General features: G+C 64.2%; 61 protein-coding genes and 4 tRNA genes (2 of these 65 only partly in view). 62 read left to right on the plus strand and 3 right to left on the minus strand.

All coding sequences use genetic code 11. The features are described from left to right. The 3 genes in view from trpD to SNE35_RS11515 are tightly spaced (each overlapping or abutting the next) and all read left to right on the plus strand, a layout consistent with a single transcriptional unit that may run on beyond the window. Nucleotides 1–257: the end of an anthranilate phosphoribosyltransferase gene (gene trpD / locus SNE35_RS11505; RefSeq protein ID WP_320423042.1), read on the plus strand. 769 nt of this gene lie to the left of the window's left edge; 257 of the gene's 1,026 nt are visible here — the last part of the coding sequence; its start codon lies beyond the left edge, outside the window; the stop codon is at nt 255–257. Further along, nucleotides 257–1,051, plus strand: coding sequence for an indole-3-glycerol phosphate synthase TrpC (trpC, locus tag SNE35_RS11510; protein WP_320423043.1), 795 nt, complete (start codon nt 257–259; stop codon nt 1,049–1,051). Before trpD ends, trpC begins: the two co-directional genes overlap by 1 nt. Continuing rightward, on the plus strand, nt 1,048–1,722 hold the full coding sequence (locus tag SNE35_RS11515) for a uracil-DNA glycosylase (RefSeq protein WP_320423044.1): 675 nt from the start codon (nt 1,048–1,050) through the stop codon (nt 1,720–1,722). Before trpC ends, SNE35_RS11515 begins: the two co-directional genes overlap by 4 nt. A gap of 72 nt (nt 1,723–1,794) precedes the next feature. Here the strand turns inward: SNE35_RS11515 and SNE35_RS11520 are convergent, their stop codons facing one another. Beyond that, a complete protein-coding gene (locus SNE35_RS11520) occupies nt 1,795–3,081 on the minus strand; it encodes an MFS transporter (protein ID WP_320423158.1) in 1,287 nt (428 codons plus the stop codon). A 227-nt stretch (nt 3,082–3,308) separates the two neighbouring features. Between SNE35_RS11520 and cyoA the strand changes: the two genes are divergently transcribed. The 16 genes from cyoA to SNE35_RS11600 all read left to right on the plus strand — a co-directional run bounded on the left by cyoA (nt 3,309) and on the right by SNE35_RS11600 (nt 19,428). Beyond that, a complete protein-coding gene (cyoA, locus tag SNE35_RS11525; protein ID WP_320423045.1) occupies nt 3,309–4,427 on the plus strand; it encodes a ubiquinol oxidase subunit II in 1,119 nt (372 codons plus the stop codon). Between the two features lie 17 nt (nt 4,428–4,444). Continuing rightward, nucleotides 4,445–6,430 (plus strand): cytochrome o ubiquinol oxidase subunit I, encoded by a 1,986-nt coding sequence (gene cyoB, locus SNE35_RS11530; RefSeq protein ID WP_431312733.1) that lies wholly within the window; start codon nt 4,445–4,447, stop codon nt 6,428–6,430. Beyond that, entirely contained in the window at nt 6,427–7,059 is a 633-nt protein-coding gene (cyoC, locus tag SNE35_RS11535; RefSeq protein ID WP_320423047.1) for a cytochrome o ubiquinol oxidase subunit III, read from the plus strand. Before cyoB ends, cyoC begins: the two co-directional genes overlap by 4 nt. Beyond that, the gene (cyoD, locus tag SNE35_RS11540) at nt 7,056–7,454 is read left to right on the plus strand and encodes a cytochrome o ubiquinol oxidase subunit IV (RefSeq protein ID WP_320423048.1); all 399 of its coding nucleotides are present in this window, start codon (nt 7,056–7,058) and stop codon (nt 7,452–7,454) included. The genes cyoC and cyoD overlap by 4 nt, the downstream gene beginning before the upstream one ends. Nucleotides 7,455–7,489: 35 nt before the next feature. Further along, the gene (locus tag SNE35_RS11545) at nt 7,490–8,143 is read left to right on the plus strand and encodes an SURF1 family protein (RefSeq protein ID WP_320423049.1); all 654 of its coding nucleotides are present in this window, start codon (nt 7,490–7,492) and stop codon (nt 8,141–8,143) included. Next, nucleotides 8,136–9,425: an ATP-binding protein gene (locus SNE35_RS11550; protein WP_320423050.1), complete on the plus strand. Its 1,290-nt coding sequence runs from the start codon at nt 8,136–8,138 to the stop codon at nt 9,423–9,425. Before SNE35_RS11545 ends, SNE35_RS11550 begins: the two co-directional genes overlap by 8 nt. Next, entirely contained in the window at nt 9,418–9,966 is a 549-nt protein-coding gene (locus SNE35_RS11555; RefSeq protein WP_320423051.1) for a response regulator transcription factor, read from the plus strand. Before SNE35_RS11550 ends, SNE35_RS11555 begins: the two co-directional genes overlap by 8 nt. A 217-nt stretch (nt 9,967–10,183) precedes the next feature. After that, nucleotides 10,184–11,086, plus strand: coding sequence for a glucosamine kinase nucleotide-binding domain-containing protein (locus tag SNE35_RS11560; RefSeq protein WP_320423052.1), 903 nt, complete (start codon nt 10,184–10,186; stop codon nt 11,084–11,086). Beyond that, the gene (locus SNE35_RS11565) at nt 11,083–11,823 is read left to right on the plus strand and encodes a GntR family transcriptional regulator (protein ID WP_320423053.1); all 741 of its coding nucleotides are present in this window, start codon (nt 11,083–11,085) and stop codon (nt 11,821–11,823) included. The genes SNE35_RS11560 and SNE35_RS11565 overlap by 4 nt, the downstream gene beginning before the upstream one ends. Then, a complete protein-coding gene (nagA, locus tag SNE35_RS11570) occupies nt 11,823–12,953 on the plus strand; it encodes an N-acetylglucosamine-6-phosphate deacetylase (RefSeq protein ID WP_320423159.1) in 1,131 nt (376 codons plus the stop codon). Before SNE35_RS11565 ends, nagA begins: the two co-directional genes overlap by 1 nt. Beyond that, nucleotides 12,946–13,956 (plus strand): SIS domain-containing protein, encoded by a 1,011-nt coding sequence (locus SNE35_RS11575; protein WP_320423160.1) that lies wholly within the window; start codon nt 12,946–12,948, stop codon nt 13,954–13,956. Before nagA ends, SNE35_RS11575 begins: the two co-directional genes overlap by 8 nt. A gap of 1 nt (nt 13,957) precedes the next feature. After that, entirely contained in the window at nt 13,958–15,436 is a 1,479-nt protein-coding gene (gene nagZ, locus SNE35_RS11580) for a beta-N-acetylhexosaminidase (protein WP_320423054.1), read from the plus strand. 12 nt (nt 15,437–15,448) lie between these two features. Then, nucleotides 15,449–16,720, plus strand: a complete 1,272-nt coding sequence (locus tag SNE35_RS11585) for an MFS transporter (RefSeq protein WP_320423055.1) — start codon at nt 15,449–15,451, stop codon at nt 16,718–16,720. Further along, nucleotides 16,717–17,601, plus strand: coding sequence for a glycoside hydrolase family 16 protein (locus SNE35_RS11590; RefSeq protein ID WP_320423056.1), 885 nt, complete (start codon nt 16,717–16,719; stop codon nt 17,599–17,601). The genes SNE35_RS11585 and SNE35_RS11590 overlap by 4 nt, the downstream gene beginning before the upstream one ends. A gap of 26 nt (nt 17,602–17,627) precedes the next feature. Then, nucleotides 17,628–18,707, plus strand: a complete 1,080-nt coding sequence (locus tag SNE35_RS11595; RefSeq protein WP_320423057.1) for an acyltransferase family protein — start codon at nt 17,628–17,630, stop codon at nt 18,705–18,707. 10 nt (nt 18,708–18,717) lie between these two features. Beyond that, entirely contained in the window at nt 18,718–19,428 is a 711-nt protein-coding gene (locus tag SNE35_RS11600) for a DUF6445 family protein (RefSeq protein ID WP_320423058.1), read from the plus strand. A gap of 47 nt (nt 19,429–19,475) precedes the next feature. Here SNE35_RS11600 and SNE35_RS11605 read toward each other — a convergent pair whose 3' ends face one another. Continuing rightward, nucleotides 19,476–22,112 (minus strand): TonB-dependent receptor, encoded by a 2,637-nt coding sequence (locus tag SNE35_RS11605; protein WP_320423059.1) that lies wholly within the window; start codon nt 22,110–22,112, stop codon nt 19,476–19,478. A 401-nt stretch (nt 22,113–22,513) separates the two neighbouring features. On the opposite strand from SNE35_RS11605, the gene SNE35_RS11610 reads away from it, so the two are divergent. From SNE35_RS11610 to rpoC, 13 genes are all read left to right on the plus strand, one after another. After that, nucleotides 22,514–22,599: transfer RNA gene (locus SNE35_RS11610), tRNA-Tyr, on the plus strand. Nucleotides 22,600–22,678: 79 nt separating this feature from the next. After that, a tRNA-Gly gene (locus SNE35_RS11615) sits at nt 22,679–22,752 on the plus strand. 77 nt (nt 22,753–22,829) lie between these two features. After that, a tRNA-Thr gene (locus SNE35_RS11620) sits at nt 22,830–22,904 on the plus strand. A 57-nt stretch (nt 22,905–22,961) separates the two neighbouring features. After that, a complete protein-coding gene (gene tuf, locus SNE35_RS11625) occupies nt 22,962–24,152 on the plus strand; it encodes an elongation factor Tu (protein ID WP_320423060.1) in 1,191 nt (396 codons plus the stop codon). A 20-nt stretch (nt 24,153–24,172) separates the two neighbouring features. Further along, nucleotides 24,173–24,248: transfer RNA gene (locus tag SNE35_RS11630), tRNA-Trp, on the plus strand. A 128-nt stretch (nt 24,249–24,376) separates the two neighbouring features. Further along, entirely contained in the window at nt 24,377–24,760 is a 384-nt protein-coding gene (secE, locus tag SNE35_RS11635; RefSeq protein WP_320423061.1) for a preprotein translocase subunit SecE, read from the plus strand. Nucleotides 24,761–24,771: 11 nt separating this feature from the next. Next, entirely contained in the window at nt 24,772–25,368 is a 597-nt protein-coding gene (gene nusG / locus SNE35_RS11640; RefSeq protein WP_431312734.1) for a transcription termination/antitermination protein NusG, read from the plus strand. 141 nt (nt 25,369–25,509) lie between these two features. Next, entirely contained in the window at nt 25,510–25,941 is a 432-nt protein-coding gene (gene rplK, locus SNE35_RS11645) for a 50S ribosomal protein L11 (RefSeq protein ID WP_320423062.1), read from the plus strand. A gap of 1 nt (nt 25,942) precedes the next feature. Next, nucleotides 25,943–26,650 (plus strand): 50S ribosomal protein L1, encoded by a 708-nt coding sequence (gene rplA, locus SNE35_RS11650; protein WP_320423063.1) that lies wholly within the window; start codon nt 25,943–25,945, stop codon nt 26,648–26,650. A gap of 272 nt (nt 26,651–26,922) precedes the next feature. Then, a complete protein-coding gene (gene rplJ / locus SNE35_RS11655; protein WP_320423064.1) occupies nt 26,923–27,447 on the plus strand; it encodes a 50S ribosomal protein L10 in 525 nt (174 codons plus the stop codon). A 54-nt stretch (nt 27,448–27,501) separates the two neighbouring features. Next, a complete protein-coding gene (gene rplL, locus SNE35_RS11660) occupies nt 27,502–27,882 on the plus strand; it encodes a 50S ribosomal protein L7/L12 (protein ID WP_320423065.1) in 381 nt (126 codons plus the stop codon). A gap of 343 nt (nt 27,883–28,225) precedes the next feature. Beyond that, complete coding sequence (gene rpoB / locus SNE35_RS11665) at nt 28,226–32,347, plus strand: DNA-directed RNA polymerase subunit beta (protein ID WP_320423066.1); 4,122 nt, start codon at nt 28,226–28,228, stop codon at nt 32,345–32,347. Between the two features lie 21 nt (nt 32,348–32,368). Further along, nucleotides 32,369–36,583 (plus strand): DNA-directed RNA polymerase subunit beta', encoded by a 4,215-nt coding sequence (gene rpoC, locus SNE35_RS11670; protein ID WP_320423067.1) that lies wholly within the window; start codon nt 32,369–32,371, stop codon nt 36,581–36,583. A gap of 52 nt (nt 36,584–36,635) precedes the next feature. Here the strand turns inward: rpoC and SNE35_RS11675 are convergent, their stop codons facing one another. After that, the gene (locus SNE35_RS11675) at nt 36,636–37,079 is read right to left on the minus strand and encodes a putative toxin-antitoxin system toxin component, PIN family (protein WP_320423068.1); all 444 of its coding nucleotides are present in this window, start codon (nt 37,077–37,079) and stop codon (nt 36,636–36,638) included. A 182-nt stretch (nt 37,080–37,261) separates the two neighbouring features. Here SNE35_RS11675 and rpsL point away from each other — a divergent pair, with 182 nt between their 5' ends. From rpsL to rpsM, 30 genes are all read left to right on the plus strand, one after another. Continuing rightward, complete coding sequence (gene rpsL, locus SNE35_RS11680; RefSeq protein ID WP_077036609.1) at nt 37,262–37,642, plus strand: 30S ribosomal protein S12; 381 nt, start codon at nt 37,262–37,264, stop codon at nt 37,640–37,642. Nucleotides 37,643–37,793: 151 nt separating this feature from the next. After that, nucleotides 37,794–38,264, plus strand: a complete 471-nt coding sequence (rpsG, locus tag SNE35_RS11685; protein WP_320423069.1) for a 30S ribosomal protein S7 — start codon at nt 37,794–37,796, stop codon at nt 38,262–38,264. A gap of 69 nt (nt 38,265–38,333) precedes the next feature. After that, nucleotides 38,334–40,436: an elongation factor G gene (gene fusA, locus SNE35_RS11690; RefSeq protein WP_320423070.1), complete on the plus strand. Its 2,103-nt coding sequence runs from the start codon at nt 38,334–38,336 to the stop codon at nt 40,434–40,436. Between the two features lie 126 nt (nt 40,437–40,562). Then, nucleotides 40,563–41,753, plus strand: coding sequence for an elongation factor Tu (gene tuf / locus SNE35_RS11695; RefSeq protein WP_320423060.1), 1,191 nt, complete (start codon nt 40,563–40,565; stop codon nt 41,751–41,753). A 64-nt stretch (nt 41,754–41,817) separates the two neighbouring features. Further along, the gene (gene rpsJ / locus SNE35_RS11700; RefSeq protein WP_077036467.1) at nt 41,818–42,129 is read left to right on the plus strand and encodes a 30S ribosomal protein S10; all 312 of its coding nucleotides are present in this window, start codon (nt 41,818–41,820) and stop codon (nt 42,127–42,129) included. A 254-nt stretch (nt 42,130–42,383) separates the two neighbouring features. Continuing rightward, nucleotides 42,384–43,055 (plus strand): 50S ribosomal protein L3, encoded by a 672-nt coding sequence (gene rplC, locus SNE35_RS11705; protein ID WP_320423071.1) that lies wholly within the window; start codon nt 42,384–42,386, stop codon nt 43,053–43,055. After that, nucleotides 43,055–43,675, plus strand: a complete 621-nt coding sequence (gene rplD / locus SNE35_RS11710) for a 50S ribosomal protein L4 (protein WP_320423072.1) — start codon at nt 43,055–43,057, stop codon at nt 43,673–43,675. The genes rplC and rplD overlap by 1 nt, the downstream gene beginning before the upstream one ends. Further along, nucleotides 43,672–43,986, plus strand: coding sequence for a 50S ribosomal protein L23 (gene rplW / locus SNE35_RS11715; RefSeq protein ID WP_320423073.1), 315 nt, complete (start codon nt 43,672–43,674; stop codon nt 43,984–43,986). Before rplD ends, rplW begins: the two co-directional genes overlap by 4 nt. Beyond that, nucleotides 43,987–44,811 (plus strand): 50S ribosomal protein L2, encoded by an 825-nt coding sequence (gene rplB / locus SNE35_RS11720; protein ID WP_320423074.1) that lies wholly within the window; start codon nt 43,987–43,989, stop codon nt 44,809–44,811. 11 nt (nt 44,812–44,822) lie between these two features. Beyond that, nucleotides 44,823–45,101 (plus strand): 30S ribosomal protein S19, encoded by a 279-nt coding sequence (rpsS, locus tag SNE35_RS11725; RefSeq protein ID WP_320423075.1) that lies wholly within the window; start codon nt 44,823–44,825, stop codon nt 45,099–45,101. Nucleotides 45,102–45,112: 11 nt separating this feature from the next. Continuing rightward, nucleotides 45,113–45,442, plus strand: a complete 330-nt coding sequence (gene rplV / locus SNE35_RS11730) for a 50S ribosomal protein L22 (RefSeq protein ID WP_077036468.1) — start codon at nt 45,113–45,115, stop codon at nt 45,440–45,442. 16 nt (nt 45,443–45,458) lie between these two features. Next, nucleotides 45,459–46,316 carry a 30S ribosomal protein S3 gene (rpsC, locus tag SNE35_RS11735; protein ID WP_320423076.1) on the plus strand — a complete coding sequence of 286 codons (858 nt, stop codon included), beginning with the start codon at nt 45,459–45,461 and terminating at the stop codon, nt 46,314–46,316. A 2-nt stretch (nt 46,317–46,318) separates the two neighbouring features. Next, nucleotides 46,319–46,735, plus strand: a complete 417-nt coding sequence (gene rplP / locus SNE35_RS11740) for a 50S ribosomal protein L16 (protein ID WP_268169250.1) — start codon at nt 46,319–46,321, stop codon at nt 46,733–46,735. A 14-nt stretch (nt 46,736–46,749) separates the two neighbouring features. Beyond that, the gene (gene rpmC, locus SNE35_RS11745) at nt 46,750–46,950 is read left to right on the plus strand and encodes a 50S ribosomal protein L29 (RefSeq protein ID WP_320423077.1); all 201 of its coding nucleotides are present in this window, start codon (nt 46,750–46,752) and stop codon (nt 46,948–46,950) included. Further along, entirely contained in the window at nt 46,947–47,219 is a 273-nt protein-coding gene (rpsQ, locus tag SNE35_RS11750; RefSeq protein ID WP_320423078.1) for a 30S ribosomal protein S17, read from the plus strand. Before rpmC ends, rpsQ begins: the two co-directional genes overlap by 4 nt. A 116-nt stretch (nt 47,220–47,335) precedes the next feature. Further along, on the plus strand, nt 47,336–47,842 hold the full coding sequence (locus tag SNE35_RS11755) for a peroxiredoxin (RefSeq protein ID WP_320423079.1): 507 nt from the start codon (nt 47,336–47,338) through the stop codon (nt 47,840–47,842). A gap of 235 nt (nt 47,843–48,077) precedes the next feature. Next, nucleotides 48,078–48,446 carry a 50S ribosomal protein L14 gene (gene rplN / locus SNE35_RS11760; RefSeq protein WP_077036456.1) on the plus strand — a complete coding sequence of 123 codons (369 nt, stop codon included), beginning with the start codon at nt 48,078–48,080 and terminating at the stop codon, nt 48,444–48,446. 28 nt (nt 48,447–48,474) lie between these two features. Further along, complete coding sequence (gene rplX, locus SNE35_RS11765) at nt 48,475–48,792, plus strand: 50S ribosomal protein L24 (RefSeq protein ID WP_320423080.1); 318 nt, start codon at nt 48,475–48,477, stop codon at nt 48,790–48,792. Between the two features lie 10 nt (nt 48,793–48,802). Next, the gene (gene rplE / locus SNE35_RS11770; RefSeq protein WP_320423081.1) at nt 48,803–49,342 is read left to right on the plus strand and encodes a 50S ribosomal protein L5; all 540 of its coding nucleotides are present in this window, start codon (nt 48,803–48,805) and stop codon (nt 49,340–49,342) included. Between the two features lie 8 nt (nt 49,343–49,350). Continuing rightward, nucleotides 49,351–49,656, plus strand: coding sequence for a 30S ribosomal protein S14 (gene rpsN, locus SNE35_RS11775; RefSeq protein WP_320423082.1), 306 nt, complete (start codon nt 49,351–49,353; stop codon nt 49,654–49,656). 25 nt (nt 49,657–49,681) lie between these two features. Beyond that, the gene (gene rpsH / locus SNE35_RS11780) at nt 49,682–50,077 is read left to right on the plus strand and encodes a 30S ribosomal protein S8 (protein ID WP_320423083.1); all 396 of its coding nucleotides are present in this window, start codon (nt 49,682–49,684) and stop codon (nt 50,075–50,077) included. 19 nt (nt 50,078–50,096) lie between these two features. Continuing rightward, nucleotides 50,097–50,630 carry a 50S ribosomal protein L6 gene (gene rplF, locus SNE35_RS11785; RefSeq protein ID WP_320423084.1) on the plus strand — a complete coding sequence of 178 codons (534 nt, stop codon included), beginning with the start codon at nt 50,097–50,099 and terminating at the stop codon, nt 50,628–50,630. 11 nt (nt 50,631–50,641) lie between these two features. Beyond that, a complete protein-coding gene (gene rplR / locus SNE35_RS11790) occupies nt 50,642–51,007 on the plus strand; it encodes a 50S ribosomal protein L18 (protein WP_320423085.1) in 366 nt (121 codons plus the stop codon). 19 nt (nt 51,008–51,026) lie between these two features. After that, nucleotides 51,027–51,545, plus strand: coding sequence for a 30S ribosomal protein S5 (gene rpsE / locus SNE35_RS11795; RefSeq protein ID WP_320423086.1), 519 nt, complete (start codon nt 51,027–51,029; stop codon nt 51,543–51,545). Nucleotides 51,546–51,567: 22 nt separating this feature from the next. Then, nucleotides 51,568–51,750 (plus strand): 50S ribosomal protein L30, encoded by a 183-nt coding sequence (gene rpmD / locus SNE35_RS11800; RefSeq protein WP_320423087.1) that lies wholly within the window; start codon nt 51,568–51,570, stop codon nt 51,748–51,750. 25 nt (nt 51,751–51,775) lie between these two features. Beyond that, nucleotides 51,776–52,213 carry a 50S ribosomal protein L15 gene (gene rplO, locus SNE35_RS11805; protein ID WP_320423088.1) on the plus strand — a complete coding sequence of 146 codons (438 nt, stop codon included), beginning with the start codon at nt 51,776–51,778 and terminating at the stop codon, nt 52,211–52,213. Nucleotides 52,214–52,232: 19 nt separating this feature from the next. Then, the gene (gene secY / locus SNE35_RS11810; protein WP_320423089.1) at nt 52,233–53,543 is read left to right on the plus strand and encodes a preprotein translocase subunit SecY; all 1,311 of its coding nucleotides are present in this window, start codon (nt 52,233–52,235) and stop codon (nt 53,541–53,543) included. A gap of 52 nt (nt 53,544–53,595) precedes the next feature. Next, the gene (gene infA, locus SNE35_RS11815; RefSeq protein WP_009855680.1) at nt 53,596–53,814 is read left to right on the plus strand and encodes a translation initiation factor IF-1; all 219 of its coding nucleotides are present in this window, start codon (nt 53,596–53,598) and stop codon (nt 53,812–53,814) included. A 62-nt stretch (nt 53,815–53,876) separates the two neighbouring features. Continuing rightward, nucleotides 53,877–53,990: a 50S ribosomal protein L36 gene (gene rpmJ, locus SNE35_RS11820; protein ID WP_077036445.1), complete on the plus strand. Its 114-nt coding sequence runs from the start codon at nt 53,877–53,879 to the stop codon at nt 53,988–53,990. A 34-nt stretch (nt 53,991–54,024) separates the two neighbouring features. Further along, nucleotides 54,025–54,281, plus strand: partial view of a 30S ribosomal protein S13 gene (gene rpsM / locus SNE35_RS11825; protein WP_320423090.1) — the 5' portion only. It continues 109 nt past the right edge of the window; the window shows 257 of its 366 coding nt (coding positions 1–257); its start codon is at nt 54,025–54,027; its stop codon lies beyond the right edge, outside the window.

Here is a 54,281-nt window from a genome sequence, read left to right on the forward strand (position 1 = left end):
TCGGCCTGGCGATGGTCAGCAACCGCAGCCTGAAGGTGAGCGGGCCGGACGAGTCCAAGGCCATGCTGCTCGGCGCGCTCGACAACGAGGCCACCGCCGCGCGCGACATCGTGATCCTGAACGCCGGTGCCACGCTCTACGCGGGCAATGTGGCCGACTCGATCGCCGACGGCATCGCGCTGGCCCGCGAGGCCATCGCCAGCGGCAAGGCACGGGCCAAGCTCGACCAGTTCGTGACGGTGACGCGGGGCTTCTGATGACCGACATCCTGAACAAGATCGTCGAGGTCAAGCGCGAGGAAGTCGCCGCGGCGCGCCGGCATCGCTCGCTGGCCAGCGTCCGCGACGAGGCCGAGGGCCGGCACGATGTGCGCGGCTTCGAGGCCTCGCTGCGCGCGAAGATCGCCGCGGGCCAGGCCGGCGTGATCGCCGAGATCAAGAAGGCCAGCCCCAGCAAGGGCGTGATCCGGCCCGACTTCCAGCCCGCAGCCATCGCGGAAAGCTACGCCAAGCACGACGCCGCCTGTTTGAGCGTGCTGACCGACGAGCGCTTCTTCCAGGGCTCGATCGACTATCTGCAGCAGGCGCGCGCCGCCTGCGAGCTGCCGGTGCTGCGCAAGGACTTCATGATCGACGAGTACCAGGTCTTCGAGGCCCGGGCGATCGGCGCCGACTGCATCCTGCTGATCGCCGCCTGCCTGGACGACGCGCAGATGGCCGACCTCGAGGCGGTGGCGCATGCGCTGAAGCTGGGCGTGCTGGTCGAGGTCCACGACGGCGAGGAACTGGAACGCGCGCTGAAGCACACGAAGACGCCGCTGGTCGGCATCAACAACCGCAACCTGCGAACCTTCGAGGTGAGCCTGCAGACCAGCATCGGCCTGCTGCCCAAGGTGCCGGCGGACCGGCTGCTGGTGACCGAATCCGGCATCGTGACGAAGGACGACGTGCAGCGCATGCGCGCGGCGGACGTGAACGCCTTCCTCGTGGGCGAGACCTTCATGCGCGCGCCGGATCCGGGCGCGGCGCTGGCCGGGCTGTTCGCCGGATGAACTTCCACGTCGATGCCGGCTGGCAGCCAGTGCTGGACGCCTGGCGCGCGAGCACTGAGGGGAAGCGGCTGCTGGCCTACCTCGCCGAGCGCGAGGCCGCCGGCGCGACGATCTACCCGCCTGACCCGCTGCGCGCGCTGCGGCTGACCCCGCTGGCCGACACGCGGGTCGTGATCCTGGGCCAGGACCCGTACCACGGCCCCGGCCAGGCCGAGGGCCTGGCCTTCTCGGTGCAGCCCGATCTGCACAAGCTCCCGCCCAGCCTGAAGAACATCTTCAAGGAATTGCAGCGCGACCTCGGCCAGCAGCCACCAATGAACGGCCACCTCGGCGCCTGGGCCGAACGCGGCGTGCTGCTGCTGAACACCAGCCTGACCGTGGAGGATGGCCAGCCGGCCAGCCATGCCAAGCGCGGCTGGGAGGCACTGACCGACGCCTTGATCGCCGCAGCCGCCGCCGATCCCACGCCCAAGGTCTTCATGCTGTGGGGTGCCCACGCACAGGCCAAGGCGCCGTTGATCGAAGGGCATGGCCACCTGGTCCTGCAGTCGAACCACCCCTCGCCGCTGTCGGCCTCGCGGCCGCCGGTGCCGTTCATCGGCAACGGGCATTTCTCGACGGCCGCCCATTGGCTGGCCGAAAAGGGACGGGCGATCGATTTCGGTCTGTGACAGGATAAGAGCGCAAATGAAAACGGCCACCGCGAGGTGGCCGTTTTCATTTGGCAGAGGGCGGTGCTGCGATCAGTCCTTGATCTGCGACTTGTGCAGGCCCAGTGCCGCTAGCGTGCAGGCGGCGCCCGAGAGCAGGTAGATGCTCAGGTAGGCCAGGCCGAAGTGGGCCGACAGGCCCAGGGCCACCAGCGGTGCGAAGGCAGCGCCGATCAGCCAGCCGAGATCGGAGGTCAGTGCCGCGCCGGTGTAGCGGAAGCGCGGGCCGAAGTTGGCCGAGGTGGCACCGGCCGCCTGGCCATAGGACAGGCCCAGCAGCGCGAAGCCGATCAGGATGAACAGGTTCTCGCCCAGGCCGCCGGCGTTCAGCAAGGTCGGCGCGAAGCCGCTGTACACGGCGATCAGGATGGCCAGCGCGCCCAGCGTGCTGCGGCGACCGAAGCGGTCGGCGATCCAGCCGGAGGCCAGGGTGCCGACGATGCCCAGCACGCCGCCGATCAGCTCGATCCTCAGCACGTCGTTGATCGGCTGCGTCGCGTGCAAGGTGATCCAGGACAGCGGGAACAGCGTCACCAGGTGGAACAGCGCATAGCTGGCCAGCGCGGCGAAGGCACCAATCAGCACGTTGGAGCCGCGGTTGGCAATCAGTTCCTTCACCGGCACCGGCTCCAGCTGGTTCTGCTCCAGCAGCACGTCGTACTCGTTGGTGACGACCAGGCGCAGGCGGGCGAACAGCGCCACCACGTTGATCGCGAAGGCCACGTAGAACGGGTAGCGCCAGCCCCAGTCCATGAAGTCGGCGCTTTCCAGGTTCGAGTGCAGGAACAGGAACAGAGCGGCGGCGATGATGAAGCCGATCGGCGCGCCCATCTGCGGCACCATCGCGTACCAGCCGCGGCGCTTCTCGGGTGCGTTCAGCGCCAGCAGCGAGGGCAGGCCGTCCCAGGAGCCGCCCAGGGCGACGCCCTGGAAGCAGCGCAGGATCGACAGCAGGGCGATGGCCCAGGGGCCGATGTGCTCGTAACCCGGCAGGAAGGCGATGCCGGCTGTGGAAAAGCCCAGCAGGAAGAGGGCGGCCGTCAGCTTGACGCCACGCCCCCAGCGCCGCTGAATCGCCATGAACAGCACGGTGCCCAGCGGGCGGGTGATGAAGGCCAGCGCGAAGATCGCGAAGGACCACAGCGTGCCTTCCAGGCGGAGTTCGAACGGAAAGAAGATTTCCGGGAACACCAGCACCGAGGCGATGCCATAGACGAAATAGTCGAAATACTCGGAGGCGCGGCCGATGATCACGCCGACGGCAATCTCGCTGGGCTTGATGCCGTCATGGGCGGTATGGGCGCGCGTTTCGCGCTCCATATCGCGCGGCGACAGGTTGTGGTCGTGGCTGATGCTGGACATCGTGCTTGCTCGCGTTTAACTTCCGAATCCGGTTTTCCGGTCTTTGCAGATCTTCAGGTTCGCAGGATCGCACTGGTCGGCCGTGGATGCCATAGGACAAAACGTCCAATACCCTAACGGCCAGCTTGAGCGTAGATTCTGCTCGCCTCCCTGAAAACGCCCAAGTCATTTCCCAGCAAGCCTGTATGAAGACACTCCGCAGCCTGGCGCTGTTGTTGCCTATTGCCCTGTCGGCTCTGCTGGCGGGCTGCAACACCGTCGTCCTGAACCCGTCCGGCGACATCGCCGCCCAGCAGGCCAAGCTGGTGGTGCAGTCCACCGTGCTGATGCTGCTGATCGTCGTGCCGGTGATCGCGCTGACACTGTGGTTCGCCTGGCGCTTCCGCGCCTCGAACAAGCAGGCCGATTACCGCCCCGACTGGGATCACTCGACCCAGCTCGAGCTGATCATCTGGGCCGCGCCGCTGCTGATCATCATCGCGCTGGGCGCGCTGACCTGGATCAGCACCCACACGATGGACCCGTACCGCGCGCTCAAGCGCATCGATGCCGAGCGCCGCGTCGCCGCCGACGTGAAGCCGCTGGAGGTCGAAGTGGTGGCGCTCGACTGGAAGTGGCTGTTCATCTATCCCGAGCAGGGCATTGCGCTGGTCAACGAGATGGCCGCACCGGTGGATCGCCCGATCCATTTCAAGCTGACCGCGTCCTCGGTGATGAACGCCTTCTACGTGCCCGAGCTGGCCGGCATGATCTACGCGATGCCCGGCATGCAGACGCAGCTGCACGCGGTGATCAACAAGCCCGGCAACTTCGAGGGCTTCTCGTCGAACTACAGCGGCGCCGGCTTCTCGCACATGCGCTTCCGTTTCCTGGGCCTGAGCAACGCCGATTTCGACGCCTGGGTCGAGAAGAACAAGACGGAAGGCGCCGGCAACGCGCTGTCGCGCGACGCCTACCTGAAGCTGGCCCAGCCGAGCGAGAAGGAGCCCGTGCGCCGCTACGCCTCGGTGGACAAGAACCTGTACCAGGCGATCTACGACCGCTGCGTCGAGGCCAACAAGATGTGCACCAGCGAGATGATGGCCATCGACGCCAACGGCGGCATCGGCGGCGCGCCGGGCGCCTACAACCTCGCCTCGATGGACGAGGCGACGCGCCGGCGCCTGGGCATCAGCGAGCTGCGTACCGGCGAGAAGGGCCGCACCTACGTGGCCGCGCTGTGCACGCCGGCCAACCCGCAGGGGATCACCCCGCCGCAGAAGGTCTCGGCTGCTGATGAAGCGCCGGCGACCCGCCAGCAATAACCCGCCCAAGAATGACCATGGACTTCCAGACGCTCCTGCTCGGCCGACTCGGCTGGGACGCGATCCCCTTCCACGAGCCGATCCTGCTCGTCACCTTCGCCATGGTGGCGCTGGGCGGCACCGTGGTGGTGGGCGCGCTGACCTACTTCAAGCTGTGGGGTTACCTGTGGCGCGAGTGGTTCACCAGCATCGACCACAAGAAGATCGGCATCATGTACATGGTGCTGGGCATCATCATGCTGCTGCGCGGCTTCGCCGACGCCGCGATGATGCGGATGCAGCAGGCGATCTCGTTCGGCGACAACGCCGGCGTGCTGCCGCCGCACCACTACGACCAGATCTTCACCGCCCACGGCGTGATCATGATCTTCTTCGTGGCGATGCCGCTGGTCACGGGCCTGATGAACTACGTCGTGCCGCTGCAGATCGGCGCGCGCGACGTGGCCTTCCCCTTCCTGAACAACTTCAGCTTCTGGATGACGACGTCCGGCGCGGTGCTGGTGATGATGTCGCTGTTCGTCGGCGAGTTCGCGCGCACCGGCTGGCTGGCCTATCCGCCGCTGTCGGGCATCCTGGCGAGCCCCGACGTGGGCGTGGACTACTACATCTGGTCGCTGCAGATCGCCGGTATCGGCACCCTGCTGTCGGGCGTGAACCTGCTGGTGACCATCGTCAAGATGCGCGCGCCGGGCATGGGCCTGATGCGCATGCCGGTGTTCACCTGGACCGCGCTGTGCACCAACACGCTGATCATCGCCGCCTTCCCGGTGCTGACGGCCGTGCTGGCCCTGCTCTCGCTGGACCGCTACGTCGGCACGAACTTCTTCTCGAACGACTTCGGCGGCAACGCCATGATGTACGTGAACCTGATCTGGATCTGGGGTCACCCCGAGGTCTACATCCTGGTTCTGCCGGTGTTCGGCGTGTTCTCCGAAGTGGTGGCCACCTTCTCGTCCAAGCGCCTGTTCGGCTACGCGTCGATGGTCTACGCGACGCTGGTGATCACGATCCTGTCCTACCTCGTCTGGTTGCACCACTTCTTCACGATGGGCAGCGGCGCGAGCGTGAACAGCTTCTTCGGCATCACGACGATGATCATCTCGATCCCGACCGGGGCGAAGATCTTCAACTGGCTGTTCACGATGTACCGCGGCCGCATCCGCTTCGAGGTGCCGATGCTGTGGACGGTGGGCTTCATGGTGACCTTCGTGATCGGCGGCATGACCGGCGTGCTGCTGGCCGTGCCCCCGGCGGACTTCGTGCTGCACAACAGCCTGTTCCTGATCGCCCACTTCCACAACGTGATCATCGGCGGCGTGCTGTTCGGCCTGATGGCGGGCATCAACTACTGGTTCCCCAAGGCCTTCGGCTTCAAGCTCAATGATTTCTGGGGCCGCTGCTCGTTCTGGTTCTGGCAGATCGGCTTCTGGTTCGCCTTCGCGCCGCTGTACGTGCTGGGCCTGATGGGCGTCACGCGCCGGCTGAGCCACTTCGAGGATCCGTCGCTGCAGATCTGGTTCCAGATCGCTGCCTTCGGCGCCTTCCTGATCGCGCTGGGCATCGGCAGCTTCCTGATCCAGCTCTACGTCAGCATCCGCGACCGCGAAAAGCTCAAGGACGTGACCGGCGACCCGTGGGACGGCCGCACGCTGGAGTGGTCCACCTCCTCGCCGCCGCCGAACTACAACTTCGCGTTCACCCCGGTCGTGCATGACAGCGACGCCTGGTGGGACATGAAGAAGGCCGGCTACCAGCGCCCGACGAGCGGCTTCATCGACATCCACATGCCGAAGAACACCGGCGCCGGCATCATCCTGGCGGGCCTGTCCACCGTGTTCGGCTTCGCGATGATCTGGCACATGTGGCTGATCGCCGGCGTCTTCTTCGCCGCGACGCTGATCGCCACGATCGTCCACACCTTCAACTACAAGCGCGACTATCACATCCATGCGGACGAGGTCGTCCGCACTGAAGACGAGCGCACAAGGATGCTGGCAGCATGAGCACCACCACCGTCAACACCGCCGCCGCGCCCACGGGCAGCGAGCGCTTCTACCTGAAGGAAGAGCATCACGTCGAGAACGGCACCCTGCTCGGGTTCTGGCTCTACCTGATGAGCGACTGCCTGATCTTCGCCTGCCTGTTCGCCGTCTACGGCGTGCTGGGCCGCAGCTATGCGGCGGGCCCATCGGGCGCCGACCTGTTCGACCTGCCGCTGGTGGCGCTGAACACCTCGATGCTGCTGTTCTCGTCCATCACCTACGGCTTCTCGGTGCTGGAGATGCAGAAGAACCGCGTCAAGCCGATGCTGTTCTGGCTGGCGGTGACGGGCCTGTTCGGCGCGGCCTTCCTGTTCTTCGAGCTGTACGAGTTCGCGCACCTGATCCATGAAGGTGCCGGCCCGCAGCGCAGCGCCTTCCTGTCGAGCTTCTTCACGCTGGTCGGCACGCACGGCCTGCACGTCACCTTCGGCATCGTCTGGCTGATCGTGCTGATGGTGCAGGTGGGCAAGTTCGGCCTGACGAACGCCAACCGCCGCCGCCTGTACTGCCTGTCGCTGTTCTGGCACTTCCTGGACGTCGTCTGGATCGGCGTGTTCACCTTTGTCTACCTGATGGGATCGATGGCATGAGCGCGAACCACCACAACGAGCACGGCCACGCCGACGGCCATGAGGACTATGGCTTCGAGGTGCCGCACAGCAGCTTCAAGGGTTACGTCACCGGCTTCATCCTGTCGGTGATCCTGACGGCGATCCCCTTCTGGCTGGTGATGGCCAAGGTCTTCGACAAGCCCAGCACCACGGCGCTGGTGTGCGTGCTCTTCGGCGCGGTGCAGATCGTGGTCCACATGATCTATTTCCTGCACATGAGCACGAAGAGCGAAGGCGGCTGGTCGATGCTGGCGCTGATCTTCACCGTGGTGATCGTCGTGATCACGCTGTCGGGTTCGATCTGGGTCATGTATCACATGAACGCGAACATGATGCCGACGATGTCGCCGGCCGACATGAAGAACATGCCCTGACCGCGCTCGCAGTGAGAGGCAAAAAACGAGGAGCGGTGCTGGCTTTGCTGGCGCTGCTCTTTTTCATTTTCGTGGTGCTGTGCGTCTGGCAGGTCGAGCGGCAGGCGTGGAAGCTGGCGCTGATCGACAAGGTCGAGCAGCGCGTGCATGCGGCGCCGGTGGCCTTGCCGGCGAGCTTCGGCGACGACGAATACCTGCACGTGCGCGTGGCCGGGCGCTACCGCTACGACGCTCAGGTCTTCACCCAGGCGGTGACCGAGAAGGGCGCGGGCTTCTGGGTGATGACGCCGCTGGCGCTGGCCGACGGCACGAGCTTGCTGGTCAACCGCGGCTTCGTGCCGCCGGAATCGCGAGAGGCGGTGAAGGCCGGGCCCGAGGGTGGCGTGCAGCTCACCGGCCTGCTGCGGGTCAGCGAGCCGGGTGGTGGTTTCCTGCGCAAGAACGATCCTGCGGGTGGGCGCTGGTTCTCGCGCGATGTCGCGGCGATCGCCGTGCAGCAGGGGCTGCAGAACGTCCGCTCCGAGCGCTTCCTCGATCTCGATGCCGGCGCAGCCTTGCCCATCGGCGGCCTCACCGTCATCAGCTTCCACAACAGCCACCTCGTCTATGCGCTCACCTGGGCAGGCCTGGCGCTGATGTGCCTGGTCGGGGCCGCGGTCGTCTTGCGGCAACAATCCGCGGATGCCTGATTCGGATCTCAAGACCACCGGCTTCAAGAACATGCAGCAGCTGATCCAGCTCCGCTGGGTCGCGGTGCTGGGCCAGTTCGTCACGATCGAGCTGGCCTATCGCGGGCTCGACATCCCGCTGCCGATCGACCTGATGCAGGTCGTGCTCGGCTGCCTGGTGGCCTTCAACGGCGCGAGCCTGCTGCGCTGGCACGGCCAGCGCGAGGTCAGCAACACCGAGCTGCTGCTAGCGCTGGGTGTGGACGTGGCTCTGCTGACGGCCCAGCTCTACCTCAGCGGCGGCGCCAGCAACCCATTCGTGTTCCTCTACCTGCTGCAGGTGATCCTCGGCGCAGTGCTGTTGGAGGCAGCGTCGACCTGGATCCTCGTGGGCCTCACCAGCCTGTGCTTCGCCGGCCTGGCGCTGTTCGCCGAGCCGCTGCCCCTGCCACAGGACCTGGCGATCGGTTTCGCCAGCCCCTATGTGGAAGGCCTGTTCATCTGCTTCGTGCTCAGCGCCGGCCTGCTGGTCTTCATGATCACGCGGATCACGCGCAACCTGCGCCAGCGCGACGAGCGCCTGGCCGGCCTGCGCCAGCGCGCGGCGGAGGAGGAGCACATCGTCCGCATGGGCCTGCTCGCCTCCGGCGCGGCGCACGAGCTGGGCACGCCGCTGTCCACCCTGGCCGTGATCCTGGGCGACTGGCGGCGCATGCCGGCCTTCCGCTCCGACCCCGAACTGATCCAGGAAGTGGCCGAGATGCAGGCCCAAGTGCTGCGCTGCAAGGCCATCGTCAGCGGCATCCTGATGTCGGCTGGCGAAGCGCGCGGCGAGGGCTCGGCACGCACGACCGTGCGCGAGTTCATCGACGGCCTGGTGCACGAATGGCGCGGCACCCGTGCCGTCGGGACTTTCCGTTATGACAACCGCTTCGGCGACGACCTGCCGATGGCGGCGGACTCGACCGTCAAGCAGATGATCTGCAACGTGCTGGACAATGCGCAGGAGGCCTCGCCGCGCTGGCTGTCCGTCGAGGTGACGCGCCAGGACGAAGCGCTGGTGCTCGCGGTGACCGATGCCGGCCCCGGTTTCCCGCCGGAGATGCTGGCCGCGCTGGGCAAGCCCTACCAGTCCAGCAAGGGACGGCCCGGCGGCGGCCTGGGGCTGTTCCTGGTGATGAACGTGGCGCGCACCTTGGGCGGCACGGTGACGGCGCGAAACCGCGCCGATGGCACCGGCGCGGTCGTCACGATCACGCTGCCGCTGGCCTCGCTGACCCTGGAACCGGACCAAGATGGATGACGCCGCAGACGAACCCCGCCACCTGCTGATCGTCGAGGACGATGCCGCCTTCGCGCGCACCTTGGCGCGTTCGTTCGAGCGCCGCGGCTACCTCGTCCAGCTCGCTGCCAGCCGCGACGAGCTTGACGGCGTGCTCGCCAAGCAGACGCCCGGCTACGCCGTTGTCGACCTGAAGCTCAACGGCGAGGCCTCGGGCCTGGCCTGCGTGCAGGCGCTGCATGAGCACGACCCGGCCATGCTGATCGTCGTGCTGACCGGCTTCGCCAGCATCGCTACCGCCGTCGAGGCGATCAAGCTCGGCGCCTGCCACTACCTCGCCAAGCCCTCGAACACCGACGACATCGAGGCCGCCTTCGGCCGCGCCGAGGGCACGACCGAGGTCGAGCTGACGAACCGCTCCTCGTCGATCAAGACGCTCGAATGGGAGCGCATCCACGAAACCCTGGCCGAGACCGGTTTCAACATCTCCGAGACCGCCCGCCGCCTGGGCATGCACCGCCGCACCCTGGCACGAAAACTCGGCAAGCAGCAGGTGAAGTAGCCCTCCGGTCTACGGGCTGCTACCAATCGCATACATGGTTCTAAATTGGTATGGTTCGATCCAGAACCATGCGAACTGGCCCGCGTCTCCGGAATGAATCAAAAGTAAAGTGTTGACAAGGGCGGCCCGGCCATTGACGGTGCGTCGAGTCTGGTACTAAACTGGTATTAACTTACGCGATTCAATGGATACAGTCGTTCTCTCTTCCCAAGACGCTTTGGCTGCCGGACCGCGCTACCTGATCGGCGTGGACGGCGGCGGTACCGGCACCCGGGTGCGCCTGGCCGACATCGACGGCCGCCTGCTGGGCCAGGGCGAAGCCGGGCCTTCCGCGCTGGGCCAGGGCGCCGAGCAGGCCTGGCGCCACGTCAGCCAGGCGGTCGCCGCCGCGGCGGCGCAGGCCGGCATCGACCAGCTCGACCCGGCGCAGTGCGCGATCGGTCTCGGGCTCTCCGGCGTCAGCATCCAGGCGCAGGCTCAGAAGTTCCTCGACACCCAACCGGGCTACGCGCTGCTGGCGCTGGACAGCGATGGCTGGACCACGGTGCTTGGCGCCCATGGCGGCCAGCCGGGTCTGGTGATCGCCGCCGGCACCGGCGCGATCGGCGAGGCGCTGCGGCGCGACGGCTCCCGCGCCGTCAGCAGCGGTTGGGGCTGGATCGGCGGCGACGAAGGCAGCGGCTGCTGGCTGGGCCTGAAGGCGATCGCTCATGTGCAGGAAACGCTGGACGGCCGCGCCGCCGAAGGCGCGCTGGCGCGGGCCGTGATGGCCGTCGCCGGCAGCGATCGCGTGAGCATCCTGGCCTGGAAGGCCGCGGCCGGGCAGACCGGCTTCGCCGCGCTGGCGCCGCTGGTCTTCGAGACGGCCGAGGCCGATCCGCTGGCCGCGCGCTTCGTGGCCGAGGCCTCGGCCGAGCTGCAGAAGCTGGCCGCCGCGCTGGACCCGCAGGGCGAACTGCCGCTGGCGCTCAGCGGCAGCATCGCCCGCCGCTTGGAAGCGCATTTCCCCGCCGCGCTGCGCGGGCGCTGCGTGCCGGTGCAGGGCGATTCGGCCACCGGCGGCCTGCTGCTGGCGCGCCAGGCGCTGGCCGAGAAGAGAACCCAGGGACGACAACAATGACGACCAAGCTGCCCTTCGAATTCAAGCCCGACGAGAAGGAATCGTCGCCGCTGTACATGCAGCTCGCCCAGAAGCTGGCGCAGGCGATCCGCGATGGCCACTACCAGGCCGACGAGGCGCTGCCGTCCGAGCGGGTGCTCAGCGAATCGCTGGATCTCTCGCGCGTGACGGCGCGCAAGGCGATCGACCGGCTGGTCGAGCAGGGCCTGATCATCCGCAAGCGCGGCTCGGGCAACTACATCGCGCCCAAGCTGGAGCAGCCGCTGTCGCGCCTGACCAGCTTTTCCGAGGAGCTGCAGCAGCGCGGCTTCAAGCCCAGCTCGCGCTGGCTGACGCGCGGCTTCTCGATGGCGGCGCCGGACGAGCAGCTGTCGCTGGGCCTGAAGACCGGCGAACGCGTGGCGCGGCTGGAGCGGCTGCGCCTGGCCGATTCGGTCGTGATGGCCTACGAGGTCAGCGTGCTGCCGGAATCGGTGCTGCCGGATCCGCATGCGGTCGCGTCCTCGCTGTACGAACACCTGTCCGCCAACGGTGGCGCGCCGGTGCGGGCGCTGCAGCACATCCGCGCGATCAACGCCGAGCCCAAGCTGGCCTCGCTGCTGGAAGTCCCGGTGGGCCAGGCGGTGCTGTTCATCACGCGGGTCGGCTACCTCGAATCGGGCCATGCTGTCGAACTGACGCACTCGTACTGCCGCAGCGACTACTACGACTTCGTCGCCGAGATGCGGCGGGAATGATGGCCGCACAGGCGAGCGGTCATGTGCTGACGCCGCAGGGCTTCGTCCGCGGCAGGCTGGCACACGAGCAGGGTCGGATCGTGGCCATCGAGGGCACGCCGGTCAGCGAAGCCGAGGCGCGAAGCGGCGAGCTGCCGCTGATCCTGCCCGGCTTCATCGACTGCCACGTTCATGGCGGCGGCGGGCGCGACACGATGGAGGGCGGCGACGCCGCCGCGACGATCGCCCGCATGCATGCCCGCCACGGCACGACCTCGATGCTGGCGACGACGATGACCGCGCCACTGGCGGAGATCCAGGCCGCGCTGGCGGCGCTGGGCCCGGTCTGCCGCGAGCGCGTGCCCGGTGCGGCCCGCGTGCTGGGCGTGCATCTGGAAGGCCCGTACATCAACCCCGGCAAGCTCGGTGCGCAGCCGGACTTCGCCAAGCCGGCCAGCCTCGCTGAGGTGCATGCGCTGCACGCGCTGGCGCCGATCCGGCTGATCACCTTGGCGCCCGAGCTGCCCGGCAACCTGGAGTTGATCGCCGAGCTGCGCGCCGCGGGCTTCCGCGTGCAGATCGGCCACACGGCCGGCAGCTACGAGGACGGCGTCGCCGCGCTGGAGCGCGGTGCCGGCGGCTTCACCCATCTGTTCAACGCGATGACCGGCCTGCATCACCGCAAGCCCGGCATGGCCGGCGCCGCGCTGGCCCACGCGCAGTACGCCGAGCTGATCCCGGACCTGCTGCATGTGCATCCCGGCGCCGTGCGCGTGGCGCTGCGCGCGATCCCCTGCCTGTTCTGCGTGACCGACTCGACGGCCGCCGCCGGCATGCCCGATGGCGACTACCAGCTCGGCCGCCAGACGGTCACCAAGTGCATGGGCGGTGTGCGCCTGGCCGACGGCACTCTGGCCGGCAGCACGCTGACGATGGACCAGGCGCTGCGCAACCTGGTGCTGGAACTGGGGCTGCCGCTGGCGGACGCCTCGCGCCGCGTGTCGACCCACGCGGCGGACTACCTGGGCCTGGAAGACCGCGGGCGCCTTGCCGTTGGCGCGTGGGCTGATTTTGTCGTTGTGGACCCGCGTGAGCTGCAGTTGCAGCGCGTGGTCGCTGAAGGAGAAGAAGTTGACCTCGAAGATGTATGAAGAAGCACTGAGCGCACCGGCCGCCGTCGCGCGGCAACTGTCGCTGGACGGCGATGCCTACGCGGCGCTCGGCGCCTCGCTGCGCGACGTGCCGCCGGCCTCGCTGCTGACGATCGCCCGCGGCAGCTCCGACCACGCCTCGCAGTACATGGCCTACCTGATCATGGCGCGGCTGGGCCGGCTGGTGACCTCGCTGCCGATGTCGCTGGTGACGCTGTACCAGTCGAAGATCCATGCCGAGGGCCTGGTGTCCTTCGCGTTCTCGCAGTCCGGTCAGAGCCCGGACCTGGTGGCGCCCACGCAGTTCCTGCGCGAGAACGGCGCCCGCACGGTGGCCTTCGTCAATGCCGGCGGCTCGCCGCTGGCCGCCGCCTCGCAGTTCGTGTTCCCGCTGCACTCGGGCCCGGAGCAAAGCGTGGCCGCGACCAAGAGCTATATCGCGCAGCTGGTGGCGGGCGCCCGCGTCGTGGCCGCCTGGTCGGAAGACCCGGACCTGGCCGCCGCGCTGCAGGATCTGCCCAAGGTGCTGGAGCAGGCCGCCCAGCAGGACTGGTCCGCCGCCGTCGAGGTGCTGAAGGGGGCCGACAAGCTCTTCGTGATCGGCCGCGGCATGGGCCTGCCGATCGCGATGGAAGCGGCGCTGAAGTTCAAGGAGACCTGCGGCATCCAGGCCGAGGCCTTCTCCGGCGCCGAGGTGAAGCACGGCCCGATGGCGCTGGTGGACGAAGGCTATCCGATGCTGGTGTTCGCACCGCGCGGCCCCGCGCAGGCGGGCCTGCTGGCGTTGGCCGAGGAAATGCGAGGCCGCGGCGCCCGCGTGCTGCTCGCCGCACCGGCCGGCACGCCCGGCGCCGAGCTGGCGCTCTCGACCACCGGCAATGAGGACCTGGACCCGATCGCCGTCGTGCAGAGCTTCTACCCGATGGTCGAGGCGCTGGCCCGTGCGCGCGGCCTGAACCCCGATCAGCCCCGTCACCTCAACAAGGTCACGAAGACCCACTGACATGGACAACGCATTCCATCCCGGCCAGCTGGTGATGGTCGACATCCCGGGCACCTCGCTCGATGCCGACACCGCCGAGTTCCTGCGCGCCAACAAGATCCGCGCCGTCTGCCTGTTCCGCAAGAACCTCGGCAGCGAGGACGAGATCCGCCAGCTCACCCGCGACCTGCGCGCGGCGATGGGCGAGCGCGCGCTGATCGGCATCGACCAGGAGGGCGGCTCGGTGATCCGCGCGCTGAGCGTGCCGCAGGCGCCGGCCGCGATGGCGCTGGGCGCGATCGACGACGAAGCCACGGCCGAGGCGGTGGGCGCCGCGGTGGCGCGGGGTCTGCGCTTCCTGGGCATCAACTGGAACTTCGCGCCGGTGCTGGACATCAACAACAACCCGGCCAATCCGGTGATCGGCGAGCGCAGCTTCGGCGAGGATGCCGAGCGCGTGACGCGCCTGGCTCACGCCTGGATGCGCGGATCGCTGCGCGAAGGCGTGGCCTGCTGCGTCAAGCACTTCCCCGGCCATGGCGACACGCACGTCGATTCGCACCACGCGCTGCCCACGGTCGACAAGACGCTGGAGGCGCTGGAGGCGCTGGAGCTGAAGCCCTTCCGCGCGCTGGCCCAGGTGGCGCCGGCCATGATGACGGCGCACATCGTCTACCCGCAGATCGATCCCGAGCACCCGGCCACGCTCAGCAAGCCCATCCTCGGCGAGCTGCTGCGCAAGAGCATCGGCTACCAGGGCGTCGTCATCACCGACGCGCTGATGATGAAGGCCGTGTTCGACCGCTTCGGCTACGCCCGCGCCTCGGTGCTGGCGCTGCAGGCCGGCGCCGACATGCCGCTGGCCCAGGGCAGCAAGGAAGAACAGAAGGTGGTGCTGGAAGCGATCGCGAACGGCCTGGCCGACGGCAGTTTGAGCCAGGAGGCACTGCTGACGGCCCGCGTGCGCCTGGACACGCTGGCCGAGGCCTATCCGCTCACCCAGACCGCCTACGCCGCCGAGCAGCGCGCCGCGGACGACGCGCTGATGCATGCCACCTGGGCGCGGGCCCTGTGCGCGCTGGGCGGCGCCAAGGCCCCCGCGCCGGGCCGGGCGCTGCGCGTGATCACGCAGGCCTCGGTGATCAGCGACGGCGTGTCCGAAGCCGGTCTGCCGGTCGAGCGCGTGCAGGCGCTCTTCGCGAGCTTTGCCGACGTCGAGCTGTTGCAACTGCCCAGCCTCACGCAGATGCAGCCCGGCGACGTGCCCCGCGATGGCCGCCTCAACGTGCTGGTGTCCAACCAGCGCAAGCGCTACGCCAAGGCGGCGGGCGGCGCGGCGATCGACCTGCACCTGGCCATCTGGAATCCCTTCCAGGTGCTGGACCTGCCGGTACCGGCCGTGATCACCTGGGGCTATGCGGACGGCGCGATGGCCGCGCTGAAGGCCTGGTTGGAAGGCCGCGCCGAGGCCAATGCCCAGGCACCGGTGACGCTGAACTGACGAGTTATGTTCATGGCCAAGAATCCGATGCGCTGGGTGCCCAGCCTGTACTTCACGCAGGGCATGCAGTTCTTCGTCGTGATGTACCTGGTGGCCTTCCCGTTGAAGAACCTGGGCGTCGCGAACGACCAGATCGCGCATTGGACCGGCCTGATCGGCACCGCCTGGGCCGTCAAGCCGCTGTGGAGCCCGTTTCTCGAACTGCTGAAGAGCAAGAAGACCATCGTCGTGGCGATGCAGTCGCTCGGCGCCATCGCGCTCGCGCTGATGGCGCTGAGCCTGCAGCTGCCTGGGTGGTTCGCGGCGGTGATCGCCGTGCTGTTCCTGGTGGCCTATGCCTCGGCCACGCATGACATCGCCTGCGACGGCCTCTACATGGCCTCGCTGGACAACCAGCGCCAGGCGGCCTATGCCGGCTGGCAGGGCGCCTTCTTCAACGGCGCGCGCTTCTTCATGATCGGCGTGGTGATGAAGGTGGCCGGCGCGCTGGAAGGGCCGATGGGCATCGCCAACGCCTGGTCGCTGGTGTTCGCCGGCCTGGCCGTGTTGCTGGCCAGCCTTGCCGGCTACAACGCCTGGGCCTTGCCCGGCCGGCTGAGCACCGAGCACAGCGAGCTGACGGCGGCCGGCATCTGGGCGACGACGCGCGAGATCATCGTCGAGTTCTTCCGCAAGCCGGGGATCTGGATCGCCGTGCTGTTCATCGTTCTGTTCCGCTTCGCCGAAGGGCAGGTGCAGACGATCGGCCCGCTGTTCCTGATCGAGGCGCGCGACAAGGGCGGCCTGGGCCTGACGACCAGCCAGGTCGCCGACGTCTACGGCTGGATCGGCAGCGGCGGCTTCCTGCTGGGCAGCATCATCGGCGGCTACTTCACCGCCTGGCTGGGCCTCAAGCGCGCGATGCCGGTGCTGATCATCGCCATGGGCGTACCCAACGTGACCTTCTGGTACCTCGCCAGCAGCCTGCCGTCAGACATGTGGCATGTGGGCGCGGCCGTGGGCATCGAGATGCTGGGCTACGGCTTCGGCTTCGTCGGCATGATCCTCTACATCATGCAGGCGGTGGCGCCTGGCAAGTACCAGACGGCGCACTACGCACTCGGCTCCGGCGTGATGCAGCTGGGCTTTATCTTCAGCAAGACGATCAGCGGCGACATCCAGCTGGCCATGGGCTACCAGCACTTCTTCGCCTGGACCATCGTCTGCGGCCTGCCGGTGCTGCTGCTGATGTTCTTCGTGCGCATGCCGGGCAAAGCGGCTGCGACCGAGGTCGCGACCGCATGAAGACGGTGTTGGCCGCGCTTCTGCTGGTACCCGCGCTGGCCGCGGCAGCGCCCGAGATCTTCTTTGACGACTTCAGCCAGCCCGACATCGCCGCCCTGCAGGCGAGCGGCTGGACCTTGCGCGACAAGGCTGGCCATCCCGGCATCGAAGGCGCGGCGTGGAGCCCGTCTGGCGTGTCGCTGCAGGGCGGCCTGCTGCGGCTGAGGGGCGAGACCGATGGCACGGGTGCCGGCACGCGCCAGGTCCAGCTGTGCCATCAGCGCAAGTACCTCGAAGGCACGTACGCCGCGCGCGTGCGCTTCAGCGACGCGCCGGTGTCCGGCGCCGACGGCGACCCGGTGATCCAGACCTTCTACGTCGTCAGCCCGCTGAAGCACGACTTCGATCCCGAGTTCAGCGAGCTCGACTGGGAATACCTGCCCAACGGCGGCTGGGGCAAGCCCGACACGCGGCTCTACGGCATCACCTGGCAGACGGTGCAGATGGACCCGTGGAACGCCTTCAACGCGGCGCACGAGGAAGTGCGCAGCCTGGCCGGCTGGCACACGCTGATGATGCAGGTCGGCGAGGGCCGCACGCGCTGGTTCATCGACGGCCGGCAGGTGGCCGAGCACGGCGGGCGGAACTATCCGGTCGTGCCGATGGCGATTGCGTTCAGCCTGTGGTTCTCGCCGGCGTCCGACGTGCCGAAGCCGCTGCCCGAGGGCGGCGCGCCGCGCGTCTACGAGGAGGACGTGGACTGGGTCTTCCATGCGCGCAACGCACGGCTGACGACGGCCGACGTGCAGGCGCAAGTGGCGGCCTATCGCAAGGGCGGCATCCCGAGGATCGATACGGTTCCGCCGGCCCAGCCGGCGCTGGAAAGCCGCTGCGATTTCTGAAAACCGAAAAGAAGAGGGGCGTCACGATGGCTTCCGTCAATTCCGCGCGCCTGGCCTCGGTCGACGCGCTGCGCGGCCTGGCCGTCGCCGGCATGCTGCTGGTCAACGACCCGGGCGACTGGGATCATGTCTACGCGCCGCTGGAGCACGCGGCCTGGAACGGCTGGACGCCGACGGATCTGATCTATCCCTTCTTCCTGTTCATCGTCGGCGTCTCGCTGTCGCTGGCGATGGGGGCGAAGCTCGAGGCGGGGCAGGGCGCGGCCTTGCGCGGCACGGTGCTGAAGCGCGGGCTGCGGATCCTGGTGCTGGGCCTGGTGCTGCACGCGCTGGCCTGGTGGCTGATGGACAAGACGGCGTTCCGCGTGCCTGGCGTGCTGCAGCGGATCGGACTGTGCTTCGCGCTGGCCGGGCTCGTCGCGACTCGTTGGCGCAGCCCCCGGGCACAGTGGCTGTGGATCGTGGCGCTGCTGCTGGGCTACGGCCTGCTGCTGAAGCTCGGCGGCCCGCTCGACAAGGCAGGCAACATCGCCAGCCGCATCGATGCGCGCATCTTCGGCCCGCACGGCTACGAGTGGGATCCGGCAACGGGCCTCGGGCATGACCCCGAGGGCCTGGTCGGCACGCTTGGTGCGCTGGCGACGACCTTGCTCGGTTGGCGCTGCGGTGAGGCCCTGCGACATCGCGCATTGGCGCGGTTGGCCGCGATCGGTGTCGGCTGCGCACTGCTCGGTTTGGGGCTCGATGCGACCGGCCTGATGCCGATCAACAAGAACCTGTGGACGCCTGCCTTCGTGCTGTGGACCGGCGGCCTCGGCGCGCTGGCCCTGCTGCTGGTGCACCGGCTGATCGACGTGCGCGGCTGGCCGGCCGTGGGTCGCAGTTTCGGCGTCAACGCGATCGCCGCCTACGCGGGTGCCTGGATGTGCACGGTGTTCCTCGAAGGCTTCGGCTGGATGGGGCCGGTGTACGCGCAAGGCTTCGGCTGGCTCGAGCCGCTGGTCGGCCCGTACGGCCGCTCGCTGGCCTTCGCCGTGGTGTTCGTCGCGGTCTGGTGGGTGATCGTAAAGCTGCTCGACGAACGGGGCATCTACATCAAGGTCTAAAGTCCCGGCCATGATCGAGGACCTCTTCCAGATCCGCATGCCACCGAACATCCAGTCGGTGCAGATCGGCGAGCACACCGTCGTGTTCATCGACGATTTCCTCGAGAACCCGCAGGCGCTGAAGGAGGCCGCCTGCCGCGCCGAGTTCACGCCCTATGCGCGCGTGCCCGAGCGCAAGGGCTATCCGGGACTGCGTGCCGACGTGCCCACCGCGTACTCGGCCGCGCTGACGGCGCTGATGGATCCGCTGATCCGGCTGAACTTCGGCGTGCCCGAGGCGCTGCCGCTGCGCAAGGCGGCCTGCGCGTTCTCGCTGACGACGACGCCGCCGGAGGCGTTGGGGCCGCTGCAGCGCACACCGCATTTCGATGCCAGCACGCCGAACCACATGGCGGTCCTGCTGTACCTGTGCGACGGCGAGCACGGCGGTACCGGCTTCTATCGCCACAAGGCCACCGGCCTGCAGCAGATCACCACCGACGGCCGCGAGCGCTTTCTGGACAGTTACTACGCCGAGCTGAACGCCCGGCCGCCGCAGCCGCGCTACTTCGACGATTCCGACGAGCACTTCGAGTTCCTGGGCATGATGCCGGCGCGCTTCAACCGGCTCGTCGTCTACCGTGGCAGCCTGCTCCATTCGGCGATCGTCGATCCGATGCGGGGCCTCAGCGCAGACCCGCGCCGCGGGCGGCTGACGGTCAATTCGTTCTACGACTTCTAAGCAAAAAGCCCGGCTTTCGCCGGGCTTCGGGTGGGGCAGCGTGTCCGTCAGAACTTCGCGGTCAGGCCCAGCATGTAGGTACGCTCGCCCTTGAATGACCATGCCGGGTAGCCGGCGCGCAGGGGGTCCTTGATGGCGGTGTCGTTGGCTGCGGCGGCACCGTACTGGATGTCGTCCTGCTTCGTGATGTTGTTGATCTCGAAGCTCAACGACAGGTTTTTCATGATGTTCCAGCCGAAGCTCGCGTCAAGCGTGCCGTAGCTGTCGTGCATGCGGTTGCCGTACCAGTAGGCGTTCTCGCGGATCATGTACTTCGAGCGCCAGTTGTAGGCCAGGCGTGCGGAGTAGGTCTGGTTTTCGTAGTAGCCCACCAGGTTGACGTTGTGCTTGGAGGACTGCGAGAAGATGCCCAGGTTGTCCAGGAAGCTGCCGGCCGGCGCCGTGCCGTCGGTGAAGGTGTAGTTCGCCGAAATGCCGAAACCGTTGTCGAAGGCGTTGTTGGCCTGCAGCTCCAGGCCTTGCAGGCGACCGCCGCCGGCGTTGACGTAGCTCTGCACCGTCCAGTTGTCCAGTTGCGACTTCGGATCGACCAAGCCGACCTTCTGGTTGGCCACGACGTTGGCCGTGATGAAGTTCTGGACGTCCTTGTTGAAGTAGGTCGCGGAGATGACGTTGCCACGGCCGTAGTAGTACTCGAGGCTCAGGTCTGCCTGGCTGGACTTCATCGGCTTCAGCGCGACATTGCCGATCGTCCAGGTCTCGTTGCCGACGCGGTCGTCGTTGTAGCCGGAGACCTGCAGGCCCAGCATGTTGGCGAAGTTCGGACGCGTGATCGCCTGTGAGGCCGCAAAGCGCAAGACCAGATCCTTGCGGAGGTCGAAGGCCACATTGAGGCTGGGCAGCACGTCGTTGTAGCTGCCCTTCTGGACGCTGAGTTTGGTGCTGCTGAAGCCGGTGTTGCCGGAATAGTCGCCGGTTGCGAGCGGCGTGCCATCGAAGGCGTAGCCCGTGCTCTTGGCATCGGTCGAGATGTAGCGCAGGCCGAAGTTGCCGCGCATGTTCTTCGCCTCGAAGTCAAACATGCCGTACACGGCCTTGTTCTTCTCGTTCAGCTCGGCGTAGCCGGAACGATCTTCGATCCAGCCGGTGATGTTCTTGTTGGTCGCCGCCATCATCGCGTCGATGTTCGGGCGCGGAATGGTCCAGCTGGCGACGCCGACGGTGCCGTCGAACAGCTTGGAGGTATCGGTCGGCGTGATCGTGCTTGCCCAGACCGGGCGGAAGGCGCGCTTTTCGAAGGTGTGGTCGGCCGCGCGGACGCCGGTCTTGAAGCTGGTGATCGCTCCCCAGTCGAGGTCGAAGGTGGCGTCGAACTGCGCGTAGTTCTCACGGTCCTTGTTCGGGCCCTGCGAGGTGGCCCAGGTCTGCGGGCTCATCTGCGAAGGCAGATTGGCGACCGTGAAGGACTGGTTGGAGGTCGGGTTGATCTGGATCTGGTGGCCGGTCGCGTCGATCGTGCCCTGCCAGGCCGGAATGGTCAGGCCAGCGTCGCCGGTGATGGTCTGGAAGTTGGCCGTCAGCGAGGTGCCGCCCTTGGCCTTGGTCGTGCCTGCGACGACGTCGAACTTGGCCGAGTCGTTCCTGAAGTGGCCGTCGAAAGTGGCGCTGTCCGAGGTCATCTGCGCCTGGCGGGCCCAGACCTGGAAGAACTGGGTCGGCAGCGGATTGGCCGCGGTGGTCGTGCTGTGGACGCACATGCCCGTCGGATTGAAGTCCGAGACCACGTCGGCATTCACCTTGTCGCAGTTCGGACCCTGGAAGATGTAGTCGCTGCTGTTCGAGTTGTTCGCAGCCAGCTTCAGGTGCAGCACGTTCAGGCCCAGCTCCATGTTCTGGGTGGGCTTGGCTTGCAGTGTCACGTTGACGGCGTCGCGCTTGCGATCCTGTACGAAGGCCGTGGGCTCGACGTCGGACGACCAGCGGTTGTCCGCCTCGACGCCGCGGCGGATGTAGGTGCCGTCCAGGTGGGCCGCGGCAATCAGCGCGCCGAAGGTCTTGGCTTCGTTCTTGAAGCTGTAGAGGCCGGAAATGTCCTTGTTGTTGTCGCTGATCGTGCCGGTGCCGTACTTGATGCTGACGAAACCGCTGTTGGCCGCCATGTCCAGCGGCTTGCGGGTCTTGACGATCACGGTGCCGCCGATGCCGCCTTCCGTCAGATCGGCCTGCTGCGACTTATAGACCTCCAGGCCGCCGATCAGCTCGGAAGGCAGCAGCGAGTAGTTGAACGAACGGTCGACGTCCTTCTGGTCATACCAGCCGGTGGAGGCGACGGTCTGGCCGTTCAAGGTCGTGTAGGTCATCTGCGGATCGGAGCCGCGGATCGACACTGTGGCGCCTTGGCCGAATTCGCGGCCAACGGACACGCCGGGAACGCGACCGAGCGATTGGCCTACGTCGGAGTCGGGCAGCTTGCCCACGTCTTCGGCCGAGATGGCGTCGACAACGGCGCTGGCATTCCTCTTGATCGTGGCGGCCGACTCCAGCGAGGCGCGAATGCCGGTCACGACCACCTGATCCAGCTCTTGCTTCTTCTCGCTACCGTTGTCTTGGGCCTGTGCGGCGAACGCCGCGGACAGCAGGGTCAGGGTCACCGCTGCTGCGATGGGGGTCTGCTTGACCTTCATGTTGATCTTCCTCTTAGGGCCTGGCGGCCGGTTAATGCTTCATCAGATGCCGGAGCGCCGCGCCAAAAGTGGCATGCGCCTGGTATCAGTCGTGACATCAAATACAACCAATGCCATGCCACTATACGACCGGCTAAATCCACTTAGCTACCAATTTGATGACCGTGTTTTCCCCTGTTGTGGCTGGTTTGCCACCGGAAAAGCGGCGAAATCTACGCGTAAACCCTGGTGCTCGGCTCGAAAAATGGGCGCCAGTCGAAATATTGGTAGCCAATTGGTATCTGTGGAGGCTGTTGTGTGCGCTGCGAGGGTGGTGGTGTCGACGATGCGCCGCGCTGCGGCTGACTGCAAAAAGTCTTACGCAGTGAAAAATTGCTGTGCTATAGTCACAGGCTCGCTTCGGAGAGGTGGCCGAGTGGTTAAAGGCAGCAGACTGTAAATCTGCCCGCTAACGCGTACGCTGGTTCGAATCCAGCCTTCTCCACCAAAGCGAACCGTTTTCTGAGATCGAGGCATCGGCTGTCCGGTGCCTCGATTCGCTAGAAGAGGGTGCAGGGCCTCCCAGGGCGGGAGTAGTTCAATGGTAGAACCTTAGCCTTCCAAGCTAATGACACGGGTTCGATTCCCGTTTCCCGCTCCAGCGGCAGTTTGTGTCGGTTTTATCGTCGTCGTTACGGATCTGCTGATTTGCAGGCGAGTCATCAGATCCGTGCCGATGCCCTTGTGGCTCAGTGGTAGAGCACTCCCTTGGTAAGGGAGAGGTCACGCGTTCGATCCGCGTCAAGGGCACCACCAATCTTCTTTTAGCAGGGCCGTGCTGGTCCGATCTGACCCTCGCAGGAGCGCAAGATGGCAAAAGGTAAATTTGAACGCACCAAGCCGCACGTGAACGTGGGCACGATTGGTCACGTTGACCATGGCAAGACGACGCTGACGGCGGCGATTGCGACGGTGCTGTCCAAGAAGTTCGGCGGCGAAGCCAAGGCCTACGACCAGATCGACGCGGCGCCGGAAGAAAAGGCACGCGGCATCACGATCAACACCGCGCACGTCGAGTACGAGACGGCCAACCGCCACTACGCGCACGTTGACTGCCCGGGCCACGCCGACTATGTGAAGAACATGATCACCGGCGCCGCCCAGATGGACGGCGCGATCCTGGTGTGCTCGGCCGCTGACGGCCCGATGCCCCAGACCCGCGAGCACATCCTGCTGGCTCGCCAGGTCGGCGTGAAGTACATCATCGTCTTCCTGAACAAGTGCGACATGGTCGACGACGCCGAGCTGCTCGAGCTGGTCGAAATGGAAGTGCGCGAGCTCCTGTCCAAGTACGACTTCCCCGGCGACGACACCCCGATCATCAAGGGTTCGGCCAAGCTGGCCCTGGAAGGCGACACCGGCGACCTGGGCGAGCAAGCCATCATGCGCCTGGCTGACGCCCTGGACACCTACATCCCCCAGCCGGACCGTGCCGTTGACGGCGCCTTCCTGCTGCCGGTCGAAGACGTGTTCTCGATCTCCGGCCGCGGCACCGTCGTGACCGGTCGCGTCGAGCGCGGCATCATCAAGGTCGGCGAAGAAATCGAAATCGTCGGCATCCGCGAAGTCCAGAAGACCACGGTCACGGGCGTCGAAATGTTCCGCAAGCTGCTGGACCAAGGTCAAGCAGGCGACAACGTCGGCATCCTGCTGCGCGGCACCAAGCGTGAAGACGTCGAGCGCGGCCAAGTGCTGGCCAAGCCCGGCACGATCAAGCCGCACACCCACTTCACCGCTGAGATCTACGTTCTGAGCAAGGAAGAGGGCGGCCGTCACACCCCGTTCTTCAACAACTACCGTCCCCAGTTCTACTTCCGCACGACGGACGTGACCGGTGCCGTGGAGCTGCCGAAGGACAAGGAAATGGTCATGCCCGGCGACAACGTCGGCATCACCGTGAAGCTGATCGCGCCGATCGCCATGGAGCAAGGCCTGCGCTTCGCCATCCGTGAAGGCGGTCGTACCGTCGGCTCGGGCGTCGTCGCCACCATCCTCGAGTAAACTGATTGTTTTTCGGCCGCAGGGGCATAGCTCAATTGGCAGAGCGTCGGTCTCCAAAACCGAAGGTTGGGGGTTCGAGACCCTCTGCCCCTGCCAACCGCCACTGATCATCTATCGCTGATCGAGGCAGTTGGAACAAAGGTCAAAGCATCGGCCCGCGGGAGTTCTCCCGGCGGGCTTTGCTGCTGGTGGGTGTGCCGCCAAAAGTGATTGTTGAAAAGTAAATGTCCAATCCTCAAGTTGAAACAGTGACGACGGGCGCCGACAAGGCCAAGCTCGGTGGCGCCGTGGTGCTGCTGATCGCGGGCCTGGTGGCGTTCTACGTGCTGGCCAAGCAGGGGCCGATTGCACAATGGGCCGCGTTGCTGGTGCTGCTGGCTGCTGCGGTGGCTGCGTTCTTCACGTCGGAGTCGGGCAAGTCCTTGATTGCCTACGCCCGCGACTCGATTCGCGAGGTGCGCAAGGTCGTCTGGCCGACCCACAAAGAGGCGCGGCAGATGACGCTTTACGTCTTTGCCTTCGTTTTCGTGATGGCGCTGTTCCTGTGGATCACGGACAAGACGCTCGAATGGGCTCTGTATGACCTGATCCTGGGCTGGACGCACTGAGGAACCCGACGATGAGCGAAGAGCAAATGACCGACATCGCTGGCGCCGCTGCTGCACCTGCCGCAGCAACGGGCCTGCCCAAGCGTTGGTACGTGGTGCATGCCTATTCGGGCATGGAGAAGGCCGTCGAGCGCAACCTGCGCGAGCGCATCGATCGCGCCCTCATGCAGGACAAGTTCGGCCGCATCCTGGTGCCGACCGAAGAAGTCGTCGAGCTCAAGAACGGCAAGAAGGCCGTGACCGAGCGCCGCTTCTTCCCGGGCTATGTGCTGGTCGAAATGTTCATGGACGACGAGTCCTGGCATCTGGTCAAGCACACCTCGAAGGTGACTGGTTTCGTCGGCGGCGCGAAGAATCGCCCGGCACCGATCTCGGAAGCCGAGGTGATGAAGATCGTGAACCAGATGCAGGAAGGCATCGAGAAGCCGCGGCCGAAGGTCGAATGGATCGTCGGCGAGGTCGTTCGCGTCAAGGAAGGCCCGTTCACCGACTTCAACGGCGCGATCGAGGAAGTCAACTACGACAAGTCCAAGGTCCGCGTTTCGGTCACGATCTTCGGTCGTGCGACTCCGGTCGAACTGGACTTCAATCAGGTTGAAAAGGTCTGATCAGCGCCTCGAGCTGATCCGTAGTCAGTCCGCAACGAGAGGCGGACAAGAGGAGCCAAGGTAAGCGGCGATGCCGTGATTCCAAGGCGCTAGTACTCAGGCATCAGTCACAGGCCGTGGCAGGTGCTTCTAGGAGAAATCATGGCCAAGAAAATTGTCGGCTTCATCAAGCTGCAAGTCGCCGCCGGCAAGGCGAATCCTTCGCCGCCGGTCGGTCCCGCGCTGGGTCAGCGCGGCCTGAACATCATGGAATTCTGCAAGGCGTTCAACGCCCAGACGCAGGGCCATGAGCCGGGCATGAAGCTGCCGGTGGTGATCACCGCCTTCGCGGACAAGAGCTTCACCTTCGTCATCAAGTCGGCTCCGGCAACGGCGCTGCTGAAGAAGGCTGCCAAGATCGAGAAGGGCTCGCAGCGCCCGCATCTGGACAAGGTCGGCAAGCTGACCCGCGCCCAGCTGGAAGAAATCGTCAAGACCAAGCAGAAGGATCTCACCGCTGCTGACCTGGACGCTGGCGTTCGCACGATCGCCGGTTCGGCCCGCTCGATGGGCATCATCGTGGAGGGTGTCTGAAATGGCTAAGCTGACGAAGAAGCAAAAGGCTCTGGCCGGCAAGGTCGAGTCGATCAAGCTGTACGGCCTGACCGAAGCGCTGGACCTGGTGAAGAGCCTGGCTACCGCCAAGTTCGACGAGTCCATCGATGTGTCCGTGCAACTGGGCATCGATGCCAAGAAGTCGGACCAGGTCGTTCGCGGCGCTGTCGTGATGCCCAACGGCACCGGCAAGACCAAGCGCGTGGCCGTGTTCGCCCAAGGCGCCAAGGCTGAAGAAGCCAAGGCCGCCGGCGCTGATGTGGTCGGTATGGAAGACCTGGCCGAGCGCGTCAAGGCTGGCGACATGCCTTTCGACGTGGTCATCGCCTCGCCCGACACGATGCGTATCGTGGGTACCCTGGGTCAGATCCTGGGCCCGCGCGGCCTGATGCCGAACCCGAAGGTCGGCACCGTGACCCCGGACGTCGCCACCGCCGTCAAGAACGCCAAGGCTGGTCAAGTCCAGTTCCGCGTCGACAAGGCCGGCATCATCCACGGCACGCTGGGCCGCCGCTCGTTCGACACGGACAAGCTGGAAGGCAACCTGCGCGCGCTGATCGAAGCGCTGAACAAGGCCAAGCCGGCTTCGAGCAAGGGTGTCTACCTGCGCAAGGTCGCCGTGTCCTCGACGATGGGCGTTGGCGCTCGCGTCGACATCTCGTCGATCAACGCTCAAGCTGCGGCTTAAGCGAAACATTCAGTTTGAGGTACGCCGAGAGTCTGGCGGCGTGCCGATGAATTGGTGGGGCGCGGAAATCGAAAGGTTTCCGTGCGTCATCCAAGACCGCTGGCGTGTCCGCTCCTCAGTCTGAGGGCGACGCTTAATCAGAGAACTCGCAACAGTTCTCCAGTCAGCGCAGATGGCGGTCCCGCTGTGAAGGTTTTCCTGAACAGAAGGTCGCTGAATCCCGGTGCTCGACGGTTCGCAAGATCCTGAGAGCGTAATGTGAGGAGTAGACCTTGAGTCTTAATCGCAACGAGAAAGCAGCCGTTGTCTCGGACGTGGCGGCGCAAGCTGCCAAGGCCCAGACGCTGGCGTTGGCTGAATATCGTGGCCTCACCGTGGAAGCCTTGAACAAGCTGCGCGTCGACGCACGTTCCAAGGGTGTCTATCTTCACGTGCTGAAGAACACCCTGGCACGTCGCGCCGTCGCCGGCACGCCGTTCGAGGCTGCCTCGGAAGCCATGGTCGGCCCGCTGATCTACGGTTTTTCGGAAGACGCTGTCGCGGCTGCCAAAGTCATCGCTGACTTTGCCAAGACCAACGACAAGCTCGTCATCAAGGGTGGTGCCTACGGTGGCAAGGCTCTGGACGTCAATGGCGTGAAGGCTCTGGCCTCCGTCCCGTCCAAGGAAGTCCTGCTGTCGCAGATCGCTGGCCTGCTCAAGTCGCCGGTGCAACGCACCGCGGCCGTGCTGGCAGCCCTGGCTCAGCAACGTGGTGGCGGCGCCGAAGCGGCAGCCGAAGCCCCGGCTGCGGCCTGATCGACGAACACGCGTTAGTTATCACGCACCCAATCTGTATTTAGGAAACACATCATGGCATTCGACAAAGACGCATTCCTGACCGCCCTGGACAGCATGACCGTTCTGGAACTGAACGATCTGGTCAAGGCAATCGAAGAGAAGTTCGGCGTGTCCGCCGCTTCCATGGCTGCTCCCGCCGCTGGCGGCGCTGGCGGCGGCGCTGCTGCTGCTGCTGAAGAGAAGACCGAATTCAACGTCGTGCTGACCGAAGCCGGCGCTCAGAAGGTCTCGGTCATCAAGGCCGTGCGCGAAATCACCGGCCTGGGCCTCAAGGAAGCCAAGGACCTGGTGGACGGCGCTCCGAAGAACGTCAAGGAAGGCGTGTCCAAGGCTGACGGCGAAGCCGCCGTCAAGAAGCTGGTGGAAGCCGGCGCCAAGGCCGAACTGAAGTAAGGACTTGGGGAGCCCGTCAGGGCTCCGCAATGCTGAAGGGGTGGTCCGCAAGGACCTCCCCTTTCATCGTTTTAGTGGTTTGCTAGTTTCAATGCGGGTTTTTCCCCTTGAGACCACTTGAAAGAGCCGTTGCGGTATCATGCACGGTTCTTTCAAGTGTTCTCTGATCCGACTGCAGGGAACCGGTTTGGTCGGACCTGGTGCAATGCCAAGGTTGTCCGCCAGCGGTTGGTAGTGGCCAACCACCAAACACATCGGGCCGCCCGCTCTGGGCGATTCGAGCAGCCAGTCGCCGACGAAGCTCATCCCACGGCCAGGGAGGGGCTCTCGACACGGAGTGTTTATGGCGCAAACGACCCCCTACAGCTACACCGAGCGCAAGCGGATCCGCAAGAGCTTCGGCAAGCGCGCGAGCGTGCTCAACGTTCCCTATCTGCTGACCATGCAGAAGGAATCGTACGTTGCCTTCCTGCAGAAGGACGTACCCCCGGCGAAGCGCAAGCCCGAAGGCTTGCAGGCCGCTTTCCTGTCCGCGTTCCCGATCGTCTCGCACAACGGGTTCGTGGAAATGAAATTCCTCGAATTCAACATCGCGAAGCCGCCGTTTGACACCCGTGAGTGCCAGCAGCGCGGCCTGACCTATGCGGCCGCCGTTCGTGCGCGCCTGCAGATGATCATCTATGACCGTGAGTCGGCCCAGGCCAAGACGGTCAAGGAAATCAAGGAGCAAGAGGTCTACATGGGCGAAGTGCCTCTGATGACCGACTACGGCTCCTTCATCGTCAACGGCACCGAGCGCGTCATCGTCTCGCAGCTGCACCGCTCGCCCGGCGTGTTCTTTGAGCACGACAAGGGCAAGACCCACTCGTCCGGCAAGCTGCTGTTCAGCGCCCGCATCATTCCCTATCGCGGCTCCTGGCTGGACTTCGAGTTCGACCCGAAGGACATCCTGTATTTCCGCGTCGACCGTCGCCGCAAGATGCCGGTCACGATCCTGCTGAAGGCCATTGGCCTGAACCCCGAGCAGATCCTGGCGCACTTCTTCGTCTTCGACAATTTCCGTCTGATGGACGCCGGCGCGCAGATGGAATTCGTCGCCGACCGCCTGAAGGGCGAAGTCGCTCGCTTCGACATCACCGACAAGTCGGGCAATGTCATCGTCGAGAAGGACAAGCGCATCACCGCCCGCCACACGCGTCAGCTGGAGCAGTCCGGCACGCAGTACGTGACGGTGCCAGAAGACTTCCTGGTCGGCCGCGTGCTGGCCAAGAACATGGTCGACGGCGACACCGGCGAGATCATCGCCAAGGCCAATGACGAGCTGACCGACTCGCTGCTGAAGAAGCTGCGCCAGGCCGGCATCAAGGACATCCAGTGCCTGTTCACGAACGAGCTGGATGAAGGTGCCTACATCAGCCAGACCCTGTCGACGGATGAAACCGCCGACCAGCTGGCCGCTCGCGTCGCCATCTACCGCATGATGCGCCCCGGCGAGCCGCCGACGGAAGACGCCGTCGAGGCCCTGTTCAACCGCCTGTTCTACAGCGAAGACACGTACGACCTGTCGCGCGTGGGCCGCATGAAGTTCAATGCCCGCGTGGGCCGCGACACGCCGGAAGGCGCGATGGTGCTGTCCAACGAGGACATCCTTGACGTTGTCAAGATCCTCGTCGAGCTGCGCAACGGCCGCGGCGAAGTCGATGACATCGACCACCTGGGCAACCGCCGCGTGCGTTGCGTGGGCGAACTGGCCGAGAACCAGTACCGTTCGGGCCTCGCCCGGATCGAGAAGGCCGTCAAGGAACGTCTGGGCCAGGCCGAGACCGAAGCCCTGATGCCGCACGACCTGATCAACTCCAAGCCGATCTCCGCGGCGTTGAAGGAGTTCTTCGGTGCGTCGCAGCTGTCGCAGTTCATGGACCAGACCAACCCGCTGTCGGAGATCACGCACAAGCGTCGCGTTTCCGCACTGGGCCCGGGCGGTCTGACCCGCGAGCGCGCCGGCTTCGAAGTCCGCGACGTGCACCCGACCCACTACGGCCGCGTCTGCCCGATCGAAACGCCGGAAGGCCCGAACATCGGTCTGATCAACTCGCTGGCCCTGTACGCGCAGCTGAACGAGTACGGCTTCCTCGAGACGCCGTACCGTCGCGTCGTCGACGGCAAGGTGACCGACCAGATCGATTACCTGTCCGCCATCGAAGAAGGCAAGTACGTGATCGCGCAGGCGAATGCGTCGCTGAACGACGGCGGCCAACTGGTCGACGAGCTGGTGTCCGCCCGTGAAAACGGCGAATCGGTGCTGACCTCGCCCGAGCGCATCCAGTACATGGACGTGGCGCCGACGCAGATCGTTTCCGTCGCGGCCTCGCTGGTGCCGTTCCTCGAGCACGACGACGCAAACCGCGCGCTGATGGGCGCCAACATGCAGCGTCAGGCCGTGCCGGTGCTGCGTCCCGAGAAGGCTTTCGTGGGCACGGGCGTCGAGCGCGTGGCTGCGAAGGACTCGGGCACGGTCGTCACGGCCCGTCGTGGCGGTGTGGTCGACTACGTGGACACGAACCGCATCGTGATCCGCGTGAACGACAACGAGACCGTGGCCGGCGAAGTCGGCGTGGACATCTACAACCTGATCAAGTATCAGCGTTCGAACCAGAACACGAACATCCACCAGCGTCCGATCGTCAAGCGCGGCGACAAGGTGTCCTCCGAGGACATCATTGCCGACGGCGCCTCGACCGACATCGGCGAACTGGCCCTGGGCCAGAACATGCTGGTCGCGTTCATGCCCTGGAACGGCTACAACTTCGAAGACTCGATCCTGATCAGCGAACGCGTGATCGCCGAAGACCGCTACACCTCGATCCACATCGAGGAACTTGTGGTCAACGCGCGTGACACCAAGCTGGGCTCCGAGGAAATCACCCGCGACATCCCGAACCTGTCCGAGCAGCAACTGGGCCGCCTGGACGAGTCCGGCATCGTCTACATCGGTGCCGAGGTGAATCCGGGCGACGTGCTGGTGGGCAAGGTCACGCCGAAGGGCGAGACCACGCTGACGCCGGAAGAGAAGCTGCTGCGCGCCATCTTCGGCGAGAAGGCTTCGGACGTGAAGGATACCTCGCTGCGCGTCGACCAAGGCACGCAGGGCACCGTCATCGACGTGCAGGTGTTCACTCGCGAAGGCATCCAGCGCGACAAGCGCGCCCAGCAGATCATTGACGACGAGCTGAAGCGCTTCCGCCTGGACCTGAACGACCAGCTGCGCATCGTCGAAGCCGACGCCTTCGACCGTATCGAGAAGCTGCTGATCGGCAAGGTCGCCAACGGCGGCCCGCAGAAGATCGCCAAGGGCACGACGATCACGAAGGACTACCTGTCCGGCGTCGAGAAGTTCCACTGGTTCGACATCCGTCCGGCCGAGGACGACGTGGCCAACCAGCTCGAATCGATCAAGAACTCGCTGGAGCAGACGCGTCACTCGTTCGACCTCGCCTTCGAAGAGAAGCGCAAGAAGCTGACGCAGGGCGACGAGCTGCCGGCAGGCGTGCTGAAGATGGTCAAGGTCTACCTGGCCGTCAAGCGCCGCCTGCAGCCGGGCGACAAGATGGCCGGCCGTCACGGCAACAAGGGTGTGGTGTCCAAGGTCGTTCCGATCGAAGACATGCCCTACATGGCCGACGGCACGCCGGCGGACATCGTGCTGAACCCGCTGGGCGTTCCTTCGCGGATGAACGTCGGTCAGGTGCTGGAAGTTCACCTGGGCTGGGCCGGCAAGGGCATTGGCCAGCGCATCGGTGACATGCTGCAGCAGCACGCTGCGGTGAGCGAGCTGCGCAAGTTCCTGGACGAGCTGTACAACCAGAACGGTGGCAAGACCGAGAACGTCGACGAGCTCAGCGACAAGGAAGTCGTCGAGATGGCCCAGAACCTGGCCAAGGGCGTGCCCTTCGCCACGCCGGTCTTCGACGGTGCCAAGGAAGAAGAAATCCGCGGCATGCTGAAGCTGGCCTACCCGGACGACATCAAGGCACGCAAGGGCCTGACCGACACCCGCACGCAGGCCTATCTGCATGACGGCCGCACCGGCGAGGCGTTCGAGCGCCCCGTCACCGTCGGCTACATGCACGTGCTGAAGCTGCACCACTTGGTGGACGACAAGATGCACGCCCGCTCGACCGGCCCGTACTCGCTCGTCACCCAGCAGCCGCTGGGCGGCAAGGCGCAGTTCGGCGGCCAGCGTTTCGGTGAGATGGAAGTGTGGGCGCTGGAAGCTTATGGCGCCTCCTACATCCTGCAGGAAATGCTGACTGTGAAGTCCGACGACGTGAACGGCCGCACCAAGGTGTACGAGTCCATCGTCAAGGGTGAGCACGCGATCGAAGCCGGCATGCCGGAGTCGTTCAACGTGCTGGTCAAGGAAATTCGTTCGCTCGGTATCGACATCGAGCTCGAGCGCAACTAATCAGGAACAGGAGAAACACACATGAAGGGTTTGCTGGACCTGTTCAAGCAGTTCACCCCTGATGAGCATTTCGATGCCATCAAGATCGGCCTCGCTTCGCCGGAGAAGATCCGCAGCTGGTCGTTCGGTGAGGTGAAGAAGCCTGAGACCATCAACTACCGTACGTTCAAGCCCGAGCGTGACGGCCTGTTCTGCGCCAAGATCTTCGGCCCGATCAAGGACTACGAGTGCCTGTGCGGCAAGTACAAGCGCCTGAAGCACCGCGGCGTGATCTGCGAGAAGTGCGGCGTCGAAGTGACCCAGACCAAGGTCCGCCGTGACCGCATGGGCCACATCGACCTGGCTGCGCCTTGCGCGCACATCTGGTTCCTGAAGTCGCTGCCGTCGCGTCTGGGCCTTGTGCTCGACATGACGCTGCGCGACATCGAACGCGTGCTGTACTTCGAGGCGTACGTCGTCGTCGATCCGGGCATGACCCCGCTGAAGAAGTTCTCGATCATGACCGAGGACGACTACGACGCGAAGCGCGTCGAGTTCGGTGACGAGTTCATCGCGCTGATGGGCGCCGAAGGCATCCAGAAGCTGCTGGCCGAGATGGATCTCGACATCGAGATCGACAAGCTGCGCAACGACATGACCGGCTCCGAGCTGAAGGTCAAGAAGAACTCCAAGCGCCTGAAGGTGATGGAAGCCTTCAAGAAGTCGGGCATCAAGCCGAGCTGGATGGTCATGGACGTGCTGCCCGTGCTGCCGCCGGACCTGCGTCCGCTGGTGCCGCTGGACGGTGGCCGCTTCGCGACCTCCGACCTGAACGACCTGTATCGCCGCGTCATCAACCGCAACAACCGTCTGGCCCGCCTGCTCGAGCTGAAGGCTCCTGAGATCATCGTGCGCAACGAAAAGCGCATGCTGCAGGAAGCCGTCGACTCGCTGCTGGACAACGGCCGCCGCGGCAAGGCGATGACCGGCGCGAACAAGCGTGCCCTCAAGTCGCTGGCCGACATGATCAAGGGCAAGAGCGGTCGCTTCCGTCAGAATCTGCTGGGCAAGCGCGTCGACTATTCCGGCCGTTCGGTGATTACCGTCGGCCCGACGCTGAAGCTGCACCAGTGCGGCTTGCCGAAGCTGATGGCGCTGGAGCTGTTCAAGCCCTTCATCTTCTCGCGTCTCGAAGCCATGGGCATCGCGACGACGATCAAGGCTGCCAAGAAGGAAGTCGAAGCCGGCACGCCGGTGGTCTGGGACATCCTGGAAGAGGTCATCAAGGAGCATCCGGTTCTGCTGAACCGCGCGCCGACGCTGCACCGTCTGGGCATCCAGGCCTTCGAGCCCGTGCTGATCGAAGGCAAGGCGATCCAGCTGCACCCGCTGGTCTGCGCGGCCTTCAACGCCGACTTCGACGGTGACCAGATGGCCGTCCACGTGCCGCTGTCGATCGAAGCGCAGATGGAAGCCCGCACGCTGATGCTGGCCTCCAACAACGTGCTGTTCCCGGCTTCGGGCGAGCCGTCCATCGTCCCGTCGCAAGACGTGGTGCTGGGCCTGTACTACGCCACCCGCGAGCGCACCAACGGCCGCGGCGAAGGCATGATCTTCTCGGACATCCCCGAGATGATCCGCGCGCTGGAGAACGGCGCCGTCGAGATCACGGCCAAGATCAGCATCCGCCTGGTCGAGTACAGCAAGGGCGCTGACGGTGAATGGGTCCCCGAGACCAAGCTCGTCGACACGACCGTCGGCCGTGCGTTGCTGTCCGAGATCCTGCCCAAGGGCCTGCCCTTCAGCAACATCAACAAGGCGCTGAAGAAGAAGGAAATCTCGCGACTGATCAACACCTCGTTCCGCAAGTGCGGTCTGAAGGAAACGGTGGTGCTGGCCGACAAGCTGCTGCAAAGCGGTTTCAAGCTCGCCACCCGCGCCGGCATCTCGATCGCCATCGACGACATGCTGGTGCCCAAGCAGAAGCACGAGCTGATCGAGCGCGCCGAGAAGGAAGTCAAGGAGATCGAGCAGCAGTACATCTCGGGTCTCGTGACCGCCGGCGAGCGCTACAACAAGGTCGTCGACATCTGGGGCAAGACCGGTGACGAGGTGGGCAAGGTCATGATGACCCAGCTCTCCAAGCAGAAGACGATCGACCGCCACGGCAAGGAAGTGGATCAGGAGTCCTTCAACTCCATCTACATGATGGCCGACTCGGGCGCGCGGGGTTCCGCTGCCCAGATCCGCCAGCTCGCCGGTATGCGGGGCCTGATGGCCAAGCCGGACGGCTCGATCATCGAGACGCCCATCACGGCGAACTTCCGCGAAGGCCTGAACGTTCTGCAGTACTTCATCTCCACCCACGGTGCTCGTAAGGGCCTGGCGGACACGGCGCTGAAGACCGCGAACTCCGGCTACCTGACCCGTCGTCTGGTCGACGTGACGCAGGATCTGGTCGTGACCGAGGACGATTGCGGCACCGACAACGGCATCGCGATGCGCGCGCTGGTCGAAGGTGGTGAAGTGATCGAATCGCTGCGCGATCGCGTGCTCGGCCGCGTCACCGCGATCGACGTGCTGCACCCCGAGACGCAGACCACCGTCGTCGAAGCCGGCCGCATGCTGGACGAAGACACGCTGGACATGCTGGAGCAGGCCGGTGTCGACGAGATCAAGGTCCGTACGCCGCTGACCTGCGCCACGCGCTTCGGCCTCTGCGCCAAGTGCTATGGCCGCGATCTGGGCCGTGGCGGTCTGGTGAACACCGGTGAGGCCGTGGGCGTGATCGCCGCGCAGTCGATCGGTGAGCCGGGCACGCAGCTGACGATGCGGACCTTCCACATCGGCGGTGCGGCTTCGCGTGCAGCGATCGCTTCGAGCGTCGATGCCAAGTCGGACGGCAATATCGGCTTCAACGCCACGATGCGCTACGTGACGAACGGCAAGGGCGAGCTGGTGGTGATTTCGCGTTCCGGCGAAATCGTCATCTCCGACCCGCACGGCCGCGAGCGCGAGCGTCACAAGGTGCCGTACGGCGCGATCCTGGCCATCAAGGCCGACCAGACCATCAAGGCTGGTACGGTCCTGGCGAACTGGGACCCGCTGACCCGGCCGATCATCACCGAGTTCGCCGGCCGCGCCACCTTCGAGAACGTCGAAGAAGGCGTGACGGTGGCCAAGCAGGTGGACGAAGTGACCGGCCTGTCGACGCTGGTGGTCATCGACCCGAAGCGCCGCGGCGCCGCCAAGGTCATCCGCCCGCAGGTCAAGCTGCTGGATGCCAACGGCAACGAGGTGAAGATCCCCGGTACCGACCACTCGGTGACGATCGGCTTCCCGGTCGGCTCGCTGATCCAGGTGCGTGACGGTCAGGACCTCGCTCCGGGCGAAGTGCTGGCGCGTATCCCGATCGAAGGCCAGAAGACTCGTGACATTACCGGCGGTCTGCCGCGTGTGGCCGAGCTGTTCGAAGCCCGTTCGCCTAAGGACGTCGGCGTGCTGGCCGAGCAGACCGGCACGGTCTCGTTCGGCAAGGAGACGAAGGGCAAGGTTCGCCTGGAGATCACCGATCCGGATGGCAAGAAGCACGAAGAGCTGGTGCCGAAGGAAAAGAACATCCTGGTGCACGAAGGCCAGGTGGTGAACCGGGGCGAGCTGATCGTCGACGGCGCGGCGGATCCGCAGGACATCCTGCGCCTGCTGGGCATCGAGGAACTGGCGCGCTACATCGTCGACGAAGTGCAGGACGTGTACCGTCTGCAGGGCGTGAAGATCAACGACAAGCACATCGAGGTGATCGTTCGCCAGATGCTGCGTCGCGTGGTGATCACGAACCCGGGCGATACGCACTACATCCTGAACGAGCAGGTCGAGCGTTCGGAGCTGCTGGACACCAACGACCGCATGCGCAAGGAAGGCAAGCTGATTGCCACCCATGCCGACGTGCTGCTGGGTATCACCAAGGCTTCGCTGTCGACCGATTCCTTCATCTCGGCCGCTTCCTTCCAGGAAACGACCCGCGTGCTCACCGAGGCTGCCATCATGGGCAAGCGCGACGAGCTGCGTGGCTTGAAGGAAAACGTCATCGTCGGTCGCCTGATCCCCGCCGGTACCGGCATGGCCTTCCACCAGGCACGCCGTGTCAAGGAAGAGATGGACGACGCCGAGCGCCGCGCCATCGCCATCCAGGAAGCCGAGGAACTCGCGGCAGCTCAGATGGCCAGCATCGACTCGGGCGACGCTGCTGCCGAATAAGCGGTTCGCGCGTCACGCAGAGGCCACCTTCGGGTGGCCTTTTTCATGCCTGTTATGTCTGTTGCGTCTTCAGCCAGGCTTCCGGCGTGCCGATCTGCAGACCGGCAAGTCGGGCCCGTTTTGCGAGCGCCAGGACGGCCCGGTCGCGGGAGATCAGCCAGGCGGCTTGTTCGGCGATGGCCAGGTCGATGAATTTCTGGTCGTCCTTGTCCCGGCAGACCAGGCGCACGGCCGGCGCCGGCTCGTGCTCGACCATCTCGCAGTGCTCGGCAAAGGCCTGCTCGATCAGTGCCAGGTTCGGGCCGTAGGCGGCGGCCACGCCGCGGCCGAGCACGTGCTTCAGCTCGTCCAGCATCGCTGGGCGGCCGATCCAGCGGAGCCGGCCGGCCCGCAGTGCCGCAACCAGTGGGCGGGCGCGAGCGTCGTCGAACACCAGCCAATCCATCACGACCTGGGTGTCGATAACGATGCGGGAAGGCGGTGGAAGCTCGGGCATGGGCGCGCAGGATACTGCGAAATCGCCAGGCAGCTTGCGCGTTAACCCCCATCCGTCCTACAATCGCGGGCTCTCCTGCCGGCAGAGGTGCGTCCATTCGCGCCTTTACTGTCTCAGTGCCGCCGCCGAGCCCCTCCGGGCAAGCCAGGAGCAGTGTGATTTCAAACGGGAACAAGTCACTTATGCCAACTATCAACCAGTTGGTGCGCCACGGCCGCGAAGCCGAGGTCACCAAATCCAAGTCGCCGGCAATGCAGAATTGCCCGCAGCGCCGCGGCGTCTGCACCCGCGTCTACACCACGACTCCGAAGAAGCCGAATTCGGCTCTGCGTAAGGTCGCCAAGGTGCGTCTGACCAACGGTTTCGAGGTTATCTCGTACATCGGCGGTGAAGGCCACAACCTGCAAGAGCACAGCGTCGTGCTGGTGCGCGGCGGTCGTGTGAAGGACTTGCCCGGTGTGCGTTACCACATCGTGCGCGGTTCGCTTGACCTGCAAGGCGTCAAGGATCGCAAGCAGTCGCGTTCGAAGTACGGCGCCAAGCGTCCGAAGAACAGCAAGTAATCCAAGGTTTGTCTGGTTCCGGCGCATTGCCGAGACCACGATGTTTTTGCGGTTCACAGCAACCGAGTAAGTGGATGGCCCCACAAAAGCAGGTGGTCATCCAGGGCCAGGGCCCAAAGCCCGAGCCAACTGAAGCAGAAGGAAGATTCCCATGCCACGTCGTCGCGAAGTACCCAAGCGCGAAATCCTGCCGGATCCGAAGTTCGGCAACGTCGATCTGTCCAAGTTCATGAACGTCATCATGGAATCGGGCAAGAAGGCCGTTGCAGAGCGCATCATTTACGGCGCCCTCGAGCAGATCGAGAAGAAGGCCGGCAAGGATCCGCTGGAAGTGTTCATCGTTGCACTGAACAACGTGAAGCCGATGGTCGAAGTGAAGTCCCGCCGTGTTGGCGGTGCGAACTACCAAGTTCCCGTGGAAGTTCGTCCCGTCCGCCGGATGGCTCTGGCCATGCGCTGGCTGAAGGAATCGGCACGCAAGCGCGGTGAGAAGTCGATGGCCCAGCGCCTCGCCAACGAGCTGATGGAAGCCTCGGAAGGCCGTGGCGGCGCCATGAAGAAGCGCGACGAAGTGCACCGCATGGCCGAGGCCAACAAGGCCTTCTCGCACTTCCGCTTCTAAACTCACTCGTTTCAGCCGCCTCGGGTTTCTACTGACCCGTTGGCGGCTCCTGCCTTTTGGAGTTATCTCATGGCACGCAAGACCCCCATCGAGCGCTACCGCAACATCGGTATCTCGGCGCACATCGATGCTGGCAAGACCACGACGACCGAGCGCATCCTGTACTACACCGGCGTGAACCACAAGATCGGTGAAGTGCACGATGGCGCCGCCACGATGGACTGGATGGAACAGGAGCAAGAGCGCGGCATCACGATCACGTCCGCCGCGACGACCTGCTTCTGGAAGGGCATGGACCTCGCTCGTCCGGAACACCGCATCAACATCATCGACACGCCCGGACACGTTGACTTCACGATTGAAGTCGAGCGTTCGATGCGCGTCCTGGACGGCGCCTGCATGGTGTATTGCGCCGTGGGTGGCGTGCAGCCGCAGTCGGAAACCGTCTGGCGCCAAGCCAACAAGTACAAGGTGCCCCGCCTGGCCTTCGTGAACAAGATGGACCGTACCGGTGCCAACTTCTACAAGGTCGTGGAGCAGATGAAGCTGCGCCTGAAGGCCAACCCGGTGCCCGTCGTGCTGCCGATCGGCGCCGAAGAAAACTTCACCGGCGTGATCGACCTGATCAAGATGAAGGCGATCATCTGGGACGAAGCTTCCCAGGGCATGAAGTTCGACTACCGCGACATCCCCGCCGACATGGTGGCCGATGCTCAGAAGTGGCGCGACAACATGGTCGAAGCTGCCGCCGAGTCTTCGGAAGACATGATGAACAAGTACCTCGAGTCGGGCGAACTGACCGAGGACGACATCATTCTGGGTCTGCGCACCCGCACCATCGCTGCTGAAATCCAGCCGATGTTCTGCGGCACGGCCTTCAAGAACAAGGGCGTGCAGCGCATGCTGGACGGCGTGATCGACTTCATGCCGTCGCCGGTCGACGTCCCCCCGGTTCCGGGCACGGACGAAGACGACCAGCCGGTGGTCCGCAAGGCCGAAGACAGCGAGAAGTTCGCGGCTCTGGCCTTCAAGCTGATGACCGACCCGTACGTCGGCCAGCTGACCTTCGTGCGCGTGTACTCGGGCGTTCTGCAGTCGGGCTCGACCGTCTACAACCCGATCCGCGGCAAGAAGGAGCGCATCGGCCGGATCCTGCAGATGCACGCCAACCAGCGCGAGGAAATCTCGGAAATTCTGGCCGGCGACATCGCCGCCTGCGTGGGCCTGAAGGACGTGACGACCGGCGAAACGCTTTGCGATCCGGACTCGATCATCACCTTGGAAAAGATGGTGTTCCCGGAGCCGGTGATCTCGCAGGCCGTCGAGCCCAAGACCAAGGCCGACCAGGAGAAGATGGGTATCGCCCTGGGCCGCCTGGCCAAGGAAGACCCGTCCTTCCGTCTGCGTACCGATGAAGAGTCGGGCCAGACCATCATTTCCGGCATGGGCGAGCTGCACCTGGAAATCATTGTCGACCGCATGAAGCGCGAGTTCGGCGTGGAAGCCAACGTTGGCAAGCCGCAAGTTGCGTATCGCGAAACGATCCGCAAGACCGCGACCGACGTCGAAGGCAAGTTCGTGCGCCAGTCCGGCGGCAAGGGCCAGTACGGCCACGTCGTGCTGACCGTCGAGCCGCAGGAGCCGGGCAAGGGCTTCGAGTTCGTCGACGCCATCAAGGGCGGTGTGGTTCCTCGCGAATTCATCCCGGCCGTCGAGAAGGGTGTCATCGACTCGCTGCCGAACGGCGTGATGGCCGGCTTCCCGGTCGTCGACGTCAAGGTCACGCTGACCTTCGGTTCGTACCACGAAGTCGACTCGAACGAAAACGCGTTCAAGATGGCTGCGTCGATGGGCTTCAAGGAAGCTTGCCGCAAGGCCAGCCCGGTGATCCTGGAGCCGATGATGGCCGTGGAAGTCGAGACGCCTGAGGACTACGCCGGCAACGTGATGGGCGACCTGTCCAGCCGTCGCGGCATGGTGCAGGGCATGGACGACATGGTCGGTGGCGGCAAGGTCATCAAGGCCGAAGTCCCGCTGTCGGAAATGTTCGGCTACTCGACGACGCTGCGTTCGATGTCGCAAGGTCGCGCCACGTACACGATGGAGTTCAAGCACTATTCGGAAGCCCCGAAGAACGTTGCCGACGCCATCATCACGGCCCGCGCCAAGTAACTCGTTACTTCAGCTCACTGAATCGTCTTCGCAGCGCGCCTCCCATTTGCCCGTCGGTGGGGTTCAAGGACGCTGCGGAAACGCTAAACCAATAGACGGGTATTGCTCTTTCTTTGGAGATTCCAAATGGCAAAAGGTAAATTTGAACGCACCAAGCCGCACGTGAACGTGGGCACGATTGGTCACGTTGACCATGGCAAGACGACGCTGACGGCGGCGATTGCGACGGTGCTGTCCAAGAAGTTCGGCGGCGAAGCCAAGGCCTACGACCAGATCGACGCGGCGCCGGAAGAAAAGGCACGCGGCATCACGATCAACACCGCGCACGTCGAGTACGAGACGGCCAACCGCCACTACGCGCACGTTGACTGCCCGGGCCACGCCGACTATGTGAAGAACATGATCACCGGCGCCGCCCAGATGGACGGCGCGATCCTGGTGTGCTCGGCCGCTGACGGCCCGATGCCCCAGACCCGCGAGCACATCCTGCTGGCTCGCCAGGTCGGCGTGAAGTACATCATCGTCTTCCTGAACAAGTGCGACATGGTCGACGACGCCGAGCTGCTCGAGCTGGTCGAAATGGAAGTGCGCGAGCTCCTGTCCAAGTACGACTTCCCCGGCGACGACACCCCGATCATCAAGGGTTCGGCCAAGCTGGCCCTGGAAGGCGACACCGGCGACCTGGGCGAGCAAGCCATCATGCGCCTGGCTGACGCCCTGGACACCTACATCCCCCAGCCGGACCGTGCCGTTGACGGCGCCTTCCTGCTGCCGGTCGAAGACGTGTTCTCGATCTCCGGCCGCGGCACCGTCGTGACCGGTCGCGTCGAGCGCGGCATCATCAAGGTCGGCGAAGAAATCGAAATCGTCGGCATCCGCGAAGTCCAGAAGACCACGGTCACGGGCGTCGAAATGTTCCGCAAGCTGCTGGACCAAGGTCAAGCAGGCGACAACGTCGGCATCCTGCTGCGCGGCACCAAGCGTGAAGACGTCGAGCGCGGCCAAGTGCTGGCCAAGCCCGGCACGATCAAGCCGCACACCCACTTCACCGCTGAGATCTACGTTCTGAGCAAGGAAGAGGGCGGCCGTCACACCCCGTTCTTCAACAACTACCGTCCCCAGTTCTACTTCCGCACGACGGACGTGACCGGTGCCGTGGAGCTGCCGAAGGACAAGGAAATGGTCATGCCCGGCGACAACGTCGGCATCACCGTGAAGCTGATCGCGCCGATCGCCATGGAGCAAGGCCTGCGCTTCGCCATCCGTGAAGGCGGTCGTACCGTCGGCTCGGGCGTCGTCGCCACCATCCTCGAGTAAGTCTTTTGCGTGATGACCCGGGCGAGAGCCTGGGTCTCACCTCTCGTTCTTTGAAGGAAAAATCATGCAAAAGCAAAAGATCCGCATCCGCCTGAAGGCTTTCGACTACAAGCTGATCGACCAATCGGCTCTGGAAATCGTCGAGACCGCCAAGCGCACTGGCGCGATCGTCAAGGGCCCGGTGCCCCTGCCGACGCGCATGCAACGTTTCGACATCTTGCGTTCGCCGCACGTCAACAAGTCGTCGCGCGACCAGTTCGAAATCCGTACGCACCAGCGCCTGATGGACATCGTCGATCCGACCGACAAGACGGTCGACGCGCTGATGAAGCTCGACCTGCCCGCCGGCGTCGACGTGGAAATCAAGCTGCAGTGATCTGAGCAGTAGAGCAGTCAGCGATGACTGTTTGAAGTCAGGACAGCAAGAAGGGCGGTCTGCGAGGGCCGCCCTTTTTGCTTGTGGATAGCTGCATGCCCTTGTGCATAACTTAGGGTTCGCGCTATACTCGCCGTCTTTGCCGCCTGGGGTGTCTCCTTGGGTGGCGTTAGCGCGTCGCTCTTGAGCCTTTACCCGAGAGCGATGCAATCAGTCAGCCTGGCCAATCGATGTCAGGCATTTGGAGAAAAACCATGAGTCTAAGCAATCGTCTCGGATTGCTGGGCCGCAAGGTGGGCATGATGCGCATCTTCACGGACGATGGCGACGCCATCCCTGTGACGGTGCTGGATGTGTCCAACAACCGCGTGACCCAGGTCAAGACCGAAGAGACCGACGGCTACAGCGCCATTCAAGTGGCGTTCGGTACGCGCAAAGCTTCGCGCGTCACCAAGCCTGAAGCTGGCCACCTCGCCAAGGCGGGTGTCGAAGCCGGTCGAATCCTCAAAGAATTCCGTGTCGACGCCACCGTCGCCGCCGAGTATCAAGCCGGCAGCACGCTGCCTGTGACGTTGTTTGCCGCCGGCCAGCTGGTCGATGTGCAGGGCACGTCCACCGGTAAGGGCTACGCTGGCACGATCAAGCGCCACAACTTCAGCTCGCAACGCGCCTCGCACGGTAACAGCCGTTCGCACAACGTTCCTGGCTCCATCTCGATGGCGCAGGATCCGGGCCGCGTGTTCCCGGGCAAGAAGATGACCGGCCACATGGGTGACGAGACCGTCAGCGTGCAGAACCTGGACATCGTCCGCGTGGACGAAGCCCGTCAGCTGCTGCTGGTTCGCGGCGCCGTTCCGGGCTCCAAGAACGGCCACGTCGTCGTTCGCCCGGCCGTCAAGGTCAAGGTCAAGAAGGGAGCCAACTGATGCAGCTCGAGCTCCTGAACGAACAGGGTCAGGCCACGTCCAAGGTTGACGCTGCCGACACCGTCTTCGCTCGCGAATACAACGAAGCCCTGGTGCACCAAGTGGTCGTGGCTTATCAAGCCAACGCCCGCCAGGGCACCCGCGCCCAGAAGGACCGCGAACAAGTTCACCACTCGACCAAGAAGCCGTTCCGCCAAAAGGGAACGGGTCGTGCTCGTGCAGGTATGACGTCCTCGCCGCTGTGGCGTGGCGGCGGTCGTATCTTCCCGAACATGCCGGACGAAAACTTCACGCACAAGCTGAACAAGAAGATGTACCGCGCCGGTATGGCCGCCATCCTCTCGCAGCTGGCACGCGAAGGCCGTCTGTCGGTCGTGGAATCGATCTCGATCGAAGCCCCGAAGACCAAGCTGCTGGCCGCCAAGTTCAAGGCCATGGGCCTGGAATCGGTCATGGTCATCGCCGACAACGTCGACGACAACCTGGCACTGGCTTCGCGCAACCTGCACAACGTGCTGGTCTGCGAGCCCCGTTACGCCGATCCGCTGTCGCTGGTTCATTACAAGAAGGTTCTTGTGACGAAGGCGGCAATGGAGCAACTGCAGGAGATGTTCGCATGAGCACCCTGAAATTCTCTGAAGGCCGTCTGGCCTCGGTGCTGCTGGCTCCGATCGTGTCCGAAAAGGCCACGGCCGTCGCCGAAAAGCACAACCAAGTGCTGTTCAAGGTCCTGCGCGACGCGACCAAGCCGGAAATCAAGGCCGCTGTTGAACTGATGTTCAAGGTGGAAGTTGAGTCCGTGTCCGTCGTCAACGTCAAGGGCAAGACCAAGCGCTTCGGTGGCCGTGCCGGTCGCCGCGACCACGTCAAGAAGGCGTACGTCGCTCTGAAGGCTGGCCAAGAGCTGAACTTCTCCGGGGAGGCTGCGTAAATGGCCGTCGTCAAAGTCAAGCCTACTTCGCCCGGCCGTCGCGGCGTCGTCAAGGTTGTCCACAAGCACCTGCACAAGGGCGCTCCGGAAGCTTCGCTGCTGGAACCCCAGAAGCAGAACTCCGGCCGTAACAACAACGGTCACATCACGATTCGCCACAAGGGCGGTGGTCACAAGCACCACTACCGTGTCGTCGACTTCAAGCGTGACAAGGACGGCATCCCCGCCAAGGTCGAGCGCATCGAGTACGACCCGAACCGTACGGCCCACATCGCTCTGGTGTGCTATGCCGACGGCGAGCGTCGCTACATCATCGCTCCGCGTGGCCTGGAAGTCGGTTCGACCATCCTGAGCGGCGCGGAAGCTCCGATCAAGGCTGGCAACACGCTGCCGATCCGCAACATTCCCGTCGGCTCGACGATCCACTGCGTGGAAATGCTGCCTGGCAAGGGTGCCCAGATCGCTCGCTCGGCCGGCGTCTCCGTCGTGCTGATGGCGCGTGAAGGCGTCTACGCCCAGCTGCGCCTGCGCTCGGGTGAAGTCCGTCGCATCCACATCGACTGCCGCGCCACGATCGGCGAGGTGTCCAACGAAGAGCATCAGCTGCGCCAGTACGGCAAGGCCGGCGCGATCCGTTGGAAGGGTATCCGCCCGACCGTCCGCGGTGTGGCAATGAACCCGGTGGATCACCCGCACGGTGGTGGTGAAGGTCGTACCGGTGAAGGCCAGGCGCCTGTGTCGCCGTGGAACACCCTCACGAAGGGCTACCGCACTCGTAACAACAAGCGCACGCAGACGTTCATCGTCTCGCGTCGCAAGAAGTAAAAGGGTAGGCCATGACTCGTTCTCTGAAGAAGGGCCCCTTCGTCGACCATCACTTGCTGAGCAAGGTCGAGAAGGCTGTTGCCATCAAGGACAAGAAGCCCATCAAGACCTGGTCGCGTCGCTCGACGATCCTGCCCGAGTTCATCGGTCTGACGATCGCCGTGCACAACGGCAAGCAGCACGTGCCGGTCTATGTGTCGGACCAGATGGTCGGCCACAAGCTGGGTGAATTCGCACTGACCCGCACCTTCAAGGGCCACCCGGCCGACAAGAAGGCCGGGAAGAAGTAAGGATGCCAACGATGGAAACCAAAGCAATCGTTCGCGGCGTTCGCCTCTCGTGTGACAAGGGCCGCCTGGTGGCAGACCTGATCCGCGGCAAGAAGGTCGATCACGCGCTGAACATCCTGGAATTCACCCAGAAGAAGGCTGCCGTCATCATCAAGAAGGCGCTGGAAAGCGCCATCGCCAACGCCGAGCACAACGACGGCGCTGACATTGATGATCTGAAGGTCACGTCGATCTATGTGGAGCAAGGTGCCACGCTGAAGCGTTTCTCGGCACGTGCCAAGGGCCGCGGCAATCGCATCAGCAAGCCCACCTGCCACATCTTCGTGTCGGTCGGCAACTAACAGCCAAGGAAGACTAATGGGACAGAAAATCCACCCAACCGGCTTCCGCCTGCCCGTCACCCGTAACTGGGCGTCGCGCTGGTACGCGTCGAACACCAACTTCGCCACGATGCTGGCCGAAGACTTGAAGGTTCGCGAATACCTGAAGGCAAAGCTGAAGAATGCCGCCGTCTCGCGCATCCTGATCGAGCGCCCCGCCAAGAACGCACGCATCACGATCTTCTCGGCTCGTCCGGGCGTCGTGATCGGCAAGAAGGGCGAAGACATCGAAGCACTGAAGGCCGAACTGACCAAGCGTCTGGGCGTGCCGGTGGCCGTGAACATCGAAGAAGTGCGCAAGCCTGAAATCGATGCTCAGCTGATCGCCGACTCGATCACCCAGCAGCTGGAAAAGCGCATCATGTTCCGCCGCGCCATGAAGCGCGCGATGCAGAACGCGATGCGCCTGGGCGCCCAGGGTATCAAGATCATGTCGTCGGGTCGTCTGAACGGCATCGAAATCGCTCGTTGCGAGTGGTATCGCGAAGGTCGTGTTCCCCTTCACACGCTGAAGGCCGACATCGACTACGGCTTCTCCGAAGCGTCGACGACCTACGGTCAAATCGGCGTGAAGGTGTGGGTCTACCGCGGTGACCGCCTGGCCAATGGCGAGGCTCCGGTGATCAACACGCCGGCAGGTGCCGAAGATGACCGCCGTCCGCGTCGCAATGCGCGTCCTGGTGCTCCGGGTGGCCGTGGCCGTCCGGGCGGCGACCGTGGTCCGCGTGATGGCGCTCCGGCAGCTGATGCCGGCGCTCCGGCGAAGCGCGTCGTTCGCAAGCCCGCGGCTGCTGCTCCGGCGGCTCCCGCGGCTGGCGACGCCAAAGGAGAATAAGAATGCTGCAACCTAATCGTCGGAAATACCGCAAGGAGCAGAAGGGTCGCAACACCGGCGTCGCCACCCGTGGCGCCGCGGTGTCGTTTGGTGACTTCGGCCTGAAGGCCACCGAGCGCGGCCGCCTGACGGCTCGTCAGATCGAAGCTGCACGTCGTGCAATCTCGCGCCACATCAAGCGCGGTGGTCGCATCTTCATCCGCATCTTTCCGGACAAGCCGATCTCCCAGAAGCCCGCCGAAGTCCGTATGGGTAACGGTAAGGGCAACCCGGAGTACTACGTCGCTGAGATCCAGCCTGGCAAGGTGCTCTACGAAATCAACGGCGTGCCGGAAACCCTGGCTCGTGAAGCGTTCACGCTGGCTGCTGCAAAGCTGCCGCTGCGTTGCACCTTCGTGGCCCGCCAGGTCGGTACCTGAAGAGGAAAGACACCATGAAAGCATCTGAACTGCGTAGCAAGGATGTCGCTGCCCTGGAAAAGGAAGTGACCGACCTGCTGAAGGCCCATTTCGGCCTGCGCATGCAAAAGGCGACCCAGCAGTTGACCAACCACACGGTGTTGGGCAACACGCGCCGCGACATCGCTCGTGCCAAGACCATCTTGAACGAGAAGAAGAAGGGAGCTGCGAAATGACGGAAGCTCAAGCCACCAAGAACACGCGCACCCTGATCGGCCGCGTGGTCAGCGACAAGCGCGCCAAGACCGTCACGGTCCTGGTCGAGCGTCGCGCCAAGCACGAGCTCTACGGCAAGATCGTGGCCCGTTCCAGCAAGTACCACGCCCATGACGAAAAGGGCGAGTACAAGATGGGCGACGTGGTCGAGATCTCCGAAGGCCGCCCGATCTCCAAGACCAAGAGCTGGGTCGTGACCCGCCTGGTCGAGAAGGCGCAAGCGGTCTAATCGACGACCCTGTCGTCATGTCGCGGGCTTTTGCCTGTGGCGTGCAGACGGCCGGAACGCCTGGAATACTGGCGGCCGGCCGTTTTTCTTTTCCCAATCGTCTGGAGAGTCGAATCATGCTGAAAGTCGGAGACAAGCTGCCTGCGGGCACGCTGATGGAATTCATCGAAGTGGAAGGCGAGGGCTGCTCGCTCGGACCGAATGCCTTCGACGTCGAAAAGGCCACGGCCGGCAAGAAGATCGCCATCTTCGCGCTGCCGGGTGCATTCACCCCGACCTGCTCGGCCCAGCACGTGCCGGGCTATGTCCAGCAGGCCGAGGCCCTGAAGGCTGCCGGCGTGGACGAGATCTGGTGCGTGTCGGTCAACGACGCCTTTGTGATGGGTGCCTGGGGCCGCGAGCAGAAGACCGCCGGCAAGGTGCGCATGATGGCCGACGGCAGCGCGGCGTTCACCCAGGCTGCTGGCCTGACGCTGGACCTGATCGCGCGCGGCATGGGCGTGCGCTCGCAGCGCTACTCGATGCTGGTCGACGACGGCGTCGTGAAGACGCTGAACATCGAGGCCCCTGGCAAGTTCGAGGTCAGCGACGCCGGCACGATGCTGAGCCAGGCCAAGGCCTGATTGAATTCGCTGCGATTCCCGCTTGACCCGCTTCAGGGTTTCAATGCATAATCGCAGCTTCGCCGAGAAGTCGGGCGCAATTTCATGTTGCGTTACGACCCTCGGATCCGCCCTCAACCACTGAACGAGTGTTGCGCAATGCAGCAGGAGTTCAGCTACGGGCCCAAGACTGCTTGATGAAGCAGCCGCTGGAATCTTCCGGTGGCAGTGGATTCGGGACAAGTTGGGGACAGACATGATTCAAATGCAATCGCGACTGGACGTCGCGGATAACACTGGCGCCAAGTCCGTCATGTGCATCAAGGTGCTTGGTGGATCCAAGCGTCGCTATGCGCATATCGGCGACGTCATCAAGGTCAGCATCAAGGAAGCTGCGCCGCGCGCTCGCGTCAAGAAGGGCGAGGTCTACAGCGCTGTGGTCGTGCGTACCGCCAAGGGCGTGCGCCGTCAGGACGGCTCCCTGGTCAAGTTCGACGGCAATGCCGCCGTTCTGCTGAACGCCAAGCTGGAGCCCATCGGCACCCGCATCTTCGGCCCCGTGACGCGTGAACTGCGTACCGAGCGCTTCATGAAGATCGTGTCGCTGGCACCGGAAGTGCTCTGAGCACAGCAGCCAAGACAAAGGTATTGCCATGAACAAGATTCGTAAAGGCGACGAGGTCATCGTGCTGACCGGCCGCGACAAGGGCAAGCGCGGCATCGTGTCGCAGCGTGTCGATGACGCCCACCTCGTGGTGGACGGCGTCAACGTCGTCAAGAAGCACGTCAAGCCGAACCCGATGAAGGGTACGACCGGCGGCGTGGTCGACAAGACGATGCCCATCCATCAATCCAACGTGGCGATCTTCAACGCCGCATCCGGTAAGGCCGACCGCGTGGGCATCAAGCTGCTCGCCGACGGCAAGAAGGTGCGCGTGTTCAAGTCGACCGGCGAAGAGATCAAGGCTTAAGAGGTTCGACATGGCTCGTCTGCAAGAGTTTTATCGCGAGAAGGTCGTCCCCAGTCTGACTGAAAAGTTCGGCTACAAGTCGACCATGGAAGTGCCGCGCATCACCAAGATCACGCTGAACATGGGCGTGAGCGAGGCCGTGGCCGACAAGAAGGTCATGGACCACGCCGTTGGCGACCTGACCAAGATCGCCGGCCAGAAGCCCGTGGTCACCAAGTCGAAGAAGGCCATCGCAGGTTTCAAGATCCGCGAGAACGTGCCCATCGGCTGCATGGTCACGCTGCGTGGCGTCCAGATGTATGAATTCCTGGACCGCTTCGTCACGATCGCCCTGCCGCGCGTGCGCGACTTCCGTGGTATCTCCGGCCGTTCGTTCGATGGCCGTGGCAACTACAACATCGGCATCAAGGAACAGATCATCTTCCCCGAAATCGATTACGACAAGGTGGATGCTCTGCGTGGTCTGAACATCAGCATCACGACGACTGCCAAGAACGACGAAGAAGCGAAGGCGCTGCTGGCCTCCTTCAAGTTCCCGTTCAAGAACTGAGGTGACTCGTGGCTAAACTTTCCCTGATTCAGCGCGAACAGAAGCGTGAGCAACTCGTTGCCAAGTTCGCCAAGAAGTACGCGGAACTGAAGGCGATCATCGACGACGCCAAGAAGTCCGACGAAGAGCGTTACCTCGCTCGCCTGGAGCTGCAGAAGCTCCCCCGCAACGCATACCCGACTCGCCTGCGCAACCGCTGCGAGCTGACTGGCCGTCCCCGCGGTACCTTCCGCAAGTTCGGCCTGGGCCGTAACAAGATTCGCGAGCTGGCCTTCAAGGGCGACATCCCCGGTGTCGTCAAGGCCAGCTGGTAATCGGCTCGATTAGGAGAAATCGCAAATGAGCATGAGTGATCCTATCGCCGATATGCTGACCCGCATTCGCAACGCGCAAGCCGTTGAGAAGACCAGCGTCGTGATGCCTTCCAGCAAGCTGAAGGTCGCGATCGCCAAGGTCCTGAAGGATGAGGGCTATATCGACGGTTTCGCGGTCAAGGGCGAAGAAGCCCGTCCGGAACTCGAGATCTCGCTGAAGTACTACGCCGGCCGTCCGGTGATCGAGCGTATCGAGCGCGTCAGCCGTCCCGGCCTGCGCGTCTACAAGGGCCGCCACGACATTCCTCAGGTCATGAATGGCCTGGGTGTGGCGATCGTCACCACGCCGCAAGGTGTGATGACCGACCGCAAGGCACGTCAAGCCGGTATCGGCGGCGAAGTGCTCTGCTACGTCGCCTAAGCGCAAGGAGATCCAGACAATGTCCCGCGTTGGAAAAATGCCGGTCGCCATCCCGCAAGGCGTGGATGTGACCGTGAACGCTGACACGATCAGCGTCAAGGGCTCGCTCGGCACGCTGGTGCGTCCGATCAACCCTCTCGTCTCGATCAAGAACGAAGCCGGCAAGCTGAACGTTGCCCCGGTTGACGCCACGGCCGCTGCCGATGCCATGTCCGGCACGACGCGCGCTCTGGTTGCCAACATGGTGACCGGTGTCAGCAAGGGCTTCGAGAAGAAGCTGAACCTGGTCGGCGTGGGCTTCCGTGCCCAAGCCGCCGGTTCCAAGCTGAACCTGCAGATCGGTTTCTCGCATCCGGTGGTCAAGGACATGCCGGCCGGTATCACGGTCGCTTGCGCCACGCCGACCGAGATTCTGATCAAGGGTGCTGATCGTCAAGTTGTTGGTCAGATCGCCGCCGAAGTGCGCGCCTTCCGTCCGCCCGAGCCGTACAAGGGCAAGGGCATCCGCTACGCGGACGAGAAGGTCACGATCAAAGAGACCAAGAAGAAGTAAGGAGCAGCGCAATGTTGACCAAGAAAGAACAGCGCATCCGTCGTTCGCGTCAGACCCGCGCCCGGATTGCCATCCAGCGCGTCGCACGCCTGACGGTGTTCCGCTCCAACCTGCACATCTACGCCAGCGTCATTTCCGACTGCGGCACCAAGGTGCTGGCCAGCGCGTCGACGGCCGAGAAGGAAGTCCGCGCCGAACTCGGTGGTTCCGGCAAGGGCGGCAACGTCGCTGCTGCGACCCTGATCGGCAAGCGCATCGCCGCCAAGGCCAAGGCCGCTGGCGTCGAGAAGGTTGCATTCGACCGTGCTGGCTTCGCCTACCACGGCCGCGTCAAGGCCCTGGCCGAAGCAGCCCGCGAAGCCGGCCTGCAGTTCTGACGCATAAAGGAATACTGAAATGGCAAAGTTTCAACCCCGCGCGCAGACCGAAGGCAACGACGACGGCCTGAAGGAAAAGATGATCGCGGTCAACCGCGTCACCAAGGTGGTCAAGGGCGGCCGTACGCTGTCCTTCGCCGCTCTGACGGTGGTCGGCGATGGCGATGGCCGCATCGGCATGGGCAAGGGCAAGGCGAAGGAAGTTCCGGTCGCCGTGCAGAAGGCCATGGAATCGGCTCGCCGCAACATGGTCAAGGTCAGCCTGCGTAACGGCACGATCCATCACAACGTGGTGGGCGAGCACGGCGCTTCGCACGTCATCATGGCTCCGGCACCCGCCGGTACCGGCGTCATCGCCGGCGGCCCGATGCGCGCTGTCTTCGAAGTGATGGGCGTGACCGACATCGTGACCAAGAGCCACGGTTCGACCAACCCGTACAACATGGTTCGCGCCACGCTGAATGGCCTGAAGCGCGCAACCACGGCTTCGGAAGTCGCTGCCAAGCGCGGCAAGTCGGTCGAAGACATCCTCGGCTGATCGGCCCACTGGAGAGACGAACATGTCTGAAAAGAAAACCGTTACGGTCAAGCTGGTTCGCAGCCCGATCGGCACCCGTGCCTCGCACCGTGCCACCGTGGTCGGCCTGGGCCTGCGCAAGCTGAACAGCACGAGCACGCTGGAAGACACGCCGGCAGTGCGCGGCATGATCAACAAGATCGCCTACCTCGTCCAGGTGCTGTAAGCGCCTGACGAACGAAGGACACAAGATGCAACTCAACACCATCAAGCCCGCAGCGGGCGCCAAGCACGCCAAGCGTCGTGTCGGCCGCGGCATCGGCTCCGGTCTGGGCAAGACGGCTGGCCGTGGTCACAAGGGTCAGAAGTCGCGCGCCGGTGGCTACCACAAGGTCGGCTTCGAAGGCGGTCAGATGCCGCTGCAGCGTCGCCTGCCCAAGCGTGGCTTCAAGTCTCAGTCGCTGAAGTTCAACGCCGAGATCAACCTGTCGGACCTGCAAGCGCTGGCCGGCGAAGAGATCGACGTGCTGACGCTGAAGGCAACCGGTCTGGTGCCGGAACTGGCCAAGTCCGTCAAGGTCATCCTGTCGGGCTCGATCAGCCGCAAGGTCACGCTGAAGGGCGTGGTCGCAACGAAGGGTGCCAAGGCAGCCATCGAAGCGGCCGGCGGCTCGGTCGTCGAAGCCTAAGCAGCCAGGAACAGGGCAAGTGGCTACCAACGCAAACCAACTGGCGAAGAGCGGCAAGTTCGGCGACCTGCGTCGTCGTCTTGTGTTCCTGCTGCTGGCTTTGGTCGTGTACCGCATCGGGGCGCATATCCCGGTGCCTGGTATCGACCCGGCCCAGCTGCAGCAGTTCTTCAAGCGGCAGGAAGGTGGCATTCTCAGCCTGTTCAATATGTTCTCGGGCGGTGCGCTGTCGCGCTTTACCGTCTTCGCGCTGGGCATCACGCCCTACATCTCGGCTTCCATCGTCATGCAGTTGATGGCGTATGTGGTGCCGAGCCTGGAAGCGCTGAAGAAGGAAGGCGAGGCGGGTCGCCGCAAGATCACGCAGTACACGCGCTATGGCACGCTGGGCCTGGCGATCTTCCAGAGCCTGAGCATCGCGCTCGCGCTGGAAAGCTCGCCCGGTCTGGTGATCTCGCCCGGCTTCGGCTTCCGCCTGACGGCGGTGTCCAGCCTGGTCGCCGGCACGATGTTCCTGATGTGGCTCGGCGAGCAGATCACCGAGCGTGGCCTGGGTAACGGGATCTCGATCCTGATCTTCGGCGGTATCGCCGCAGGTCTGCCTGGTGCGATCGGTGGCTTGCTGGGTCTGGTGCAGACCGGTTCGATGGGCGTGGTTTCGCTGCTCTTCGTGCTGGCCCTGATCGCCGCGGTGACCTACCTGGTCGTGTTCGTCGAACGCGGCCAGCGCAAGATCCTGGTGAACTACGCCAAGCGTCAGGTCGGCAACAAGGTTTACGGTGGCCAGTCGTCGCACCTGCCCCTGAAGCTGAACATGTCGGGCGTGATCCCGCCGATCTTCGCGTCGTCGATCATCCTGCTGCCGACCACGGTCGTGAGCTGGTTCGCCACGGGCGACAGCCTGCGCTGGTTGAAGGACATCGCGGACATGCTGCGTCCGGGTCAGCCGATCTACGTGCTGCTCTACGCTGCTGCCATCGTGTTCTTCTGCTTCTTCTACACGGCGCTCGTGTTCAACAGCCGCGAGACCGCCGATAACCTGAAGAAGAGTGGCGCGTTCATTCCGGGTATCCGCCCGGGTGACCAGACTGCGAAGCATATTGACAAGATCCTGTCGCGGCTGACTCTGGTCGGTGCTGTCTACATCACGGGCGTGTGCTTGTTGCCCGAGTTCCTGAACCTGAAGTTCAACGTGCCGTTCTATTTCGGCGGTACGTCCCTGTTGATCATCGTCGTCGTGACGATGGACTTCTGGGCCCAGGTGCAGTCCTATGTGATGAGTCAGCAGTACGAGTCGCTGCTGAAGAAGGCAAATTTCAAGGCCAGCTGAGGCTGAACCTTTAGTCAACAACCAAGTTCCAACTCAATACAGAAACGAAGGCATGGCGAAAGACGACGTCATTCAGATGCAGGGTGAGATTCTCGAGAATCTTCCCAATGCGACGTTTCGTGTGAAGTTGGAGAACGGGCACGTGGTTCTCGGTCACATCTCCGGAAAGATGCGGATGCACTACATCCGCATCCTCCCCGGCGACAAGGTGACCGTGGAACTGACCCCGTACGATTTGAGTCGTGCTCGCATCGTGTTCCGGGCGAAGTGAGCTTTTTACACACCCCGGTAACGCGCAAGTTGAGCGCATAAGAGTAGGTCAAGGAGCAGGCAATGAAAGTTTCGGCATCCGTCAAGGCAATGTGCCGCAATTGCAAAGTCATCCGTCGCAAGGGCGTGGTGCGCGTGATCTGTACGGATCCCCGCCACAAGCAGCGCCAAGGCTGATAGCTGCACGACACGAGCGAATTAGAGGACGCACATGGCACGTATTGCTGGTATCAACATTCCGCCGCAAAAGCACACTGAGATCGGTCTGACGTCGATCTACGGCATTGGCCGTACGACCGCGCAGAAGATCTGCACCACTTGCGGCATCCCGTTCGACAAGAAGGTCAAGGACCTCACCGATTCCGATCTGGAAAAGATCCGTGAAGAAGTGGGCCGCATGACGATCGAAGGCGATCTGCGCCGCGAAATGTCGATCAACATCAAGCGACTGATGGACCTGGGCTGCTA

Origin of the sequence: Roseateles agri (genome assembly GCF_034043675.1) — a bacterium.
Classification (GTDB): Bacteria; Pseudomonadota; Gammaproteobacteria; order Burkholderiales; family Burkholderiaceae_C; genus KK5.

What these genes read in the sequence shown, in the direction of transcription:
- rpsJ (WP_077036467.1), top strand. Translation starts at nt 41,818, where the DNA reads ATGCAAAAGCAAAAGATCCGCATCCGCCTGAAGGCTTTCGACTACAAG.
- rpoB (WP_320423066.1), top strand. Translation starts at nt 28,226, where the DNA reads ATGGCGCAAACGACCCCCTACAGCTACACCGAGCGCAAGCGGATCCGC.
- rplK (WP_320423062.1), top strand. Translation starts at nt 25,510, where the DNA reads ATGGCCAAGAAAATTGTCGGCTTCATCAAGCTGCAAGTCGCCGCCGGC.
- infA (WP_009855680.1), top strand. Translation starts at nt 53,596, where the DNA reads ATGGCGAAAGACGACGTCATTCAGATGCAGGGTGAGATTCTCGAGAAT.
- nagA (WP_320423159.1), top strand. Translation starts at nt 11,823, where the DNA reads ATGGCCGCACAGGCGAGCGGTCATGTGCTGACGCCGCAGGGCTTCGTC.
- rplC (WP_320423071.1), top strand. Translation starts at nt 42,384, where the DNA reads ATGAGTCTAAGCAATCGTCTCGGATTGCTGGGCCGCAAGGTGGGCATG.
- rpsH (WP_320423083.1), top strand. Translation starts at nt 49,682, where the DNA reads ATGAGCATGAGTGATCCTATCGCCGATATGCTGACCCGCATTCGCAAC.
- SNE35_RS11575 (WP_320423160.1), top strand. Translation starts at nt 12,946, where the DNA reads ATGTATGAAGAAGCACTGAGCGCACCGGCCGCCGTCGCGCGGCAACTG.
- SNE35_RS11515 (WP_320423044.1), top strand. Translation starts at nt 1,048, where the DNA reads ATGAACTTCCACGTCGATGCCGGCTGGCAGCCAGTGCTGGACGCCTGG.
- SNE35_RS11595 (WP_320423057.1), top strand. Translation starts at nt 17,628, where the DNA reads ATGGCTTCCGTCAATTCCGCGCGCCTGGCCTCGGTCGACGCGCTGCGC.
- SNE35_RS11555 (WP_320423051.1), top strand. Translation starts at nt 9,418, where the DNA reads ATGGATGACGCCGCAGACGAACCCCGCCACCTGCTGATCGTCGAGGAC.
- rpmD (WP_320423087.1), top strand. Translation starts at nt 51,568, where the DNA reads ATGTCTGAAAAGAAAACCGTTACGGTCAAGCTGGTTCGCAGCCCGATC.
- rpsQ (WP_320423078.1), top strand. Translation starts at nt 46,947, where the DNA reads ATGACGGAAGCTCAAGCCACCAAGAACACGCGCACCCTGATCGGCCGC.
- SNE35_RS11755 (WP_320423079.1), top strand. Translation starts at nt 47,336, where the DNA reads ATGCTGAAAGTCGGAGACAAGCTGCCTGCGGGCACGCTGATGGAATTC.
- nusG (WP_431312734.1), top strand. Translation starts at nt 24,772, where the DNA reads ATGAGCGAAGAGCAAATGACCGACATCGCTGGCGCCGCTGCTGCACCT.
- SNE35_RS11605 (WP_320423059.1), bottom strand. Translation starts at nt 22,112, where the DNA reads ATGAAGGTCAAGCAGACCCCCATCGCAGCAGCGGTGACCCTGACCCTG.
- rplN (WP_077036456.1), top strand. Translation starts at nt 48,078, where the DNA reads ATGATTCAAATGCAATCGCGACTGGACGTCGCGGATAACACTGGCGCC.
- SNE35_RS11675 (WP_320423068.1), bottom strand. Translation starts at nt 37,079, where the DNA reads ATGCCCGAGCTTCCACCGCCTTCCCGCATCGTTATCGACACCCAGGTC.
- rplX (WP_320423080.1), top strand. Translation starts at nt 48,475, where the DNA reads ATGAACAAGATTCGTAAAGGCGACGAGGTCATCGTGCTGACCGGCCGC.
- cyoB (WP_431312733.1), top strand. Translation starts at nt 4,445, where the DNA reads ATGGACTTCCAGACGCTCCTGCTCGGCCGACTCGGCTGGGACGCGATC.
- tuf (WP_320423060.1), top strand. Translation starts at nt 40,563, where the DNA reads ATGGCAAAAGGTAAATTTGAACGCACCAAGCCGCACGTGAACGTGGGC.
- rplD (WP_320423072.1), top strand. Translation starts at nt 43,055, where the DNA reads ATGCAGCTCGAGCTCCTGAACGAACAGGGTCAGGCCACGTCCAAGGTT.
- fusA (WP_320423070.1), top strand. Translation starts at nt 38,334, where the DNA reads ATGGCACGCAAGACCCCCATCGAGCGCTACCGCAACATCGGTATCTCG.
- rplF (WP_320423084.1), top strand. Translation starts at nt 50,097, where the DNA reads ATGTCCCGCGTTGGAAAAATGCCGGTCGCCATCCCGCAAGGCGTGGAT.
- SNE35_RS11585 (WP_320423055.1), top strand. Translation starts at nt 15,449, where the DNA reads ATGGCCAAGAATCCGATGCGCTGGGTGCCCAGCCTGTACTTCACGCAG.
- rplO (WP_320423088.1), top strand. Translation starts at nt 51,776, where the DNA reads ATGCAACTCAACACCATCAAGCCCGCAGCGGGCGCCAAGCACGCCAAG.
- SNE35_RS11520 (WP_320423158.1), bottom strand. Translation starts at nt 3,081, where the DNA reads ATGGAGCGCGAAACGCGCGCCCATACCGCCCATGACGGCATCAAGCCC.
- SNE35_RS11600 (WP_320423058.1), top strand. Translation starts at nt 18,718, where the DNA reads ATGATCGAGGACCTCTTCCAGATCCGCATGCCACCGAACATCCAGTCG.
- rpmJ (WP_077036445.1), top strand. Translation starts at nt 53,877, where the DNA reads ATGAAAGTTTCGGCATCCGTCAAGGCAATGTGCCGCAATTGCAAAGTC.
- rpmC (WP_320423077.1), top strand. Translation starts at nt 46,750, where the DNA reads ATGAAAGCATCTGAACTGCGTAGCAAGGATGTCGCTGCCCTGGAAAAG.
- rpsS (WP_320423075.1), top strand. Translation starts at nt 44,823, where the DNA reads ATGACTCGTTCTCTGAAGAAGGGCCCCTTCGTCGACCATCACTTGCTG.
- rpsL (WP_077036609.1), top strand. Translation starts at nt 37,262, where the DNA reads ATGCCAACTATCAACCAGTTGGTGCGCCACGGCCGCGAAGCCGAGGTC.
- rpsC (WP_320423076.1), top strand. Translation starts at nt 45,459, where the DNA reads ATGGGACAGAAAATCCACCCAACCGGCTTCCGCCTGCCCGTCACCCGT.
- rplL (WP_320423065.1), top strand. Translation starts at nt 27,502, where the DNA reads ATGGCATTCGACAAAGACGCATTCCTGACCGCCCTGGACAGCATGACC.
- rplV (WP_077036468.1), top strand. Translation starts at nt 45,113, where the DNA reads ATGGAAACCAAAGCAATCGTTCGCGGCGTTCGCCTCTCGTGTGACAAG.
- cyoD (WP_320423048.1), top strand. Translation starts at nt 7,056, where the DNA reads ATGAGCGCGAACCACCACAACGAGCACGGCCACGCCGACGGCCATGAG.
- rpsE (WP_320423086.1), top strand. Translation starts at nt 51,027, where the DNA reads ATGGCAAAGTTTCAACCCCGCGCGCAGACCGAAGGCAACGACGACGGC.
- rpsG (WP_320423069.1), top strand. Translation starts at nt 37,794, where the DNA reads ATGCCACGTCGTCGCGAAGTACCCAAGCGCGAAATCCTGCCGGATCCG.
- rpoC (WP_320423067.1), top strand. Translation starts at nt 32,369, where the DNA reads ATGAAGGGTTTGCTGGACCTGTTCAAGCAGTTCACCCCTGATGAGCAT.
- rplW (WP_320423073.1), top strand. Translation starts at nt 43,672, where the DNA reads ATGAGCACCCTGAAATTCTCTGAAGGCCGTCTGGCCTCGGTGCTGCTG.
- trpC (WP_320423043.1), top strand. Translation starts at nt 257, where the DNA reads ATGACCGACATCCTGAACAAGATCGTCGAGGTCAAGCGCGAGGAAGTC.
- SNE35_RS11565 (WP_320423053.1), top strand. Translation starts at nt 11,083, where the DNA reads ATGACGACCAAGCTGCCCTTCGAATTCAAGCCCGACGAGAAGGAATCG.
- rplB (WP_320423074.1), top strand. Translation starts at nt 43,987, where the DNA reads ATGGCCGTCGTCAAAGTCAAGCCTACTTCGCCCGGCCGTCGCGGCGTC.
- cyoA (WP_320423045.1), top strand. Translation starts at nt 3,309, where the DNA reads ATGAAGACACTCCGCAGCCTGGCGCTGTTGTTGCCTATTGCCCTGTCG.
- cyoC (WP_320423047.1), top strand. Translation starts at nt 6,427, where the DNA reads ATGAGCACCACCACCGTCAACACCGCCGCCGCGCCCACGGGCAGCGAG.
- rplE (WP_320423081.1), top strand. Translation starts at nt 48,803, where the DNA reads ATGGCTCGTCTGCAAGAGTTTTATCGCGAGAAGGTCGTCCCCAGTCTG.
- rplA (WP_320423063.1), top strand. Translation starts at nt 25,943, where the DNA reads ATGGCTAAGCTGACGAAGAAGCAAAAGGCTCTGGCCGGCAAGGTCGAG.
- rplR (WP_320423085.1), top strand. Translation starts at nt 50,642, where the DNA reads ATGTTGACCAAGAAAGAACAGCGCATCCGTCGTTCGCGTCAGACCCGC.
- rplP (WP_268169250.1), top strand. Translation starts at nt 46,319, where the DNA reads ATGCTGCAACCTAATCGTCGGAAATACCGCAAGGAGCAGAAGGGTCGC.
- SNE35_RS11590 (WP_320423056.1), top strand. Translation starts at nt 16,717, where the DNA reads ATGAAGACGGTGTTGGCCGCGCTTCTGCTGGTACCCGCGCTGGCCGCG.
- SNE35_RS11550 (WP_320423050.1), top strand. Translation starts at nt 8,136, where the DNA reads ATGCCTGATTCGGATCTCAAGACCACCGGCTTCAAGAACATGCAGCAG.
- tuf (WP_320423060.1), top strand. Translation starts at nt 22,962, where the DNA reads ATGGCAAAAGGTAAATTTGAACGCACCAAGCCGCACGTGAACGTGGGC.
- secE (WP_320423061.1), top strand. Translation starts at nt 24,377, where the DNA reads ATGTCCAATCCTCAAGTTGAAACAGTGACGACGGGCGCCGACAAGGCC.
- nagZ (WP_320423054.1), top strand. Translation starts at nt 13,958, where the DNA reads ATGGACAACGCATTCCATCCCGGCCAGCTGGTGATGGTCGACATCCCG.